A 57201-nucleotide genomic window follows, 5' to 3' on the forward strand; every position below is an offset into this window, starting at 1 on the left:
AGGTGACCGTGGGGAACTCCTCGTCGCCGTCGAGGAAGAACTTCATCTCGCCCTCGCCCCACCAATAGCGCTCCAGGGCGCACAGGGCCATGTAGGTGCCGACGTAGTAGCCCTTGCCGCGCACGCCGTCGAGCACGGTGTAGTCGACGCCCCTGCGGGTGCTGCGCTCGCGGTTAAAGCGGGCGTGGAAGTACATGGCGTCGTCCGGCACGTCGGTGAGCGCGTAGTTGAACGTGTAGAAGATGTACTTAATGAACCCGGGGTGCTCGCTCGTAAGCGTGACCTTGGCGTGCTTCCTGAAGGGCATCTCGAAGTAGCAGTTCATGCCGCCCGTCGGGTTCACGCAGATGGGCATCGAGTTGACGATGGCGCGCTCACCGAAGCCGTTGCAGAAGAAGTCGCCGACAGGGCACTCGACCGAGGGGGTCTCCTCGTCGTCCCAGTAGAAGCGCAGCACGAGGTCACGCATGACGAAGCTGCCAGCGGCGGTCTTGTCGGGGACGGTCATCCAGATGTGGCGGATGATGCCGGGGCCCTCGATGTCCGCGAGCGTGATGGTCTCGCCGGACTCAAGGGGCACGCAGCACGAGCCCTTGCGGCCGACGCCGAGGTGGCTGGCCGACATGGCGGCGCGGCCCTTCTCGCCCGTGATGTTCTCGGGGGTGATGGCGCGGCTTTCCTCACCGCCGTGCATCCACACGTCCTTAAGGAACTCTCTCATCGTCGACCTCCTCTATTCGTCGTCGTCGCACTCGGCGGAACTGGCACCGTTCACGTAGATGATCTGCTGGCGCGCCTCGTTGACGAGGGCGTCGAAGTCGAGTTTCTCGTCGGGGCGCGCGAGCGCGACCGTCATGGCGAGCGGGAGGTTGACACCCGCGATCACGTGGATCCGGTCGGAGGCGAAGCGGGAAAAGCGCTGGTTCACGCTGCCGCCGTACGCGTCGGTGAGGACGACGACCTCGTCAGTGCCCGAAAGAGCCGCCTCGACCGCCGCGTCGAGCCCCTCGCCGTTGTCGTTCACGTAGGCGCACACGGCGTTGACGGCGTCGCCCTTACCCGTAAGGAACTCGAGGGTGTCCTTGAAGCCCTGGGCGAGAAGGGAATGGCTCGCCACAACTATCTTTCTCATTGATTCACCAATCTCTTGGGTCGAAGCTAGGCGAGGATGCCGGCGGCGGAGGCGACCATCGCGAGGACGATCACCACGAGGATGAGGGCCGTCATGCTCGCGTTCTTCTTGGTAAGAAGGTAATACGCGCTTCCCGTGATGGCGGCGGGGATCATGGCAGGCAGGATCTTGTCGAGCAGCGGCTGAATCTCCATCGCGACGTCGCCGAAGCTGAAGCTAATCGGGCAGGTGACGCCGATGACCGAGGCGATGAGGCAGCCGACCACGGTGAGGCCGAGCACGGAGGCGGCGGCAGTGAGGTTGGGAAGCTTCTCGCTGAAGTCGGTGACGAGCTTCACGCCCTGCTTGTAGCCGAACTCGAGGGCGTGCATGCGGACCCAGAAGATGGCCAGGATGAGCGCGAACCAGATGCCGGCTCCCACGGGGTTGCCCTCGATGGCCATGTAGGCGGCGATGGAGCCCATGATGGTCGGGATCATGGTCATGAGCAGGGAGTCGCCGACGCCGGCGAGCGGTCCCATGGTGCCGATCTTCAGGTCTTGGACGGCGTCCGCCGCCGCTAGGCCGTCGCGCTCCTCCATGGCCACGCAGGCGCCAAGGATGATGGCGGCGAGCCAAGGCTGGGTGTTGTAGTAGCGGAAGTGGTTGTTGAGCGCTTGCTTATAGTCCTCGTCGTTCGTGTAGATCTTCCTCAGGACCGGCGAGAGGGCGTAGGCGACTGAGGCGCCCTGCTGGGTCTGGTAGTTGAAGGTGCACACGCTCATGAGCCAGCGCCAGTTCGCGTTGCGCAGGTCCTTCTTGGTGACCTTGTAGCCGGAGGGCTTGCCCTCGGCGACGGCGGTGATGTTCTCGTTTTCCATGGTTACTCATCCTCTCCGATGAAGGCGTCTGCGGAAGCGTGGGCGGCGAGCTCGGTGTCCCTCTCGGCACGCTGGTAGAACGCAATCGCGAGGGCAACGCCGACGATGGCGGCGCCGATGATGGGCACGTTCAGGAAGGCCGAGAGGAAGAAGCCGGCGAGCAGGTACTGGAAGTACTTGGCGGTTGGCATGTAGCGGAGCAGCATGGCGATACCGACGGCCGGGAGCATCTTGCCGGCGAGGGTAAGGCCGGAGAGGAACCACTGGGGCATGACCTCGAGGAGCCAGTTGACGGCGGGCTGGCCGAGCGTCACGGAGACAAAGACGGGCAGGGCGGCGCACAGGCCGAAGAGCGCGGGGCAGACCCACAGGATGGCGTTCATCTGATTGAACTTACCCTCGTTGCAGAACTTCTGGGACTTCTCGACGACAAAGCCGTTGAGGATCTTGGCGACGACGTCGAGCTGGATGCCGAGCATGCCGACCGGCAGGCCGATGGCGAGGCCCGTGTCGGAGCCCAGGGTCACGCCGTAGGCGGTGGCGATGATGGCCATCGTGCCGTAGTCGGGAATGGAGGAGCCGCCGAAGCCCGCGACGCCGAGCTGCATGAGCTGAATGGTGCCGCCGATGACAAGGCCGGTCTTCCAGTCGCCCATGACGACTCCGGTGATGAGGCCCCAGAAAACGGCGTAATTGACGAAGATCATCGGGATGCCGTAGTAGTCCACGTGCTTGATGAAGGCCAGCAGGGTCAAAAGGACGACCTGCAGGATAGTGAAGTTGACCATATTTCCCCCTTAGATGAGGTCTGCGACGGAGACGGGCTTGTCGGCGGGCACGAACTGGGCCGTCACCTTGACGTCACGGGCGATGAGCGCCTTGTAGCTCTGGACGTTCTCGGCGGAGGCGTAGGCGCGCTGGGTGAGCTGGATGCCGTCCTCCTTGACGAGCGAGCCGCCGACGACCAGCGACGGGAGCTCGACGCCCGACTCGACCAGGCGAAGCATCGTCTCGGGCTCCTTGGCGATGACGAAGACCTTCTCGCGGTCGTACTTGCCCGCGGCGAAGTTCTTGAGCGCGGTCTGCTCGGAGATGATCGAAACGGCCATGCCCGCGGGGCGCGCCATCCTCATGGTGGACTTCAGGACCTCGTCGCCGGCGACCTTGTCGTCGATGACCATGACTCGGGTCGCGCCCGACACCGGGGCCCACTGCGTCACGATGATGCCGTGAAGCAGGCGATTGTCGATTCGTGCCATAACAACACTCATGTTTGCTCCTATCAAATGAAGTTTTGCGTTCGGTACTGCCTCGGCGCTATCCGGATTCGCGCCGGGCAAGGGGTTATCGGATTATTGAGGACGCGCGGTCAGCTTGCGGCGGCGCGGGGAAGGTCACTCGTCGAGCAGGAGGTCCGAGGAGCCGAGGCGCTCTTCTCGCGCCGGGGCGGCGCTCACGCTTATGTAGTCGAAGACATATGCGATCTCGCTTACGGGAACCTCTACGCGATAGCGCGTCGAGATGCTCGAGAAGCTCTGCCTGAAGGACTCGATGAAATCGGCGCGTTCCTCCTCGAAGCGGTCCTGGCCAACGTAGGTCTCAATGGGGTTTCTGGTAACAAGGCGCTCGACGAGACAGCAGAGGTGAACGTAGAGCCCAATGATGGCGTTGCTGCCGATCTTCTCGCCTGTCCTGCGCTGAAGCTCGTGCACGGCGCTCTCGATCTCATGGAATAGCCGCTCCGGGTCGAGGATGGTGATGGAGCGGATGACGTTCTGCAGCGTCATGTTCGAGAGCAGCTTCTCGTGGAAAGAAGAGAGCTCGGAAGCGTCAAGCCACCTGCCGAACACGGCATCAACCTTAGAGGCGGACGCCGTCGACATGATGTCCTCGAGGGCGACGAAGGGGACGGAGGCGACCCCGGGGTCTCCCGTGCCGATGACGGCGCAGACGCGGTGCTCGGAGAAAACGGCGTCGTTCGACCCGTTCGCGACGAGCTGCTTGAAGGGCCTCGTGAGCAGGCGCGCGCCTATGGTGCGCGAGAGGCTCTGCGAGACGAGCTGGCGTATCCTCTCCGCGGCGTCGACCCCGGACTCGGAGCAGAAGACGATGGCGTCCTCACGGTTGATGCGCTCGATCACCTTGCAGTGCGTCACGCACGCCGCGGTCGCATCGCCAAGAACCTCGGCGATGGACTTGCCGCCGAGCAGCCCGACCCCGATCTCGAGCGCAAGACCGGTAGAGACGTTGTTCACCACGCCGATAGTGGAGTCGGTAACGTTCTCGAGGGCCTTATAGGCCTCCTCCAAGGAGCCCATGTCGACGAGGAACACGACCCCGGTGCAGTAGGAATGGCGGTCGACGAGGCGCTGGAGCGGACCGACGATGTCCTTCAGCTGCTGGTCGTAGGGCATGTCGACAGCCTCGTACACATGCATGCCGAGCATACGGTTCGCCGCGTCGGCGATGCTCGTCGCCGTTGAGTAGCCGTGGGACAAGATGACGCAGAGCGTCCGAAGGGCCTTCGCATCGCGAGACTCCGATGCGACGCACAGCGTCAGAAGCGTCTTCGTGAAGTGATCGAGCGAGATTCCCAGCGCCCCTTCCACGTCTGCGGCGACCTGATCGGAGACACTCGAGGCAAACGGCAATTCGGAGGTCACGGCACCGAGGAGATGGGAGATTTGCTCCGCACAGGCAGACTTTCGCTTAGCCAGGCCGATACCCGGCCACAACTGCAGGCAAATCTCCTGGGCCAGTAGAAAAGCGACCTTCCTCGAAAGCTCGATGCCATAAGAAGAGCCTGCGTCGGCAAGGACCGCGCCCACGACGCGCTCGAAGGCGCGCGACCTCGAGGAGGCGACGCCGTGGTCGAAGATCAAGTGATCCTCAACGCCGCGCACAGCGGAGACAGCTTGCGAGACAAGCTCGGAGACAGAGAGCTCCCCGGCGCAGAATCGCTCATCGAGGGAGCACAGGGCATCGAGCGCCTGCTCGACCGGCCCTGTGCTCTCGGCGGCATCCAGAGACGCGTCGATCAGAACGCCATCGTCGGGCTGTTGATCGATCTGCGCGGAGGAGAGGAGCCCGCTGGGAAGAAGATACGGGCGAACGACGACGTAGTCGCCCTCGCGATTGAGGAACGCTTTGGCGCAGCAGTTCGTCACGCAGGCGCGCAAGCCGGCGATGTTATCGGAAAAGTCCGCGTTCACGAGGCAACGGTATGCGCCGCGGCTGATCTTCACATCAGAACCGATTCGGCACCCCTCGCTGCGCAGGAAGCTCAAGATGAGATCCTCGCGCTCCTCGGGGGTCCGCTCCTTGAGTGAGGGGACGCGGGCACAGATGGGCATTTTGCTGTAGGCCGAGGAAACCTTCAGGTCATCGGCGGAAAGCGTCGTCGAAAGAACGAGGCGAGCGCGCGGCGCATCCTGGGAGGCATCGAGCCCGAGGGCCGTCGCAAGGCAGTGCTCCATCGCAGAGGGAGAGAGTGCCTCGATGCCGTTGACAAAGACCACACCCCCGCGCGCTTTCGCGATCGACTCGTCAAGAAGCCCGTTGAACGAGGCGGCGTCCGGGACCCCGGCGCAGTCGATGCGCACATAGGAGGAGTCGCGGGACAGCAAGCCCTGGTTCTTGCCGTACTCGTACACAAGGCGAGAAAGGAAAGACTTACCGACACCCACGCCGCCGCTCAAGAGGATGGGCAGGCCAAACGGAGGGTACTGAACCGCAGCCTTGCACTGCTCGACAACGGAGCTGAGGCTCATGTCGAAGCCCACGGCACGCGCGAAGTCGCGGTGATCGGCGATTCCCGTCGCCTGGATGAGGTCGGCGAGCGAGGCATACTCGCTTGCAGAGAGCTTTACCTGAAAACGCTTCTGGAACGCGCGGCGATGAAAATAACGGACAGGCCTGCCCGCCACCTTAACCACAAGACCGGCGCGAACAAGGTCGTTGAGGTACTGGCTCGCCAGGCTCCTGGAGATGATGAGCGTCTCGGCGATGTCGGAGGTGGACAGACGGGCAAGGTCGTCGAGCGAGACGGCAGAGGTGAGAGCCTCGAGATGCTCGAGAATCCTGTCCCTCATGTCGACGGGTTTCTTTGCCAAGCTGTCCTGTGTGGTCTTGTCCATGACTTCTTACCTCCTCGTACAAGGAGTATAAGGGGAGAACAGAGAACGGAAGGGGGCGCGTGGGGGAATCAACAGCTCCGAGGAAAAGTCCACCACTTGAGGGGCAGAAAACAACGGCCATTGAACATTCAGGGCCGACGCTCAACACTTCGGCTCGACACTTCACTTTGGAAAGGGCCCCGGCGCGCCGGGGTCCCAACATAAAGAAGGGCCCCGGCGCGCAGGGCCTAAAGCTTAACCATGCGCGCGGCGATGCGGGCGCAGTCGCAGGCGGCCTTCTTCTCGAAGGTGTTGTAGTCGACGACCCGGCCCTCGGCGCAGGGCTTGTCGCTGATGGCGCGCACGACGACGAGGGGCACGCCGTTGAGATAGGCGGCCTGCGCGATGGTGCAGCCCTCCATCTCGCAGCACAGATCGCCGAAGGTCGCGAGGATTCGCTCCTTCTGTTCCGCGGGCGAGACGAACTGGTCGCCGGAGACGACGCGGCCCTTGAGGACCTTAATGTCGGGGGCGACGGCGGCCGCGGCGGCGCACGCCGCCAGCAAGGGCCGGAACGGATCGCGCAAGATCAAGGCGTCGCCCGGGAGGTCGGGCGTCACCGTCAGCCGGCGCCGCGTCTGCCGCATCATGAGGGAGAACGGCCTGGCCGGCGCATACGGCAGGAAGAGGTTCAAGGTGCACCCCGGGGCGGTCAACGAGGCCGACGTGTCGAACGTCGTCGCGCGCGGCTTCGGCGGCAGGGCGCCGTGCACCCATATATGCAGCGACTTGGCCTGCGTGCGCGTCGGGGCGTCGTGGAACTACGTCTGCCTGCTCGTCGACCTCTGCAACGGGGAAATCGTCGGCCACTCCGAAGGACCGAGGAGGGACGCGCGAGCTCCGAGCCAAGCTCTTGGATTACGTGCACTGGTACAACAACTTCAGGATCCACTCGACGCTGGGCTACATGTCGCCGGTCGAGTTCAGGGAGGCGGGGCCGTCCCTCCCGGAATCGTCCAAATAAGTGTTGCCAATCCATAGCCAATCCAGCCATCATCTCCGCGAAGGCGGACGTCAGGAAAAGCTCGGCTTGAGCTCGGTCGGACGCGGTCTGTGGGGCATCATTCAGGCTCAGGGGGTCTCCTTGTCTTCTTCGGTCGCAACCTGAATGATAGGGACGGCCCCTTCTCTCTTTCCCCTTCGTTTTCGACGCGTCACCCTCTCGGCGGGCTTAAGGCCCGCGCTCGCGGGTGCAGGGGCTACGCCCAAACCCCAAAAACGTAACGCCGTGCTCGAAGCGTTTCCGGACGTCAGCGTAATCTCAAATCCCGTTCGTCAACTCATGGGCAAGCCACCTGAGACTACTCATTTCTCCTACTGGCAATGAAGACCTGCGACCTGCAGTTTTGCAAACTGCTTGAAAGCCACCTGCATTGATTCACTTCCTATTGCAGCTGGCGGCTTGCACGCGAAAAGGCATTTAAGTTTCAAAACGGGCGTTTTCGGCGCTATCGAGCCTCCAAAGGCATCCCGCCGCGCCCTTTGGGACAAAAACAAAAACTCAAAGCCCTGAGTTCGAAAATAGTTTTTGGAGTTGTCCCGACTTTTGTCCCCGAAGCCGACGAAACGCGACAGGGTGTCACCTGGCGGCACTCGATTCGAGACGGCACCGAGAACTGGATGCAACCGGAATGACGGGACGGCAGAACCGAAGCCATCGAGTGGGGATAGAAAAAGGCCCGGGTGCCGTGGCATCCGGGCCTTTGCTAGCAACTTAACTGTTGCAGGCAGCTTAGAACTTGTGGCCGCACTTCTTGCAGACGCGCAGCTTGTTCTTGCCGTCCTTCTCGTGACCGACGCGGGTAACCTTACCGCACTCGGGGCAAACGAGATTGACGTTGGAGGCGTCGATAGGAGCCTCCTGCGAAACGATGCCGCCCTGCTGGTTGGCAGCGTTGGGCTTGACGGCCTTCTTGACGACCGAAACGCCCTCGACAACGACCTTGTTCTCGGCGGGGAGAGCACGCAGGATAACGCCCTGCTTGCCGCGATCCTTACCAGAGAGAACCTGGACCTTATCGCCCTTCTTGATATACATATATCTCCCCTAACTACAGGGTCTCGGGAGCGAGCGAGACGATCTTCATGTACTTCTTGTCACGAAGCTCGCGAGCGACGGGCCCGAAGATACGGGTGCCGACGGGCGAACCATCGTTGTTGATGACAACGCAGGCGTTCTCATCAAAGCGAATGTAGGAGCCATCCTTGCGGCGGATCTCCTTAACGGTGCGAACGACGACGCAACGGACAACGTCCTTCTTCTTGACGTTGGCGCCAGGGGTAGCCTCCTGGACAGCACCGATGAACACATCGCCGATGCCTGCATAACGACGCTTGGAACCGCCAAGCACCTTGATGCAGCGAATCTTGCGAGCGCCGGAGTTGTCGGCGACGTTCAGCATGGTTTGCATCTGAATCATGGTAGATGTTCCTCCGAACTAAGAACCGAAGAGAGGTGCGCAGCCTTTATACGGCCCGTGGTATGCAAGCCAGGCATACGCACATCTTCGGAAACGTACAAGTCGTAAGAGCGACTGCTTATTTAGCGCGCTCGACGACCTCGATGAGGCGCCAACGCTTCATCTTGGACATAGGACGGGTCTCCATAACGCGGACGGTGTCGCCCACGCCAGCCGTGCACTCCTCATCGTGAGCGTGCAGCTTCTTGGAGCTGGTCATCATCTTGCCGTACTTGGGGTGACGCTTGCGCTCGGTGATGGTGACAACGATGGTCTTGGCACCGGAGACGGAGGTAACGACACCCGTACGGACCTTACGCGAGTTACGCGAATCAGTCATGTTCTCTCCTTAGGTCCTACTCGGCGACAGCGGACTTCTCCGCTGCGATCTCACGGGCGCGCTGCTCCGTGAGGACGCGAGCGATGTCCTTCTTCACGGTGTTGACGCGAGCGGTGTTGTCCAGCTGGCTGGTGGCCATCTGGAAACGAAGGTTAAAGAGCTCGGCGCGCATTTCCTTCAGCTTCTCAACGAGCTGAGCGTCCGAGAGCTCACGAATCTCTGCGGGCTTCATTAGTTCTCCTCCTTGGCGGCGGCGGCGTCCTCAGCAGCCCACTTGGCCTCGAGAGCGGCCTCCTCAGCCATCTCCTTCTCGATGCGCTGCTCAGCATTCTTGGCAGCAACAATCTTGGTCTTGATGGGGAGCTTGTGCTGCGCAAGACGCAGAGCCTCGCGAGCGACCTCCTCGGGAACACCCTTGACCTCGAACATGATGCGGCCGGGCTTGACGACGGCCACCCACTCCTCGGGGTTACCCTTACCAGAACCCATGCGAGTCTCGGCAGGCTTCTTGGTGATGGGCTTATCGGGGAAGATCGTGATGTAGACACGACCGCCACGCTTCATGTAGCGGGTCATGGCAATACGAGCGGCCTCGATCTGACGGTTGGTGATCCAATGGGCCTCGAGAGCCTGGATACCAAACTCGCCGAAATGCAGCTCGGTATTACCCTTGGCCTGGCCCTTCATGGAGCCACGCTGCACCTTGCGGTGAAGAATACGCTTAGGGGCAAGCACTACTGACCCCTCCTCTCGGAGTTACGACGACGAGGACGGGAAGAGCCCTCGAGTGCAGGGTTGGGAACAGGCTGGCCCGGGAGCTTCTCGCCCAGGTAGATCCAGACCTTCACGCCGCAAGCGCCCATGGTGGTGCTGGCGACAGCCGTGCCGTAGTCGATCTTGGCACGGAGGGTGTGCAGAGGCACGCGACCCTCGCGGTACCACTCACGACGGCCCATCTCGGCACCGCCGAGACGACCGGAGCACTGGATACGGATGCCCTTAGCGCCGGCCTTGCGGGCGGACTGGACAGCCTTGCGCATAGCGCGACGGAAGGCAACGCGGCCCTCGAGCTGCTCGGCGATAGACTGAGCAACGAGGTTGGCGTCGAGCTCGGGGCGCTTGATCTCGACAACGTCGACGGAGAGCTGGCCCTTGGAGACGCCAGCGACCTTCTCGAGCTCGGTGCGGAGGGTATCGATCTCAGCACCCTTCTTACCGATGACAACGCCGGGGCGAGCGGTGAGGATGATGACCTTCACCTTGTCGCCAGCGCGCTCGATCTCGACGCGGGAGACAGCTGCGCGGGAAAGACGCTTCTCGAGGTACTTGCGGATCTCGAGATCGTTACCGAGGGTCTTAGCGTAATCCTTCTCTGCGAACCAGCGGGAGCGCCAGTTCTCGGTGATGCCAAGACGGAAGCCGGTGGGGTAGACTTTCTGACCCATACAGCTTTACGCCTCCTTTCGAGGAGCAACGACGACGGTGATGTGGGAAGTACGCTTCAGAATGCGAGAAGCGGAACCCTTGGCGCGGGGACGGATGCGCTTAAGCGTCGGACCCTCGTCAACATAGGCAGCGGCGACAACCAGGTTGTCGGCACGCAGACCGTTGTTGTTCTCGGCGTTCGCAACGGCGGAACGGAGAACCTTCTCGACATCCACGGCGACGGCGCGGTCGCAGAAGTGGAGGATGTCGAAGGCCTGAGCGACAGGCTTGCGGCGGATCAGATCGACCACCAGGCGGGCCTTGCTGGGGGAAACACGCACGTACTTAGCGACGGCGCGAACCTCGGTGGCCTCAGTTTCAATAGACTTAGTTGCCATTTACGGTTAACCCCCTATTTGGCCTTGTGGCCACGGAACGTACGAGTCGGCGCGAACTCGCCGAGCTTGTGACCAACCATGGACTCGGTAACATACACGGGCACATGCTTGCGGCCGTCGTGGACGGCGATGGTGTGACCAACCATCTCGGGGAAGATGGTGGACGCGCGGGACCAGGTCTTCACGACGTCCTTCTTGCCAGCCTCGTTCATCGCGGTGATACGCGAGAGAAGGCGAGTCTCCACGAACGGGCCCTTTTTGAGACTTCTGCTCATAAGTGCTTTCTCCTAAAACTCGGTATCCGAAATTACTTCTTACGGCGACGAATGATGTGCTGGTTCGAGACCTTCTTCTTCTTGCGCGTACGAAGGCCCTTCGTCGGCTTACCCCAGGGGGTAACAGAGGGACGACCAGAGGTGTGGTTCTTGCCCTCGCCACCGCCGTGCGGGTGGTCGACAGGGTTCATGACGGTACCGCGGACGGTCGGGCGCACGTTCATGTGACGCTTACGGCCGGCCTTGCCGATGACGATGTTGGCGTGATCGGCGTTGCCGACCTCACCGACGGTGGCGCGGCAGGTAACGAGGATGCGGCGCATCTCGGAGGAAGGCATACGGACGATAGCGTACTTGCCCTCCTTACCCATCAGCTGGCAGGAGTTACCGGCGGAACGGGCGATAGCAGCGCCCTTGCCCGGCTGGAACTCGACGGCGTGGATGAGCGTACCGACGGGGATGTCGGCGAGGGGCAGAGCGTTGCCCGGCTTGATGTCGGCGTCAGAACCGGACATGATGGTCTGGCCGACCTCGAGGCCCTTGGGGGCTAGGATGTAGCGCTTCTCACCGTCAGCGTAGTGCAGCAGAGCGATGCGAGCGGAACGGTTCGGATCGTACTCGATCGTGGCAACCTTGGCGGGCACGCCGTCCTTGTTGCGCTTGAAGTCGATCACGCGGTAACGACGCTTCACGCCGCCGCCCTGGTGGCGGGTGGTGATGCGGCCGTTGTTGTTACGACCGGCCTTCTTGGGCAGGGGCTCGAGAAGAGACTTCTCGGGCTTGGTGCAGGTGATCTCGGAGAAATCGGAGATCGTCTGCCAACGCCTACCAGCGGAGGTCGGCTTAAGGTGCTTTACAGCCATTACAATCCCTTTCAATAGGAATCCGTTAGCCATCGCAGACAGGGATTCGAGGTTCTGCCTCGGGTGCGATGACACCGGACGTATACACGGTTCCGGGCGTGTCCATTTTATACGCCCGAAACCTTGAGCTCTCGCCTCCCCTATTTGGGAGGCATGAGCTCACTCAACAGCAGCGAGTCTTAGGCCTGGTTGCCAAAGACCTCGATGGTGTCGCCCTCGGCCAGCGTGACGATGGCCTTCTTCCAAGAACGGGTCTTGCCGGCGACATAGCGCACGCGCTTGGTCTTGGGCTTGACCGTCAGGGTGTTCACGCGAACGACCTTGACGCCGAAGATCTCCTCGACAGCGTCCTTGATCTGATACTTGTTAGCATCCTTGGCGACCTCGAACGTGTACTTGTTCAGCTCCATGCCGGAGAAGGAACGCTCGGACACGATCGGACGGATGATGATCTCGTGGGCGGTCATTTATGCAAGCACCTCCCCGAAGTGAGCGGCGATGTCGGCGGGCATCAGCACGGCATTGTTGTTGACGAGATCGTAGGTGTTGGCCTCGTCGGCAGTGATGATGAACGTCTTGGGAATGTTGCGGAACGACAGGTAGGCGTTGACGTCCTCATCGCGAACGATGATGGTCAGACGCTTGCCCTCAAGGCCGAGAGCCTTGAGCATGGCGACGGCAGCCTTGGTGGAAGGCTTCTCGAAGCCGTAGTCGTCGACGAGCACGAGCTCGCCATCGGCCAGCTTGGCGGACAGCGCGGAGCGCATAGCCAGCTTGACCTCCTTGTTGTTCATACGCTTAGCGTAGGAACGGGGCTTGGGGGCGAAGACAACGCCACCGTGACGCCACTGGGCAGCACGGATGGAACCCTGGCGGGCACGGCCGGTGCCCTTCTGACGCCAAGGCTTCTTGCCACCACCGGAAACCTCAGAGCGACCCTTAGCAGACTGGGTGCCCTGACGCCAAGAGGCCATCTGGCACTTGACGATGTGGTGCATAACGTGGATGTTCGGCTCGATGCCGTACACCTCAGCGGCGAGCTCGGCCTCGGCGACCTTCTTGCCCTCGCTGTTCTTTACTTCAAACTTTGCCATTTAAGTGTTCTCCTTGGTATGACGCTGGGCTAAATGGGCTGGGCCCTTAGGCCATACGGATGGCGACGAGACCATTCTTGGCACCCGGGACAGCGCCCTTGACCAAGATGAGGTTCTGCTCGGCATCGATGCGGACAACGGAAAGGTTCTTGACGGTAACGCGCTCGTTACCCATGTGACCGGCCATCTTGACGCCCTTGAGGACGCGCGCAGGATAGGCGCACTGACCGATAGAACCGGGGTGACGCTGGAAGTGAGAACCATGCGTCATAGGACCGCGGCGCTGACCCCAGCGCTTGATGCGACCCTGGAAGCCCTTACCCTTGGAGGTACCGATGACGTCGACCTTCTCGACATCAGCGAAATCAGCGACGGTGACGACCTCGCCGACCTTGTGCTCCTCGCCGTTCTCGACGCGGACCTCACGAAGGAAGCGGACAGGCTCGACGCCGGCCTTGGCGAAGTGACCAGCCATGGGCTTGTTCACGTTCTTGGCCTTGATGTCGCCGAAACCGATCTGGACGGCGTCATAGCCGTCGGTTGCCTGAGTTTTAACCTGCGAGACAGCGCAGGGGCCAGCCTGGATGACCGTGACGGGAACGACGTTGTCGTCCTCGTCCCAAACCTGGGTCATGCCAATCTTGCGGCCGAGAATCATGCTGATCAAGATATGATCCCAACTCTCGCGTGGTCTTGGGACAATGCGTACACCACCGAGCGTACGCCCCTAGAGGACCACTACTTACACGACGTGCTCCCCAGCCTTGTATTGCGTCCGGACTACCTGACAACCCTATTAAGCAGGCATTTTGTCCAGCCAGAATACTCCCCTGGTTACACACAGCTGTTTAGTATACACGGCTGCGGGCGTATCCATCGAGATTCATATTTCACTCACATTGTTTACGCAGGTAAAGTGCGTGGATGGCTCCCGAGCACGGCGGAGGGCCGGAGAAATATATTAAGGTCCCTGCTCTACAGTCCTGCGCAAGACGGAGAGCACATTAAGTGCTCTCCTTTGCGTGCGGAACTCGCGATGACCTTAATATATTTCTCCGGCCCTCCGCCGTGCTCGGGAGACGACACGTTGATGTCTGCTTAACTCTGCTCGCTCAGCTAATTACTTTGCTGGGGATCGATGATTTGTTGCAAGGTGAACTTTGATTGTGGCATGTCGCCCTCTTCTCCCGACTTTTCCTCTTCAAAATCGAAGATCATGATGGCGCAGTTGGGGAGTTTTGCTGGGAGTTCGAAGCCCTCTGGGGCTGCGGCCTTGATGAATTGGCGGCTTGCGCTGCCGTGGCTTACTGCTAGGAGGGTTTCGATGCTCTCGGCGCCCATGAGATTGGTAAGGGTGCCTACCATGCGCTCCTGCAGGGCATGGCTCCCTTCTCCGCCAAATGGGACCAAATCCTCGCCGGGGTCCCAGACGTCGGTGGGCAGGGCGTCGTGTGGGCCCTCTTCGAAGGTACCGTAGCTGCGCTCGATGATGCCTTCGCAGGGCTCGACTGCTGCGTCCGGGCCGAGGAGTTCGGTTGCGACGAGACTTGCCGTGTCCATGGCTCGGCCTAAGGGCGATGAGACCACTTTGTCGGGGACGACGTCGTGGCCCTTGAGCCATGCGGCGGCCATCCCCGCTTGTTTGCGGCCCAGGTCGGTCAACGGTGAATCACAGCGGCCCTGGACCAGCTTTTTAACGTTGAATTCTGTCTGGCCGTGGCGGAGTAGATATAGACGCTTCATGCTCTCCCCTTCTGTATAACTTGCTTTACCGGCGCAGCCCTACTCGTGGGTATGGTCTACGTAGTCTTCGTCGATCGTGATCTTGGCAATCGACTTGGGATATTCGGATTCGACACGTTTCGCCAACGCGCGCTTTAGATCCTCGGCGCTCATCGCCAAATCCGAGGGACGTACGCAGTCAAAGATCACGTTGGTATGCGTGGGACCCGGAACACAGCGCAGGTCGTGGATCGAGAGGCGGCTATCGATCTCTTGAGCCATAGCGTTGATGCGCAGACGCATGCTAGCCACTTTGGGGTCGTCGGTCACGATGGGATCGTAGTGGAGCGTAACGATCATGCCGTCTTCATCCCTAAACGACTGCTCGATGTTGTCGAGTATGTCGTGGCTTTCCAGCGGGCTGGTCTCGGCTGCCATCTCGGCGTGGGCGCTCGCAAACTTCCTGCCCGGACCGTAATCGTGCACCATCAGGTCGTGGACGCCCAAAACGCCAGGATAGCTCATGATCTTGTCTCGGATATGCTTGACCAGTTTGGGGTCGGGCGCCTGGCCCAAAAGCGGGCTCACCGTATCCTGGATAAGTTCAAAACCGCTCCAGCCAATATAGGCGCCAACGGCAAGGCCGACCCATGCGTCAAGATTGATGTGCGTCACCTGCGAAACAATTGCACACGCCAACACGGCGCCCGTGGCTAGGACATCGTTCTTGGAATCCTGCGCGGTCGCATGCAGCGTCTCGGACTCAATACGGTCACCGAGCTTTTGGTTGAGGGCCGCCATCCACAGCTTGACGACCATCGAAAGCGCAAGGACTGCCACCAGAGCAAGTGAGAGCTCGACAGGTTCGGGGTGGATGACGCGCTCAACCGAGGACTTCACCAGCTCAACACCAATCAGCAGCACGAGTGCTGCCACGACCAGACCCGAGAGATACTCGTAGCGGCCATGGCCGTAAGGATGCTCGGGGTCTGCCGGCTTGCCCGCCAGCTTAAAGCCAAGCACGCTCACGATGTTCGAACTGGCGTCGGACAGGTTGTTCATGGCATCCGCCACGATCGAAACCGATCCCGACAGCACACCGATTGCGCCCTTCGCAGCGCAAAGTGCCACATTGGCAAGAATGCACACCATGCCCGTCAACGTGCCCACACGTGCACGGTCGCCCTGCGCTCGTTTAACAATCCACTCGACCATCTCTACCTGCCCCCAACAGCTTTACTCATACACCGTTTGTCGAATAGCTCAGTAGTGTAGACCCTTTACCCCATCGATACAAAAAAGGCCGCAACCCAAAGGGCTGCGGCCTTAGCAATCGCGCTATCAAGCAAAAAGCTTAGAGCTTGATGTCGATGTCGACGCCAGCGGGGAGGTCGAGACGCATGAGCGAATCAACGGTGCCCGAGGTGGGGTCGAGGATGTCGATGAGACGCTTGTGGGTGCGCATCTCGAACTGCTCACGGGAGTCCTTGTTCACGTGCGGCGAGCGGATAACCGTGTACAGGTTGCGCTCGGTGGGCAGGGGGACAGGACCGGAAACGCGAGCGCCGGTCTTCTGAGCGGTCTCGACGATGAGCTTCGCGGACTGATCGACGACCTCGTGATCATAGCCCTTGAGGCGAATGCGGATCTTCTGGGTAGCCAACTTAAACCTCCAAAGAGTGCGAGAGATGTTCTCGCGGATTACGTAACAGGGAGCTCGAACTTAGGCGTTCTTGCTCATGACCTCGTCCACGATGGACTTGGGCGCGGGCTCATAAGAGTCGAACTGCATCGTGTAGGATGCACGGCCCTGGGTCTGGGAGCGAAGGTCGGTAGCGTAACCGAACATCTCGCCCAGCGGCACCTTGGCACGGATGAGCTTGCTGTTCCTGCGATCCTCCATGCCCTCGATCTTGCCGCGGCGACCGGAGAGGTTGCCCATGACGTCGCCCATGTACTGCTCGGGGGTCTCGACCTCGACAGCCATGATCGGCTCGAGCAGCTGCGGATCGGACTTCTTGAGGGCGTCCTTGATAGCCATGGAACCGGCGATCTTGAAGGCGGCCTCGGAGGAGTCGACCTCGTGGTAAGAACCGTCGAACAGGGTGACCTTAACGTCGAGGACCGGGAAGCCGGCGATAACACCGGTGTTCAGGGCCTCCTGGATGCCCTTGTCGATAGACGGGATGTACTCCTTGGGCACGACGCCGCCGACGATAGCGTTGACGAACTCGTAGCCAAAGCCCTCCTCCATCTTCTCGAGCTTGATGACGGCGTGGCCGTACTGACCGCGACCACCGGACTGACGGACGAACTTGCCCTCAGCCTTCTCGACGTCGTGACCAGCGGTCTCACGATAGGCAACCTGGGGCTTACCGACGTTAGCGTCAACCTTGAACTCGCGGAGCAGACGGTCGACGATGATCTCGAGGTGCAGCTCGCCCATGCCGGCGATGATGGTCTGGCCGGTCTCGTGGTTGGTGGACACCGTGAAGGTCGGGTCCTCCTCGGCAAGCTTGGTCAGAGCCAGGGACATCTTGTCCTGCTCGGCCTTGGTCTTGGGCTCAATAGCAACGTCGATAACGGGCTTAGCGAACTCGATCTTCTCGAGGACGATCTCCTTGCCCTCGGCGCACAGGGTGTCACCGGTGGTGGAGTTCTTGAAGCCGACGCAAGCGACGATGTCGCCGGCGGCAGCGTCGTCACGGTCGATACGCTCGGCGGCGTTCATCTCGAGGATGCGGCCGAGGCGCTCGCGCTGACCGTTGGAAGCGTTGACAACGTAGGAGCCGGACTCGGCACGACCGGAGTAAACGCGGACGTAAGTAAGCTTACCGACGAACGGGTCGGTCATGATCTTGAAGACCAGGCCGGAGAAGGGCTCATCGAAGTCAGGATGACGCTCGATCTCCTCGCCGGTGTCCGGATCGGTACCGGTGACGGCCTTGACGTCGAGCGGGCTGGGCAGGTAGTCGACAACAGCGTCGAGCAGCTCCTGAACGCCCTTGTTCTTGTAGGCGGAACCCACGAAGACGAGGTTGAGCTCGTTGGCCAGAACGCCCTTGCGCAGAGCGGCCTTGAGCTCCTCGACGGTGAAGTCCTCCTCCATGAGGATCTTCTCCATGAGCTCGTCATCAAAGCTGGCAGCGGCGTCGAGGAGCTCCTCGCGCTTGGTGGCAACGATGTCAGCGAACTCAGCCGGGATCTCGTCCATCGGCTCGGGGTAGGTCATGCCCTTCTCGTCGGCCTTAAAGTCCCAAGCGGTCATGGTGACGAGGTCGATGACGCCCCAGAAGTTGTCCTCGGCGCCCATCGGGACCTGAGCGGCCACGGCGTTAGCGTCGAGACGATCCTTCATGGTCTCGATAGCGTTGAAGAAGTCAGCGCCCACGCGGTCATACTTGTTGATGAAGGCGATGCGGGGGACGTTGAAGGTAGAAGCCTGACGCCAAACGGTCTCAGACTGGGGCTGAACGCCGGCAACGGCGTCGAAGACGGCGACAGCGCCATCGAGGACGCGCAGGCAGCGCTCGACCTCGGCGGTGAAGTCAACGTGGCCCGGGGTGTCGATGATCTGGATGCGGTAGTCCTTACCGTCCTTGTTCCAGAAGCACGTAGTAGCAGCGGAGGTAATGGTTACGCCGCGCTCCTGCTCCTGAACCATCCAGTCCATGGTGGCAGCGCCCTCATGAACCTCACCGATCTTGTGGGTCTTACCGGTGTAGTAAAGAATACGCTCGGTCGTGGTGGTCTTACCGGCATCGATGTGGGCCATGATGCCGATGTTACGGGTATCGGAAAGCTTGTACTTAGGCTTAGCCATGTTAGTTCCTTACCTTAACTTACCAACGATAGTGAGAGAACGCGCGGTTGGCCTCGGCCATCTTGAAGACGTCCTCACGCTTCTTGACGGAAGCGCCCAGGCCGTTGGAAGCGTCGAGGATCTCATTGGCGAGACGCTCGGCCATGGTCTTCTCCTTGCGAGCGCGGGAGAAGTTGACGATCCAGCGGATACCCAGAGCGGTGGAACGACGGGAGTTGACCTCCATCGGGACCTGATAGGTAGCGCCACCGACACGCTTGGGCTTAACCTCGAGCGTGGGCTTGACGTTGTCCATAGCCTTCTTGAAGGTAGCGAGAGCGTCGCCACCCTCGGACTTCTCGGCAACGATCTCGAAAGCGGTGTAAACGATGCGCTCAGCGGTGGCCTTCTTGCCGTCAAGAAGGACCTTGTTGATGAGCTGAGTCACCAGGCGGTTGTTGTAAACGGCGTCAGGCTGAACCTCACGACGATTAGCTGCTGCACGACGCGGCATGTGAAATCTCCTTAAGTGTCTACCGTGCGGCGCTTAGGCGGCACACGGCGAAAGTATCAAAACGTTATCTGGCTTATTTAGCCTTGGGGCGCTTAGCACCGTACTTGGAACGGGCCTGCATACGGTTCTGGACCGGAGCAGCGTCGTAGGCGCCACGGATGACGTGATAACGGACACCAGGGAGGTCACGGACACGACCGCCGCGGACGAGCACGATGGAGTGCTCCTGCAGGTTGTGGCCCTCACCCGGGATGTAAGCAGTAACTTCGATGCCGTTGACAAGGCGAACACGGGCAACCTTACGAAGAGCCGAGTTCGGCTTCTTGGGGCTCGTGGTGAAGACGCGGGTGCACACGCCGCGCTTCTGGGAGTTGTGCTGCAGAGCAGCGTTCTTGGACTTCTTGGGCACGGAACGACGGCCCTGGCGAACCAGCTGGTTAATAGTAGGCAAAGCGTACTCCTTCTCGAATGATTCCAGCTTTCTGTAAAGTGCAACGGCTTGAATCGAGGGGTCAGCATCCCCCTACGAAACACGCAGTTCGATAGGATACGTGGCGTTAGCTGAGCCGTCAACAGACCACGCCGCCGGGCGTATCCCAAAATTGGCACATTTCCGCAAAGCCTACACAAAAGGAATCCCCTCCTGTGCGCGATGGCGGATTCCCGGTCCGGGCGGCGCGGGGTTAAGTTTGCTGCTCTACAGTCCTGGCTCGCACGGAGAGCACATTAAGTGCTCTCCGGCTCGTGCGGAACTCGCGACAAACTTAACCCCGCGCCGCCCGGACCGGGAATCCGACGCACTCGTCGGGGCAACGTTACCTGCCAAAAAGGGACAGGTTTGTTTTGGTCGGTTTTATCTGCGGAAACGTCGCGCTCCAGCGGTGATCCGCCCTCATCTGTCATAGGGAAATCGGCGGCGCTTTCGGAAGTATGCGGCAAATTCTGGACCTGCCGAGCACGCCGGGGTTTTGCGATAATAAACCCGCAGGTAGAGCGCTTGAGCATATGCGGTGTGGTCGACCCATCGAGATTTTGCCGCATACTTCCGAAATTGAGGCGAATATCGCTCAAAATAACCGTCCATATAACGCAAAATAGGCCGCTTCCCCTCTTGGGAAGCGGCCTCAAGCCTTACGAATAGACGATGGTAAAGGGTAATTCTGTTTCGGTCTCTCCTGTTGATGTGTATCTCGTGCCCTCGAGGGTTACCGAGACCACTTGATCGACATTGATCAGCTTTGTCGGAACCGAGATGTTCTCCCCGCTATTGCGCGTCAGCGAAAAATAAGAATTGTACGCGCCTGCAGCATCGTCTTCGATAATCTGCTCCGATCCATCCTTGTAGGTAACGGTCAACTTTTTCGTGACTGCGTCAATGCCCAGATCGTCGATGTGCGTCTGGATGGAAAACGGGCTAATCTCGAGAGGCGAGTCGTCGGAGTGGAGCTCCTTTGTATCGACGTACGCTCCGACGCTAAACTCGGGGGTCGATGCCTCAACATGCTTCGCATCCTCGCCTTCGCCCTCGGTCCAGCAGATATTCCAGGTAACCGCATGTCCCAAATCTCGCTCGCGATCCCACGAGGCAAAGTACATCGTGCCATTAATGACCGTGTCGCTTGATGTGTCCTTATCAATTGTGCAGCGTGTGTCAGCCCATTTTTCGCCGAAGTTCATGCTGGGCGTGCCGATGCCTTGTTCTTCTTCACCATAGAGAACAAGTTCGCCAGTCTCTGCTGCCGGCTTGTAGTAGTTAACACCATTTGGATTGGACAACGTAAACGTCACGGCACCGCAACCGTTTTTATCGATAGCCATCTCATGAATGTCGAGCGTATAGCCGTTGCCCTCGACGGACAGATTGACCTTCTGGACTGCACCCTCCAGGCTTTGGGGCGCGATACCATCACCAAACTCTCTGGTGTAGGTATATTTAGTCCCCGACGAGCCACCTTGAGTCCAGGTAATGGACTCTCCGTTGCCATGGTTTCCCCAGGCAGAGGCAAAATAACTGGAATTGACGACGGCGTAGGCGACCCCTCCAGTCGCCAACACCCCGGCAAGGCATCCGATCACAGCAACATACAGAGGCTTCGCGTGACCCTTTCGACGAAGTGGCTCACCCGCAGCGGCATTAAGGACACGATCGGCAAGATCGCTATCGGCTTGGACGGACTCGAAGGCCTGTTTGATTTGGTTGGATTTCACGATCGCCCTCCTCTAGGATGAACTTGAGCTTCGATCTACCGCGGGCTAAACGCGTTCGAACGGTCGCAGCCGGCACATGCAACAACTCGGCAATCTCTGAAGTTGAGAAGCCCAGATAGTAATAGAGCACGATGGGGACACGGAATCGCTCCGGAAGCCGCATGACGTCCGACAGGACGGCCTTGGTCTCATCCTGCGTCGTCGAGAGCGAATCGGTCAGATTTTCGATATCCTCCACGCGCCTCCACGGCTTTCGAAAGAGAGATTTGCATTCATTGATCGTGACCCGGATAAGCCACCGACGAAGATGCTCCCAGCTTTCAAATTGCGCATCGCCTTTGAGCAACTTAAGAAAGACGTCTTGAGCAACATCGTCGGCGTCAGCGCGATCGCGCAGATACGTCAAAGCGATCCGGAACACGACATCCCGGTGGTCTTCGACCGCCTGTCTAAAAGCTTGTTCTTCCATAATCACCTCCCGGTGACATTGATGGTTCTTGATGAGGCCCTCACCATAGATACGCTTTGACCAAACGGAATGTTTCAAATTCAAGCAGGAAAAACCTACCAAAAATAAATCCGTCCCTTTTTGGTAAGGAATCAACGGAACGCAACAGGTTGAGCATACGCAAGCGAGCGGCCCCCAGAGCGTACAAGGTGGCATGAAAAAGGCAGGGCATTGACCTTTTGGTCATGCCCTGCCTTTTGAATGACAGATTGTAGCTCTGGGGGCCGCGCAGCGACGGAGATTGCCGCCGTTCGTTAGAACGGCGGAACTAATTATTCCTCGTCGTTGTCCTTGGCCTCTTCGGCATCGTCGGTGTCCACGAGCTGGTTGAGCAGCTCGTCGAGGGAAGCCATGTCCTCGTTGATGGCACCGTTGGCAGGAGCCTTCTTGTCGTCGATCGGGGCGCCCAGGAGCTCCTCGTCGGCGTCGGCGTGATGCGTCGGCGTGGCGGAGGTGCCCAGCAGGATGTCGTCCGGACCGTCGGGGCTAAAGACCATCTGCAGCAGCTGCGAGAGGTCTTCCTCGTCGGCAACGTCGTCGTTGTTCTCGAGGATGTAGAGCAGGTCGTGGGCCTCCAGGCCGTCACGGAGCTCCTCGATCGCCTTGGCACCGATGCCATCGATGCGCAGCAGATCCTCCTCGGACTTGCCGACCAGGTCGCCGACCGTCTCGATGCCGACCTCACTGAACTTGTTGGTCCAGCGCTGCGACACGCCCAGGTCGTCGAACAGGTACAGGCGAGCCTTCTCGGCGGAGATGGTGTGGCCGTTGCGGGTGAACGAACCGTCAGCACCACCGAACTCGTCGTAGCCGGCCCAGTCGAGCTGCTGCGGGAGCTGCTCGTCCAGGTCCTTGAGCTCCACAGGAGCCCACTCGGGCAGCGACTTGGCGTTGGGCGAAGCCGGACCGTCGATGTCGACATAGCCGTCGGCCGTGCGATACGTCAGCTTGGCGTTGGCGTACGGCTTGAGGCCGGTACCAGCCGGGATCTTCTTACCGACGATGACGTTGGACTTAAGGTCGAGCAGATGGTCGACCTTGCCCTCGATGGCAGCCTCGGTAAGGACGCCGGCGGTGCGGATGAACGAAGCGCTCGACAGCCAGGAGTCGATGTTGGACGCGACCTTGAGCGTACCCAGGATGACGGGCTCGGCCACAGGAGCCTGACCGCCCAGACGGGCAACGCGCTCGACCTCGTCGGCGAACTCGTAGCGGTCGACGTACTGACCAAGCAGGTACTTGGAGTCACCGGGGTTGGTGATCTGAACGCGACGCAGCATCTGACGTGCGAGCACCTCGATGTGCTTGTCGTTCAGGTCGACGCCCTGGCTGGTGTAGACGTCCTTGACGCTCTCGACGAAGGTGTGCATCGTCGACTCGATGTCGGTCAGCTTGCGCAGGTTGCGGAAGTTGACGAAGCCCTTGGTGATCTGGTCGCCGGCGCGAACCTCGCAGCCGTCCTCGATCTCGGGCATGAAGCGCACCGAAGCGGGGACGCGACGCTCGTCGAGGACACGGGTGTGATCCTCGGAGTCGGTGAGCGTCAGCACGTACTCGGACTTCTCGGGCTTAATCGAGAGGTGACCGGAGTACGGAGCCAGCTCGGCCTCGCGGCCCAGGATCTTCTCGTTGACGTTGCCGACGATATCGAACATACGGCTGACCGTAGGCAGACCCTGCGTAATATCGTCGACGCCAGCGACGCCGCCGGAGTGAATGGTACGCATCGTAAGCTGCGTACCGGGCTCGCCGATGGACTGGGCGGCAATAATGCCGACCGCGGTACCGATGGCGACCGGACGACGGGTGGAAAGATCCCAGCCGTAGCACTTCTGGCACACGCCGTACTTGGAGCGGCAGGTGAGCAGCGCGCGGAGCTTGACCTTCTTGAGGCCCGCATCGACCATCTTCTGGATGTCGGCGACCTTCTCGATGTAGCCGTCCTGCTCAAAGAGCACGGTGCCATCGGGAGCCACGACGTCCTCAATGAAGCAACGGCCGACGAGGTCGGTGTTGAGGTCGGTGGTGCCGGGGATGATGAGGTTGTAGGTGACGCCCTCGTGCGTACCGCAGTCCTCCTCGCGGACGATGACGTCCTGGGCCACGTCGACCAGACGACGGGTCAGGTAACCAGAGTCCGAGGTGTGGGATGCGGTATCGACCAGGCCCTTACGGGCGCCGTAGGTCGAAATGAAGTACTCGAGCGGCAGCAGGCCCTCGCGGAAGTTCGCCTTAATGGGAAGGTCGATCGTCTCGCCGGACATGTCTGCCATCAGGCCACGCATGCCGCCGAGCTGACGCAGCTGGGTCTTAGAACCACGGGCGCCGGAGTCGGCCATCATGTAGAGCGGGTTCTCCTCGTCGAACAAGTCGAGCATGAGCGCTGCGACCTTATCGGTACAAGCGGTCCACTCGTTAACGACTTCGATGTGGCGCTCCGTCTCGTTGATGAAGCCCTCCTCGAAGTACTCGTTGATCTGGTCGACGTTGGCCTGGGCGCGATCGAGCAGCTCCTGCTTCTCGGCAGGGATGAGAGCGTCCCACACCGAGATGGTGAGGCCGGCGCGGGTAGCGTAGTGGAAGCCGGAGTACTTGATGGCGTCGAGGATCGGGCCGACCTTGGCCTCGGGATAGCGATCGCAGCAGTCCGCAACCAGCTTGGCCACGTCGCCCTTGACCATCTTGTAGTTCATGAACTCGTAGTCTTCGGGCAGGCACTGGCGGTTGAAGATGATGCGGCCGATAGAGGTCTCGAAGCGCGCGGTCTTGTTGCCGGTGACGTCGTAGTCGACAAACTCGTTCTTGCCGTTCTTGACGCGGAAGATACGGGTGCCGTCCTCGTTGATAACATTGGCGTCGGCAGCGGACACGCGGACCTGAATCTTGGCCTGCATGTCGACCTCGGAGCGGCAGTCATAGGCGTGCAGCGCATCGTCGAAGCTGGCGAACACGTGGTTCTCGCCCGGCAGACCCTCGCGGACCTGGGTCAGGTAGTACACACCAATGATCATGTCCTGCGAGGGGATGTTGACCGGCTTGCCGGATGCCGGCGAGCGCAGGTTGTTCGCAGAGAGCATAAGCACGCGAGCCTCGGCCTGAGCCTGGCTGGACAGCGGCACGTGGACAGACATCTGGTCGCCGTCGAAGTCGGCGTTGAAGGGCGAGCAGACCAGCGGGTGCAGGTGGATAGCCTTGCCCTCGACCAGAACCGGCTCAAAGGCCTGGATGGACAGACGGTGCAGGGTCGGTGCACGGTTGAGCAGCACGACGCGGCCGTCGATGACCTCTTCGAGGATGTCCCACACAAAGGTGGCACCACGGTCGATAGCGCGCTTGGCGCCCTTGATGTTCTCGACCTTGCCGAGCTCGACCAGGCGCTTCATGACGAAGGGCTTGAAGAGCTCCAGCGCCATGGTCTTGGGCAGACCGCACTGGTGCAGCAGCAGCTTGGGGTCGGTAACGATAACCGAACGGCCGGAGTAGTCGACACGCTTACCCAGCAGGTTCTGACGGAAACGACCCTGCTTGCCCTTGAGGGCCTCGGCGAGCGACTTGAGCGGGCGACCGCCACGGCCAGAGACCGGGCGACCACGACGGCCGTTGTCGAACAGGGCGTCCACGGACTCCTGGAGCATGCGCTTCTCGTTGTTCACGATGATCGCAGGGGCGTCCAGGTCGAGCAGGCGCTTGAGTCGGTTGTTACGGTTGATCACGCGACGATACAGATCGTTGAGGTCGGACGCAGCGAAGCGGCCGCCGTCGAGCTGGACCATCGGGCGCAGATCGGGCGGAATGACCGGGATGACGTCCAGGATCATGTTCGCGGGGCTGTTGCCACCCTTCAGGAAGGCGTCAACGACCTCGAGGCGCTTAACGGCCTTCTCGCGCTTCTGCTTCTGGGAGTCCTCGTCGGCGATGATGGCCTTGAGCTTCTCGGCCTCGGAGGGGAGGTCGATGGCAGCGAGCAGGTCGCGGACGGCCTCGGCACCCATGCCACCCTTGAAGTACATGGAGTAGTAACGGGTCATCTCACGGAACAGCGGCTCATCGGAGATGAGGTCGCGCTCGGTGAGCTTCATGAAGGCGTTGAAGGCGTCCGTGCGGAGCTGCTTCTCGTCCTTGCACTCTTCCTCGATGTCGACGATGCCGGAGGCGATCTCCTCGGGGGTCAGCGGCTCCTCGTCGGAGAACTCGTCAAAGTTCTCGGGGTCGCCCTGCTCCTTGAGGGACTCGATCTGGCGGGCGCACTCGGCATCGATCTCTTCCAGATCGGCGGCGAGCTCCTCGCGCAGGTCGTCGGCGTCGGCCTCGCGGGCCTCATAGTCAACCTCGGTGATGATGTAGCTGGCGAAGTACAGAACCTTCTCGAGGTCCTTGGACTTGATGTCGAGCATACGGCTCATCGGGAAGCTCGTGGGGCTCTTGAAGTACCAGATGTGGGACACGGGAGCGGCGAGCTCGATGTGACCCATGCGGTCGCGACGCACCTTGGCCGAGGTGACCTCGACACCGCAGCGCTCGCAGACGATGCCCTTAAAGCGGATGCCCTTGTACTTGCCGCAGGAGCACTCCCAGTCCTTGGCGGGACCGAAGATCTTCTCGCAGAACAGGCCGTCCTTCTCGGGCTTGAGGGTACGGTAATTGATGGTCTCCGGCTTCTTGACCTCGCCGTGCGACCAGGAACGGATCTGGTCGGCGGAGGCAAGGGAGATCTTTACCGAGTCAAAATCAGTAGCTTCGAAATCTGCCACAGTCAACTACTCCTTATCAGTGGTCGTGGCGGCGACAGCCTCGGGCGCCTCGGCGGTCTCGGCATTCTCGGCCTCGACGTCGGCGTCAACGCCGGCGAGCGCAGCCAGGTCGTCGAGAGCGGAGGTCTCCTCGGCGGTCACAGGGGCGGAGGCGTCCTCGTCGGCATCGTGCATGGGCTCGATGTCCAGTGCGAGGGAGCGGATCTCCTTGACGAGAACCTTGAAGGACTCGGGGATACCCGGGACAGGAACGTTCTCGCCCTTGACGATGGACTCGTAGGTCTTGACGCGGCCCACGGTATCGTCGGACTTGACGGTCAGGATCTCCTGCAGGACGTTGGAAGCACCGTATGCGTACAGTGCCCAAACTTCCATCTCGCCGAAGCGCTGGCCGCCGAACTGGGCCTTGCCGCCCAGAGGCTGCTGGGTAACCAGGCTGTAAGGGCCGGTCGAACGGGCGTGGATCTTGTCGTCGACCATGTGGCCGAGCTTGAGGATGTAGGACGTACCCACGGTAATGGGCTCGCGGAACTCCTCGCCGGTGCGGCCGTCGAACAGACGGGTCTTGCCGCGCTCGTCAAGCTGGGTGACGAACTCGGGGCGCATGTGATCGCCAAAGGCAGCGGTGGCCTTGTTGAGCATGTTCTTGTTGGCGCGACGGATGACCTCGGCGATCTCGTCCTCCTTGGCGCCGTCGAAGACGGGCGTCGCGGTGAAGAACGGACCGGGGACGTACTTGTCGGAGTCGGCCTGCTCGGTATCCCAACCGCAGGCAGCAGCCCAGCCAAGGTGGCACTCGAGCAGCTGGCCGACGTTCATACGCGAAGGAACGCCCAGCGGGTTGAGGATAACGTCGATCGGGGTACCGTCAGCCATGTAGGGCATGTCCTCGACCGGCAGAACGTTACAAATAACACCCTTGTTGCCGTGGCGGCCGGCGATCTTATCGCCCTGCTGGATCTTACGACGCTGGGCGACGTAGACGCGCACCTGCTCGTTGACGCCGGGGGCCAGGTCGTCGCCGTTCTCGCGGCTAAAGCGGACGACGTCGATGACGCGGCCGTAAGCGCCGTGAGGCATCTTAAGGGAAGTGTCGCGAACGTCGTGAGCCTTGGCACCGAAGATGGCGCGCAGCAGGCGCTCCTCGGCGGTCAGAGCGCTCTCGCCCTTAGGCGTGACCTTGCCGACCAGGATGTCGCCAGGGCCGACCTCGGCGCCGATGCGGATGATGCCATCCTCGTCGAGGTTGGCAAGCATGTCCTCGGAGAGGTTCGGGATCTCGCGGGTGATCTCCTCGGGGCCGAGCTTGGTGTCGCGGGCGTCGATCTCGTGACGGGTGATGTTGATGGTCGTCAGCAGGTCCTCGGCCACCAGGCGCTCGGACACGACGATACCGTCCTCGTAGTTAAAGCCTTCCCACGGCATGTAGGCCACGGTGAGGTTCTGGCCCAGTGCGAGCTCGCCGTGATCGGTCGAAGGACCGTCGGCCAGGGGCTCGCCCTGCTCAACGGTGTCACCGACGCGCACGAGCGGACGGTGGTTGATGCAGGTGGACTGGTTGGAGCGCTGGTACTTGGCCAGGTGATACTCGTCCATGCCGCCGGCATGCTTGACGATGATCTTGGCAGCGTCGGCAAAGATAACCTCGCCGGCGTTCTTGGCCAGGGTGACCTCGCCGGAGTCCAGAGCGGCGCGGCGCTCCATGCCGGTACCGACATAGGGAGCGGCGGGGTGAACCAGCGGCACGGCCTGGCGCTGCATGTTAGCGCCCATGAGCGTACGCTTGGCGTCGTCGTGCTCAAGGAACGGAATCAGCGTGGCTGCGACGGAGAGCATCTGACGCGGCGAGACGTCCATGTAGTCGACGTCCTCGACCGGCACGTCGGCGGGAGCGCCGAAGGAGCCGTCGAAGTCGCGGGTACGGGCGATCACGGTGTGCGGGCGGACAAGCTTGCCCTCGGCATCGGTCGTGATGAACTCGTTGGTCTTGGGATCGAGCGGCGTGTTGGCCGGCGCGATGACGTGCTTCTCTTCCTCGTCAGCGGTCATCCAGTCGATCTGGTCGGTGGCAACGCCGTTCTCGACGCGACGGAACGGGGCCTCGATGAAGCCGTACTCGTTGACGCGGGCGTAGAGGGCGAGCGAGCCGATCAGGCCGATGTTGGGGCCTTCGGGGGTCTCGATCGGGCACATGCGGCTGTAGTGCGAATTGTGAACGTCGCGGACGGCCGTCGGCACGTTGGTGCGGCGGCTGGAGCCGGACTTGTGGCCGGCAAGACCACCAGGGCCGAGTGCGGACAGACGGCGCTTGTGGGTCAGACCGGTCAGGGGGTTCGCCTGGTCCATGAACTGCGAGAGCTGCGAGGAACCGAAGAACTCCTTGATGGAGGCCACGATCGGGCGGATGTTGATGAGCGACTGCGGGGTGATCTCGTCGATGTCCTGGGAGCTCATGCGCTCACGGACGACGCGCTCCATACGGCTCATGCCGATACGGAACTGGTTGGCGACGAGCTCGCCGACGGTACGGATGCGGCGGTTGCCAAAGTGGTCGATGTCGTCGACCTTGAAGCCCTGCTCGCCGGCAGCGAGGGACAGCAGGTAGCGCAGCGTCGCGACGATATCCTCGTCGGTGAGCACCGTGACCTCTTCCTCGGTGGTGAGGTTGAGCTTCTTGTTGACCTTGTAACGACCGACGCGGGCCAGGTCGTAGCGCTGCGGGTTGAAGAGCAGGCCCTCGAGCAGGCTGCGGGAAGCATCCACGGTGGGAGGCTCGCCCGGGCGCAGGCGACGGTAGATCTCGATAAGAGCATCCTCGCGGGTAAGGGCGGTGTCGCGCTCCAGGGTACGCTTGATCACATCGGAGTTGCCGAGCAGCTCGATGATGTCGTCGTTGGTGACGGCGATGCCAAGGGCGCGCAGGAACATCGTGGCGCTCTGCTTGCGCTTACGGTCGATGGAGACCATGAGCTGGTCGCGCTTGTCGACCTCAAACTCAAGCCAGGCACCGCGGGACGGGATGATCTGGGCCTTGTAGATCTGCTTGCCCGAATCCATCTCGGAGCTGTAGTACACGCCCGGGGAGCGGACGAGCTGCGAGACGACGATACGCTCGGTACCGTTGATGATGAAGGTGCCCTGATCAGTCATCATGGGGAAGTCGCCCATGAAGACGAGCTGCTCCTTGATCTCGCCGGTCTCCTTGTTGGTGAGACGGACGTCGGTCAGAAGCGGAGCCTGATAGGTCATATCCTTCTCGCGGCACTCCTCGACGGTGTGCGCGGGGTCGCCGAACTGATGCTCGCCGAAGGTAACCTCGAGAACATGGTTCTGGCTCTGGATGGGGCTGGATTCCTTGAACGCCTCACGAAGGCCCTCGTCCTTAAAACGCTCAAAGGATTCCCTTTGAACAGAGATAAGGTTGGGGAGCTCCATGGCCTCCGGGATTTTCCCGAAGCTGACGCGCTTGCGCTCAGTGGCAGTGTATGCGTAGGTCACCAGGTTTTTCCTCCTTCACGGAAATGCTCGGTGGGTTGGCGAGGCATAGCTTCGCCAGTTATCGCAACCTAATAGTTTATCAGGTACCGACCGTTGGGCAAGAAAAGCCTTGACGCGATTGAGTTTTTGGAGTAGCAAAGTTTTTCGACAGAAAATGTGCAGGTAAATAGGTATGTATCGAACACCTGTTCATATATTTTCTGTGAACGAGACTGCAGGTGCGGGTCACCGAACGGCGGAATGGCGGCGAGGGTTGATCAGGCGGAAGCTGCGTCCCGTTTTGAGGCCCCAAACTGGGACGCAGTTTCCGATTGAGCCCTGTTTGGGAAACCGCATCCCGTTCTGAGCCGATATTCTGGATCGTAGTTTCCGCTAGTGGCCTCAGCCGGAAAGCACATCCCAGAATTCGACCAAATTGTGGGTCGCGCTTTCCGGGGCTAAGCTGCAGCTCGCATAAAAAACGGGTGCAGACCGAAGTCCGCACCCGTAAATGTCGATGCCCGAAGGCTTACTTGCGCATCAAGCCGCCGCGCTCGTCGATGGCATCCCAGAAGGCGTCTGCGAAGCGAGGATCGCTTGCGGCCATGAGGGCGTTGGTGGCCATCCAACCAGACGGGGTGCCGGTGTCGTAGCCCGAGAGCGGGTCGATGACGACAGCGTACATGGCCTCACGATCAAGCGAACGTGCCATGGCGTCGGTCAACTGGATCTCGCCGCCCTTACCGGCCTGCTGATCGGCCAGCAGGTCCATGACCAGCGGGGACAGGAGGTAGCGGCCGACGATGTACAGGTTGGACGGAGCCGCCTCGGGAGCAGGCTTCTCGACCAGACCGCCGATGCGCCAGACAGCGCCCGGCTCGGCATCGGCAACGCCCTCGGCGCCCTCGAGCGAACCGACGCGCTCGCCGGCGATAACGCCATAGCGGCTGACTTCCTCGGGCGAGCAAGCAGCGACGGCGATAACCGAAGCGCCACCGTGCTCCTTGGAAACGGCGAGCATCTTGTCGCAGATGTCGCGGTTAGGTACAACGTAGTCGCCCAGAAGAACCAGGAAGTTCTCCCCTGCCACGGCGTCGGCAGCAGAGCGGATAGCATGGCCGAGGCCCTTGGGCTCGTACTGATAACGGAAGTCAACCGGCATACCGCCAGCATGGGCGACGGCATCGGCATAGGCATTCTTGCCGCGCTCGCGCAGCAGGTTCTCGAGCGAGCGATCGGGCTGGAAGTAGCTCAGCAGCTCGGGCTTACCGGGAGAGGTAACGATGATGGCGTCGTCGACCTCCTCGGGGTCGAGTGCCTCCTCGACGACATACTGAATGACCGGCTTGTCGAGCACCGGCAACATCTCTTTGGGCGTGCACTTAGTGCCAGGCAGAAAACGCGTGCCAAGACCGGCGGCGGGGATGATTGCCTTCATGTTATTCAAGGATCCTTTCGCAGGCGCAGAATGCGCCCTATGCGTGCGGCACGGCGGCCGCAGACCAAATTGCGATACCGAAGTATCTTATCGCCGAAGATATACGTCGCCGTAAGGCAAACGCAATTCTTCAGCAGGTCAACGCAAATTATTGCTCGAATGGTGCAATTTTACGCCCCAGCGGTAACGAGATTGGCACGGCGAAGACAGCGGTGTTCTGCGTGCCGAGCAATGGGAATGAGGGGCCAAAACAAAAAAGACGGGGCTCGCATAGCGAGTCCCGTCTGCAAAGAAATCTGGCGAGAGAGCCTGATTACTTGAGGGTGACAGCAGCGCCAGCAGCCTCGAGCTTCTCCTTGGCAGCCTCGGCGTCCTCCTTCTTGGCACCCTCGAGAACAGCCTTGGGAGCGCCCTCGACGACCTCCTTGGCCTCCTTCAGGCCAAGGTTGGTGAGCTCACGGACGGCCTTGATGACCTGGATCTTGTTGTCGCCGAAGCCCTCGAGCACGACGTCAAACTCGGTCTTCTCCTCGGCCTCAGCAGCGCCAGCAGCAGGAGCGGCGACAACAGCGGCAGGAGCAGCGGCGGAAACGCCGAAGGTGTCCTCGATAGCCTTGACGAGCTCGGAAGCCTCGAGAAGGGTCATTTCCTTAAGAGCATCGATGATCTCATCGGTGGTAAGCTTAGCCATTTCTAAGTCCTTTCGGTTTCCGTGTCTGTGCACGGAGATCAGTTAAAACACGGCGCGAATGCGCCTGGGGTGCGGCGTTGCCGCCGCGGGTGAAAACAGCGACTAGGCTGCCTTCTGCTCGGAGACCTGCTGGATCGAACGAGCGAGACCAGAGGAAACGCCGTTGACGCAGACAGCGATGTCGCGAGCGAAACCGGAGATGAGACCGGCGATCTGGCCGAGAAGCTGATCCTTGGTGGGCAGCTCGGCGATAGCCTTAACATCATCAGCGGAAACGGCCTTGCCGTCGGAGATACCGCCCTTGATCTCAAGGACGCCCTTGGACTTAGCAGAGAAGTCCTTGAGGGCCTTAGCGGCCTCGACCGGCTCGGTCTCGTAGAACACATAAGCGACGGGGCCGGCGAGGATCTCGTCGAGCTCGGGCTGCTCCTGGTTCTTGAGAGCGATCTTGACCAGGTTGTTCTTGTAGACCTTCATCTCGGCGCCGCACTCGCGAAGCTGATGACGCAGCTCCTGAGCCTGCTTAACCGTCAGACCGTTGTAGTTGACGACGAACAGACCGGCGTTCTCGGCGATACGGGACTCGATCTCTGCAACCTTGTCGATTTTGTACTGCTGGGGCATGAATTACACCTCCTCGAATTCTTTCCGGGCACGGTCCGCCACAAGGACGTGACGGGGGCATGTCCAAAAAGAAAGCCCCCGCGCTGCATGAGCGACGGGGGCGAGAAGACATATCTACTCGACCACCTCGGCTGGCGGGATATCCCATTAAGCTCGCAGGCAAAGCCCGTTTGCGCCGGCTGTCTCTGGCAGCGGATTCGTGCGTGAACCGAAAGTATTATGGCGGGGACCCCGGCGTCGGTCAACGGGAAACCGGGCTGCACACAATTCCACCATCCGGCCGCGCCGCCGAAGGCCAGGCGCAAGGTTTTCGCTCGGTCAGGTCCTGGGCTCGCACGAAGAGCACATTAAGTGCTCTTCGGCTCGTGCGGAATCTACGAAAACCTTGCGCCTGGCCTTCGGCGGCGCGGCCTGCGGTGACTTTGGGGCAGCCCGGTTTTACGTTGGCTGACGCCCCCACTCATAAGCCTTAAGTCGGTGGGCTGATATGTTGCGTCCCTGATGGCTACAAGGTTGAAAGGAAGGTGGACAGGCGGCGGAGGCCTTCGTCCAGGTCTTTATCGGAAACGCAATAGCTGAGGCGGACGTGGCCTTCGGTGCCGAAGCAGTCGCCCGGGACTAGGGCTACGTTTGCCTCTTCGATGGCTTTGATGCAGAAGTCTTCGCTGGTTAGGCCGAACTTTTTGATGCTCGGGAAAGTGTAGAAGGCTCCTGCGGGCTCTACTACGTCGAGGCCCATGGCGTTTAAGGCTGCGAGTACGCGTTCGCGGCGGGCTCGGTAGACTTTGAGCATGGGGGTTGGGTCGACGGTCAGGGCTCGGGCTGCGGCGTCCATCTCGAAGGAGACGGCACTCGATACGAGGTATTGGTGAGCTTTGCCGATCTCGGCGATGACGGGGGCTGCAGCTGCGAGCCAGCCCAAGCGCCAACCGGTCATGGCCCAGGGCTTGGAGAAGCTCTCGATGACCATCGTCTGCTCGCGTAGCTCCGGGTGGCGTTGGGCAAAGCGCTCGTAGCCGTCCACATAGACGAGGCGGTTGTATACGTCGTCGCAGACCACGTAGATGCCCGCCTGCTCCGCTACGCGCGCCACGGCGTCGAGCGATGCCGCGTTGAGAATGCAACCCGTGGGATTGTTGGGCGTGCAGATGACGATGGCCTTGGTCGCCGGGGTCACACAGGCGCGAAGCGCTTCCTCGTCAATCTGAAATTGCGCAGGCTCCGTATCCAAAAAGACCGCTTTGGCGTGATTGGCCACGACAATGCTCTCGTACAGGCCAAAGGCCGGCGTGGGAATAATGACCTCGTCGCCGGGGTTGAGCATAGCCATGAATGTTGCCGACAGGGCCTCGGTCGCGCCGTCGGTCAGGATGACCTCGTCAGCAGAAAACGAAAGGCCCGCGTCCCCCATGTAGGCAGACAGCGCCTCACGCAGGACAGGGCGACCGTTGTTGGGCGGATAGTGCGTGTCACCGTGGTCCAGTGCGGCGGTTACCTCGGCGCTAATCGCGTCGGGCGTGGGAAAATCAGGCTCGCCGAGCGCAAGCGCGATGCATCCCGGATGCTGAGCGGCGAGCGCGTTGATTCGGCGGATGCCGGAGGGCTTGAGCGTGGCAAGCGAGGTGTTCATAGGCAGACGCATGGCGTTCCTTTCGTAAGGGTTGCACTAGGATAGCGCGGCGAGGCGCTGCCAGACGGTGTAACCTAAACGGAAACCAACCGGAAAGGAGGCGGCATGGAGACGACCGCGCGCGGCGATGTACCAAAAACACTGCATAGCATCGCGTTTGTCAGTATTCCCGAGAGCACCGATCTTGAGTTTTTGCTCTGGGACCTGCAGGATGCCATCGCGGCGTATGCCCGGCTTTCCGGTACTGTACTCCCCCGCTCAGTCGATTTGGAGGCAAATGACGCCGGCAGCGTTGCCGATGGCATCGTGCTGGCCATTGAAGATGTGGCTGACGATGAGACGTTGACAGCTATCGAGCAGGCGCTTGAGCGCTTTGGCGGTACGGGAACGCGCGTCTATGCCGCGATTCGAGCCGCACAAGAGGACACTGAGCAGGCGCGTGGGACCGCCGTTCGCCTGCACAAGGCATGTGAGCGCCATGACCAATTGTGGTGTGGCGGCGTTGCCATCTGCGCCGGCAGCGGCATCGCAGCGCTTCGCCACTCCCCGCGCATGGGCCTCTTGCGCCGACCGTTTTCCGAAGCCATGGACAAGCTCGTGGGTGCGGTGCGTATGGGTTGCTCGGTTGAGCATGCGCAGCGACTCGGCGGCGGCAGTGCCGAGGACATCGACACCAATGGCATGGTTTGCGCCGAGCCAGCCGTGCCCGCGCCGATCTGGCGAGGTGTTCTGAAACACCTCGGCGCCCGCACTCAATCAATAACCTAAATTAATAAGCTGCCCAGTCAACGGCTTCACTCCAACGCTCGACAAGCCGCTCCAAACGCCACGCCGCGTTGGCAGGACTCGTCGACGGCAGCACGATGGCAGGTAGCCCCGTCCGCTCTTGTAGATAGCGTTTGTAGAGCCGCCCGGCCGCGCCGCCGTTGCAGATAACAACCTCAATCGGCGTGACATCGGTAATGCGCTCGATATGTGCCGGCACAACGTTGCGAATGCTCGCGTCACTCGAGCCCTTAATGTCACAGCTCTCAATCACGTCCCACAGGGCCACACCGCCGTTGAGCAACATAGCCCGCTTGGCGGCAATCGAGGCGTCGAGCGTCGCAGGCTCGCCGCCCACCAGAGGGTCGCCCTCGTTGGGTGGCACGGGCACACCGAGGCACGCGGCCATCACACGCCAAAAGCGATTCTGAGGGTTGCCGTAATAAAAGGCATTGGCGCGCGAAAGCACCGAGGGAAACGACCCCAGCACCAAAACGCGCGAGTGCTGGTCGAACACGGGTTCAAACCCATGCTCAATATGTTGATAGCCCTCGTCGGACGCAGCCATGGCCTAGGCCCTCAACAGATAGCGTACCTCGTAGGGCGCAAGCTCAAGCGTGCCCGCAAGCTCAACCGCAGGTGCACCGTCGGTAAGCAGGTCGACAAAAGACCCATTGAGCTCGCCGGCGCCAAAGGCGTAAGGCTCGTCCACGGCATTCACCGCCACGAGTACCGTCGCGCCGTCGCAGGCGCGCTCGAACAGCAGCTGCTTGTTCTGGATCACCACGTTGCGATAGGCACCGTAGTTGAGAGCACGGGCCGCCGCGTCGTCGGCCGAGCGAAGGTGCGTGAGCTGCGTGACGAACGCCGTCAGCTCGTTGGGCGCAGGCTCATCGAGCGCAGGTCGCAGCGCCCAGTCACCATCGGGGCCGCCCTTTTCGCCGGCAATCCCCCACTCGCTGCCATAGTAGACGCATGGGATGCCCGGCATGCCAAAGAGCATGCCGTAGGCGGGGCGCAGGCAGGACTTGTCCGTCAGGATACTCGCCAGGCGCGGCACGTCATGGTTGTCGACAAACGACAGCAGATGCTTGCCGCGATAAATGCACCACGGGTCACCACCAAACTGGCGATGCAGCGAGTGGGCAATCTCGAACATGTTGACCGAGTTAAAGCTGGAGTACAGACCCTTGTAGCACTCATAGTTGGTGCAGGTGTCGAGCATCTCGTCGTTGACGATCTGGTTGTAGTCGCCGTGGAGCGTCTCGCCGATCAGCACAAAGTCGGGCTTGAGCTCACGGGTAAAGGAGTGTAGCCGGCGCATGAAGTCGCGATCGAGCATATAGGCGACGTCCAGGCGCAGGCCGTCAACGCCAAAGACTTCGGCCCAGCGGCGCACGGACTCAAGCAGGTAATCGACCACGGCGGGGTTTTGCAGGTTGAGCTTCACAAGCTCAAAATGGCCCTCCCAGCCCTCGTACCAAAAGCCGTCACCGTAGCACGAGTCGCCGTCAAAGCTGATGTGGAACCAATCCTTGTAGGGCGAGTCCCACTTGCGCTCCTGCACATCGCGGAAGGCCCAAAAGCCACGGCCCACATGGTTAAAGACCGCATCGAGCACCACGCGGATGCCGTGGGCGTGCAGCGTCTCGCATACGGCGGCAAAATCGGCATCCCCACCCAGGCGACGGTCGATATGGCGCAGGCTGCGTGTATCGTAGCCGTGGCTATCAGATTCGAGCGGCGGGTTGATGAGCACAGCGCCAACGCCGAGTTCCTGCAGGTAGTCGGCCCATTGGGCGATCTTCATGATGGGCGCATCGGGGTTGGGCGCGGCGTTGGCAGCCCGGGCGAGCTCATCCTCGGCAACGGGGGCGGCGTTTTCGCGCGGAGCTCCGCAAAAGCCCAGCGGATAGATCTGATAGAACGTCGTCTCGTATGCCCACATAGCAACCTCCCGGTAAGCTCAACACAACGACATCCATTGTATGCCCGGCTTGTATCCTCTTCCCCAAAATAAGTTGCGGTGGAATAGTTCCTGTTTGAGCCTTCAGAGGCCTTAAACAGGAACTATTCCACCGCAACTGATGAGGGAACATGATTAGGCAACGAGCTTGGCACGGCGTATGGCTGGGAATAGTACGGTGATGGCGAGGATGACGCCCACGACGGTAATCGCCCCGCCCGCGAAGCCAATCCAAGCGATACCGGGACCCGAAACCACGGCGCCACCGATTGCGGTGCCCGTGCCGATACCCAGATTGAACAGGCCCGAGAAGATCGACATGGCGACGGCCGACGAGTCTGCCGGCGTGTACTTGATGAGCTCGGCCTGAAACGCCACGTTAAAGGCCGTGGAGCAGCAGCCCCATAGCGCGCAAACAGCGAGAACGGCGACGAGCGACGGTGCAACCGGACCCATGAGCAGCAGAGCCACCGGCACGCCGGAGAGCGTGATAGCCAAGAACGGGAAGCGATGCCCATCGAACAGACGGCCGAACAGCCAGCTTCCGAGCAGACCAGAGCAGCCGAACGCCGTCAGCGTCATGGTAATAGCGCTTGCGTCGACGTGCGCGACCTGTGCCAGGAACGGCTCGATATAGCTGTAACCCGCATAATAGCCGGTCGCCATAAAGACCGTGACCGCATAAAGCGCGATGAGGAACGGGTTCTTGAGCAGCTCGGGCAGCTGTTTGAGCGTAAAGCGCTCGCCCACCGGCATGGCCGGGAACACCGCGGCCTGGTAGACGACCGCAATAGCTGAGAGGGCCCCGACCACGGCGAATGTCATGCGCCAGCCCACGGCCAGGCCAATGGCGCGACCGAGGGGCAGACCAAAGATCTGCGCGATGGACGAGCCCGTGGCGATCATGCTGATGGCGAGCGCGCCGTGACGAGTGTCGACCAGGCGCGAGGCCATAATCGAGGCGACCGACCAGAACACGGCATGTGCGCAAGCGACCACCAGGCGCGCGCAGACCAAAATGGGATAGGTGGGCGCCACGGCGGACAGGAACTGCCCGAGAGAGAACACGGCAAGCACGCCGAGCAGCATACGCTTGAACTCAAAGCGCGAGGCGAACACCATAAGCGGCAACGACAGCAGCATGACGCCCCAGGCGTAGACCGAGATCATGATGCCGGCCTGGGCCTCGGTGAGCGAAAACGACGCGGCAATATCAGTCAGAAGGCCAATGGGCATGAACTCCGACGTGTTGAATACGAACGCGCAACAGGCGAGCCCGATAAGCGGGAGCCACTGCTTGAGTGAGATGCCATCTTGTCTTGCCTGAGTCATGTAGGAACCTCTCCGATTGTCCTGAGCGGTGGGCGATTATATAGCAACGGCCCCGCATCCGTCAGCAACAGATGCGGGGCCGCAATCAACTCAATACACAGGGGTTGCGCCGTCAATAAATAGCTAAGCCAACCCCAGCAATATGCCCGCCGAATGCACGACAAACGCCACGATCCAGGCGACCGTCACCTGAAACGCGAACACGGCAACGGCGTAGCGTCCGCCCAGCTCACTCTTGACGGCGCCGATTGCCGCTACGCAGGGCGGATACAGCAGCGTAAAGACCAGGAACACGTAAGCGGTAAACGGCGAAAACATGGTCGACAGTGCCGCGGGCGAGGTCGCGCCCAAAAGCACCGTGAGGGTCGAGATGACACTCTCCTTGGCGATAAGTCCGGTGACGAGCGCCGTGGATGCTCGCCAATCGCCAAAGCCGAGCGGCGCCAGCAGCGGAGCGATGATGCTACCCAGACCGGCAAGCAGACTCTGCGACTGATCGGCGACCACATTAAAGCGGATGTCGAACGTCTGCAGGAACCAGATGACCACCGTAGCGGCAAAGATAATGGTAAAGGCCTTGGTAATAAAGTCCTTGGCCTTATCCCATGCCAGCATCACCGTCGTCTTGACGCTCGGCAGACGGTAATTGGGAAGCTCCATGATAAACGGCACCGGGTCGCCCTTAAATGCCGTGCGGTTGAGTACCAAAGCCGCGATGCAACCGACCGCAATGCCAATCAGATAGAGCGAGACCATGGCGGGAACCGTCGCCTGTGGGAAAAACGCCCCGCACAGCAGACCGTAGACCGGCAACTTGGCCGAGCAGCTCATGAACGGCGTGAGCATGACCGTCATCTTGCGGTCGTGCTCGGATGGGAGCGTACGGGTCGACATGATAGCCGGCACGGTGCAGCCAAAACCGACGAGCATGGGGACGAAGCTGCGGCCCGAAAGGCCAAAGCGACGCAGTACCTTATCCATGACAAAGGCCACGCGCGCCATGTAGCCCGAGTCTTCCAGAATGGAGAGGAACAAAAAGAGCACGACGATAATCGGCAGGAAGGTCAGCACACTGCCCACGCCCGTAAGCACGCCGTCGACAGCCAGCGAGCGCACCACGTCGTTGGTACCGAACGCCTTGAGACCCGCATCGGCCGAGGCGATGATGGCAGCGATGCCGTCCTCCATGAGTCCCTGCAACGCCGCGCCGATCACGCCAAACGTCAGCCAAAAGACGAGGCCCATGATCACCAGAAACGCCGGAATGGCTGTGTAGCGACCCGTCAGGATGCGGTCGATCTTGACGGAGCGCACGTGCTCGCGGCTCTCGTGCGGCTTGACGACGCAACGCCCGCACACGTCGCCGATAAAGCTAAAGCGCATATCGGCCAGCGCGGACAGGCGGTCGGTGCCGGCCTCGCCCTCCATCTGGGTAATGATGTGCTCGATGGCGTCGAGTTCGTTACGGTCCAGATGAAGCGCCTTTGTCACCAGCTCGTCGCCCTCAACCAGCTTGGTTGCCGCAAAACGCACCGGAATATGCGCCGTCGCGGCATGGTCCTCGATAAGGTTGGCGATGCCGTGGATGCAGCGATGCAGCGCGCCGCCGTCCGGGCCATCGGGCGCGCAGAAGTCCAGGCGACCGGGACGCTCGCGGAACCGCGCCACGTGCAGAGCGTGTTCCACCAGCTCACCGATGCCCTCGTTGCGGGCGGCGCTAATGGGGACAACAGGCACGCCCAACAGGCTCTCGAGCAGGTTGACGTCCACGGCGCCGCCGTTGGCCGTCACCTCGTCCATCATGTTGAGCGCAATGACCATGGGGCGATCGAGCTCCATAAGCTGCAGCGTCAGGTACAGATTGCGCTCGATGTTGGTGGCGTCGATGATGTCGATGATGGCGTCGGGATGCTCATCCAGGATAAACTGGCGACTCACGATCTCCTCGCCCGTGTACGGCGACAGGGAGTAAATGCCGGGCAGGTCGGTAACGCTTGCCTCGGGGTGGTTGCGGATGGTGCCATCCTTGCGGTCGACCGTCACGCCGGGAAAGTTACCGACGTGTTGGTTGGAGCCCGTCAGCTGGTTGAACAGCGTGGTCTTACCGCAGTTTTGGTTGCCGGCGAGGGCAAAATGCAGCGGCGAGCCCTCGGGCACGGCCGTCTTTGCCGCGCGGGGCGAATACGTCCCCTCGCCAAGTGCCGGGTGCTCCGTCGTGCCGATTGCGGCGTTAGTGCGCGGACCCGTGTCTGTGTCGTGAACACCCACGAGCTCGATGCGAGCAGCATCGTCCTTGCGCAGCGTCAACTCGTAGCCACGCAGACGGATCTCGAGCGGGTCGCCCATGGGAGCGTGCTTCATCATGGTGACTTCGGTGCCCGGCGTTAGGCCCATGTCCAAAATATGCTGTCGGAGCGCCTGATCGTCGGATGTCACCGATGCGACAACGGCGTCCTTTCCAATCTCGAGTGTATCGAGCTTCACGCGCTCATCCTTTCGTTAGACGCGGTTAACCGTTTACCGGGGCTAACCAACTCGTAACGACAAATGATAGCGCTCTGAACTATTTTATAAAGTCAAATACCGATGTTTACCTGCGCAAACTTTATGCGGTGCGCCCCGAAAACTCTTTGCGCATACCGCTCAGCGAGATCGAAATGGAACCCGACCGCGCGGTAGCAGTGAGTCGATCACCCTCAACCGACCCCGTGCATGTAAAGGACGCCTTGCCCATCAAGACGTGGGAGATAGTACCCGAGAGCTCAAAGAAATCGCCCTCGGCGCGGGCACTCGAGAGAGCGATATTGAGACCCCTGACGTTTAGTACTGCCCTGAGCGCGCCGTTCACCCCATGTGAAAACGTCACCTCGCCGCGCTTGCTCCCCACCGGCGTCTGGGCCAAAACCACATACGTACCCTCAAGCATGGCTCCTCCTCTAAGCAGACTTTTTGAAACGGGTAAGTAGTGTCTACTTTTACATATGGCGTTCCAGGAAGCGGAAGGCCAGGCGGATCCAGGGACGAACGGAAACCTGCTTGTCCTCGTTGTCGACCGCGGTATTGGCGTTGCCGAGCGAAAGGCCGTGGCCACCCTGGTCAAAGACGTGCATCTCGCATGCAACACCCTCCTCGGCCATGCGCTGCGCGAACGGGTAGACCTGCGCGACCGGCGCCGTCTTATCGTCCGAAACGCCCCACACAAAGGTCGGGGGCATCTGGCGTGAAACGTGCGTGGTAGGGCAAATGTCGGTCAGGTGCTCATCGGTCGCCTCGCCGCCCGTCACCATCGACAGGTAGTCGTTGAGCAAATCGCGCCCTGTCTTGCCACCCGTCTTGGGCACGCGCAGGTCGATGCGCGGGTCGCGCGTCTGCATATCGCGCACATAGGCAAGGTCGAGCAACGGATAGCCCAGCACCACGGCGTCGGGACGAATATCCTCCGGACGAGCCCCGGCAAGGCCCGCGAAGGGTCCGGTCTTCCACCGCGTCGCCAACGAGGCGCAGATCATGCCTCCCGCCGAGAAGCCCACGACGCACACGCGCTTGGGATCGACATGCCACTCGTCGGCGTTGACGCGCACGGTAGCGACCATCTTGGCGAGGTCTGCCTGCGGGTGCGGAAAGCTCACGTCGCCCGTGGCGCTCGTCACATAGTTGAGCACAAAGGCCTGGTAGCCGCGATCCAAAAACGCAAACGCCACCGGATCCTGCTCGTGCGGAGCGATATGCGTAAACCCGCCTCCGCCGCAGATGATCACCGCGGGGCGGCGGCCATTGGGCTTGTCGGGCAGCGGCTCGGCACCCAGATGCGTAAACGTCGCCGGATAATCCTCGGTCGGCTCCTCGCCCCACAGCGCATGGTTCTCAATAATCATAGGTGCTCCCTCCGTGCGATTCGTACGCACTCGTTTTTCGCACCTTAGCGTACCCCACTTGAGCCCACGGCGCAGAAACACCCCGCAATAAGTTGGCCTTCAACTGATATATCACAAAATCGCTGTTCAGAGGTATCGTTAAGCAGCGTAAAATAGGAGCGCTGACCGTGCTGGGAAACACGTACGAAACGTTTCCGGCAAACCACACGCGTGCAACATGCACGCCTGATACGTTGGAGGCATCTATGGGTCTGCTCGATTCGCTCAAGTCCACGTTCACTTCGTCGGGCGAGGCGTCCGTTCCGCCCGCAGCAAGCTTCGCCACCCGCGAAGGCGTCATCTACGCTCCCGTCAACGGCGTGCTCGTCAATCTGAGTGAGGTTCCCGACGAGACCATCGCCTCGGGCATGCTCGGCCAGGGCTACGGCATCGAGCCCATTACCGGCACCATTTACGCCCCCGCCAACGGCCGTATCGGCGCCACCACCGTAACCAACCACTCCATCGGCATGATCACCGAGGACGGCCTGCGCGTATTCATCCATGTTGGCCTGGGCACCGTGGAAATGAACGGCAAGGGTTTTGCCCGCTTTGTCGAGATGGGTGACACGGTCAAGGCCGGCCAGCCGCTCATCAGCTTCGACCGCGACGCTATCAAGGCCGCCGGTCACGAGGACATCGTGACCGTCATCGTCTCTGAGCTCGACCGTCTCAAGAGCATCGACCACGTCGGCGAGTCCGGAACGCTTATCGGCGGCAATCCGCTCGTCAAGCTTGGCGACCCGCTGCTGGTTGCCAAGACCAAGTAGCCAGGCCCCGCGCCACACAGCCAAAAGGCACCTCGTCAAGCGCCCGCGACCATTTGGCCGCGGGCGCTTTTCGTTTGAAAAACCATCCCGCCAATGCCTTATCTGTATAGCCCAAATGAGCCGAGCTGCTAGAATATCGAACTGTATGGATAACTATCATTCAACCGTTATGGGAGGATACGTGAACCGCACCAAAATCGCGCAGCTCTATGCCGATGCCGAGTCGCTCGGCGGCCAGACCGTCACCGTCGCCGGCTGGGTCAAGTCCATCCGCGACATGAAGAACTTTGGCTTTGTTACGCTCAACGACGGCAGCTGCTTCCGCGACCTGCAGGTCGTCATGAACCGCGAGGCACTCGACAACTACGACGAGATCGCCCATCAAAACGTCTCGGCCGCACTCATTTGCACCGGCACCGTCAAGCTGACCCCCGATGCGCCCCAGCCTTTCGAGCTTTCTGCCACCTCCATTGAGGTCGAGGGCGTCAGCGCCCCGGATTACCCGCTGCAGAAGAAGCGCGCAACCGTCGAGTTCCTGCGCACCCAACAGCACCTGCGCCCGCGCACCAACCTGTTCCGCGCCGTGTTCCGCATCCGTTCTGTCGCGGCTGCCGCCATCCACCGCTTCTTCCAGGAGCAGGGCTTTGTCTACGTCAACACCCCTATCATCACCACGAGTGATTGCGAGGGCGCCGGCGAGATGTTCCGCGTGACCACGCTCGACCCCAAAAATCCGCCCCTCACCGAATCCGGCGAGGTTGACTGGAGCCAGGACTTCTTTGGAAAGCACGCGAGCCTTACCGTATCCGGCCAGCTCAACGCCGAGAACTTCGCCATGGCCTTTGGCGACGTGTACACCTTTGGCCCCACCTTCCGCGCCGAAAACTCCAACACCACGCGCCACGCCGCCGAGTTTTGGATGATCGAGCCCGAGATGGCCTTTGCCGATCTGAACGACTACATGGACAACGCCGAGGCCATGCTCAAGTACGTCCTTAAGGACGTCATGGCAACCTGCCCCGACGAGCTCAATATGCTCAACAAGTTTGTGGACAAGGGTCTGCTCGAGCGCCTGGACCACGTGGCAAACTCCGACTTTGCCCGCGTCACCTATACCGAGGCCGTCGAAATCCTGGAGCAGGCCGTCGCCGCCGGTCACAAGTTTGACTATCCCGTGAGCTGGGGCATCGACCTGCAGACCGAGCACGAGCGCTTCCTGACCGAGGAGCACTTTAAGCGACCGACTTTTGTGACCGACTACCCGGCCGAGATCAAGGCGTTCTACATGCGCATGAACGAGGACGGCAAGACCGTCGCCGCCGCCGACTGTCTGGTGCCGGGCATCGGCGAGATTATCGGCGGCTCCCAGCGCGAGGAGCGCCTGGATCTGCTCGAGGCCCGCATCAAGGACCTAGGCATGAATCCCGAGCAGTACAAGTACTACCTTGACCTGCGCCGCTACGGTTCCTGCAAGCACGCCGGCTACGGTCTGGGCTTCGAGCGCTTGGTCATGTATCTGACCGGTGTGGGCAACATCCGCGACGTCCTGCCGCACCCGCGCACCGTGGGCAACGCCGACTTCTAATCGCCACAGCGCCACCAAACGCGTTCCAGCGCATCACGCCAGCGCCTCTCGGCAAGCCGAGGGGCGCTTTTTTCAACAGCATCCGTCAAGCTTTTGGCAAGTTTTTGGTCAGTTGGGCAGGGCTGTTGAAAACTCGACCCGCCGCTTGCCGACGGCTACCGACCGCCCAGGGCGTCCTGCACCCCTGGGAAAGCCCCGCGTCCTAGGCTCCATACCGTCGCCACCCAAAACGGAAAGGACGTGGGCGCCATGACCGAAACCGCTGTTGAAACTTACGAGACCACGACGAGGGGCGCCGCCTCGATGGCAGCCTATCGCGCCGTTCGTATCTTGCAACTATTAAGCGAAAACACCGGCGAGGACAAGGCCATGCTTTCCGATGAGTTGATCCGGCGCCTCGCCCATCCCGACGACCCCGCCCGCATGCCCATCTCGGCGGCGCGGCGCAGCATCTACACCGCCATCTCCGCACTTCGCCATGCCGGATACGAAATTGAGTACAAGCGCGGCGTGGGTTATCGGCTCTTGACCCGTCCGCTCACCGACGAAGAGATCATCCGGCTCCACGGCATGGTCATGCGCAACCGCTCTACACCCATCGCCATTCGAAAAAGCATGGCGCAGCACCTGGTTGCCATGGCGAGTGCCGACGTTCGCGGCTACCTCGATGCGCCCGAGCCTGCTCCAAGCGCAGACGGCAAATCCACCAAGGCCACACGCACGCCCGTCAAGCGCATCGATGCCTGCGAGCTCATCGAGCAGGCCATCGACCACGGAACCACGGTGAGTTTTGATATTTCGAGTGTCACGGCACGCGGAGAGGTCGAAGTGGCACGGATGACACTCCGGCCCTTTGCCATCAAGCAACGAGACGGCATCTCGTATTTGCTGGGAACGGTCTATGACGCGCGAGGCGCCGATGACACGTTGCGTACCGTAGAGATCGGCCGCATGAGAAACGTCACCACACGTCTCCTCGACGGCAAGAAGCTCTTCGCCGCCCTGGACGAGGACGACGCCTCCTCCGCCGCATAAGACCCTCCGCCGCCCATTCGACTACCCGTACCGCCCATCCGATTCTGTATTAAAAAACCCGCCAGGCTGTTGTAAAAATGGACATCAGCGCTACTATAGTCCCACTTGCACTTTGTCCCAGTGCAGTGTTTCCAGCCATTTTTATACTGGGGGTAATGATATGAAGGACATCACCATCAGCCGCAGGAGCCTTCTGGTCTCCGCCGGCCTGCTCGCGCTCGCCCCGCTCGCCGGATGCGGCGGCAACTCTGGTTCCGGCTCTGCTGCCGCCGGTTCCGACTACACCATCGGCGTTCTGCAGCTCACCGAGCACTCCGCACTCGATGCCGCCAACGACGGCTTTGTCAAGGCCATCAAGGAGAGCGGCCTTAAGGTCAAGATCGACCAGAAGAACGCCCAGAACGACCAGTCCACGTGTAAGTCCATTGCCGACAAGTTTGTGGGCGACAACGTCAGCCTGATTTATGCCATCGCCACGCCCGCCGCGCAGGCTGCCGCCGGCGCCACGGCCGATATCCCCATCGTGGGCTGTGCCATCACCGACTACGCCGCCTCCGGCCTGGTCCAGGACAACGACAAGCCCGGGACCAACGTCACGGGCGCTTCCGACCTCACCCCGGTCGCCGAGCAACTCGAGATGATGCAGAAGGTCCTGCCCGACGTTAAAAAGGTCGGCCTGCTCTACTGCACCGCCGAGTCCAACTCCGACGTCCAGATCAAGGCTGCCAAGAAGGAGCTCGACAAGCTGGGCCTGGAGTACACCGATTACACCGTCTCGAGCTCCAATGAAATCCAGTCCGTCGTCGAGTCCTCCGTGGGCAAGGTCGACGCGCTCTACTCCCCCACTGACAACACCATCGCCGCGGGCGCTTCGCAGGTCGGTCAGATCTGCAAGGAGAACAAGCTTCCCTTCGTGACCGGCGAGGAGGGTATGTGCATGGCCGGCGGCCTGTTCACCCTCTCTATCAACTATGAGGACCTGGGCTACGCCGCGGGCGAGATGGCCGTTAAGATCCTGAAGGGCGAGGCCAAGCCCGAGGATATGCCGATCAAGCACCTCTCGAGCAAGGACCTGGTCGTCGTCAAGAACGACGAGATGGCCGAGGCTCTGGGTATCGACCTTTCCGCTCTGGACGAATAACGCGTCTAGGGCCCGCACGCGCGCCACGGCTGCGTTATTCAATATCTGAGTCATTGGGGCGAACGCTAAAGGCCGGCGTTCGCCCTGCTTGTTTCAGGTAAAACAAAACGTCTGTCCGCCGCTCTTTTATGCATTGGTACCGCTATTATGGAAAATCACGTGTCCACCCTATCCTAGGAGGTATGAAGCATGCTCATTGCATTGCAGGGCGCCGTTTCGCAGGGCGTCCTCTGGGGCATTATGGTGCTTGGCGTGTTTATCACGTTCCGCCTGCTCGACATCCCCGATATGACCTGCGACGGCAGCTTTGCCCTCGGCGGCTGTGTCTGCGCCGTGCTCATCGTCAACAATAACGTCGACCCCTTGCTCGCCGTGCTGGCCGGCATGTGCGCCGGCGCCATCGCGGGCGCCGTCACGGGCATCTTGACCACCGTCTTTGAGATTCCCGCAATCCTCGCCGGAATCCTTACGCAGATCAGTCTGTGGTCCATCAACCTGCGCATCATGGGCAAGTCCAACACGCCCATCCTTGCCAAGGGCACTATCTTCTCATCCGTCAGCAACATGACGGGCCTGCCGCAGTCCACTGTTGCCATTATCCTAGGCATTGTGCTGGCCGTGGCCATCGTCGCCATCCTGTACTGGTTCTTTGGCACCGAGATCGGCTCGGCGCTGCGTGCCACCGGCAACAACGAGTACATGATCCGCGCCCTGGGCGTTAACACCAACACCACCAAAATGATCGCCCTCGTGCTCTCCAACGCCCTCATTGGCCTTTCGGGTGCGCTCATCTGCCAGAGCCAGAAGTATGCCGACATTGGCATGGGCACCGGCGCCATCGTTATCGGTCTTGCCGCCATCGTCATCGGCGAGGTGCTCGGTCGCCTGCTGCCCGGCGGCCTCACGCAGTTTAGCGTCCGTCTTGCCTCCGCCGTCTTTGGCTCCGTGGTGTACTTCCTTATCCGCGCCATCGTGCTGCAGCTGGGCATGGACGCCAACGACATGAAGCTGCTCTCCGCCGTGATCGTCGCCGTGGCCCTGTGCGTGCCCGTGGTTTGGGAGCGCTATAAGCTCCGCAGCTCCTACACGAAGGGAGATGAGGCAGATGCTTAAGCTCTCGCACGTCAAGAAGACCTTTAACAAGGGCACCGTCACCGAGAAGCGCGCGCTCACCGGCGTCGACCTCACCCTCAACGATGGCGACTTTGTAACCGTGATTGGCGGCAACGGCGCCGGCAAGTCCACGCTGCTCAATATGATCGCCGGCGTGTATCCGCTTGATTCGGGTGTTATTGAGCTCGACGGCACCGACATCTCGCGTCTGAGCGAGTCGCAGCGCGCCAAGTACCTGGGCCGTGTGTTCCAGGACCCCATGCGCGGCACCGCAGCCGACATGCAAATTGCCGAAAACCTGGCCCTCGCCAAGCGCCGCGGCCAGCGTCGCGGTCTTTCGTGGGGCGTCACCAAGGCCGAGAAGGACGAGTACGTTGAGCTGCTCAAGCGCCTGGACCTCGGTCTGGACACGCGCCTCAACGCCAAGGTCGGCCTGCTCTCGGGCGGCCAGCGCCAGGCACTCACCCTGCTGATGGCCACGCTCACCAAGCCGCGCCTGCTGCTGCTCGACGAGCACACGGCGGCCCTCGACCCCAAGACGGCCTCTAAGGTGCTCAACCTGACCGAGGAGATTGTCGACGAAAACCGCCTGACCACGCTCATGGTCACGCACAACATGAACGACGCCATCCGTCTGGGTAACCGTCTGATCATGATGCACGAGGGCCACGTGATCTACGACGTGGCGGGCGACGAGAAAAAGTCGCTCACCGTGGCCGACCTGCTGCAGAAGTTTGAGGAGGTCTCGGGCGGCGAGCTCGCCAACGACCGCATGCTGCTGAGCTAAACCTACCAAAAAGGGACAGGTTTATTTTGGCAGGTTTTATCTGCGCAAACGTCAAAACCGCCGCAAAGGGACAGACGCCCTTGCGGCGGTTTTCGCATATTATGTCGATAATCCGATATTCAACCAGACTTTCTGGCTAAGGACTAAGGAAACTGCCATGAAAAGACTCCCCCGCCTTGCGTTAGCCGCCGCGTTGTTTGCCGGCTCGCTCGCAGGCATCCCAAGCCTCGCTTTCGCGGGGAACCTGCCCGCCGCTATTGACGGCTCCGTGGCCGTCATGCACACCAACGATATCCACGGCAGCTACAAGTACAGCTACAACGCAAGCAAGGGCACCGGCACTGTGGGCTTTGACGGACTGGCGGTTCTCTATAGCGCCCAAAGCAGCGCCCCCGATCTTTTGCTCGATGCGGGCGATACCTTCCACGGGCAGTCCTTTGCCACCATGAGCGAGGGCAAGAGCATCGCCGAGCTCATGGACACCTTCTATGCAGACGGCTACGACGCGACCACGCCGGGCAACCACGACTGGAGCTACGGCGCGGACAAGCTCCGCACCATGACCGGCTACAGCCCCACCGGCACGCCCTTCGCCATGCTCTGCGCGAACGCGAAGTCTACGAGCGGCGTATGGAGCTCGAGTATCACCAAGACGCTCGATCGCACCTGGGAGGATAGCGAAGATCACTCCACATTCGACTACAAAATCAAGGTCGGCGTCGTGGGTGCCATGGATGAGTCGCTGGAATCCTCGCTGCGCGCGGACCTGGTCGCGGGTACGTCGTTCTCGAGTGCCGCGAACGCCATCAATGCCGAGGCCAAGCGACTGCGCGAGACAGAGGGCTGCAACGTTGTCGTCTGTATCGCGCACACGCTCAACGCCAAGACCTTTGCTGCAAAGCTCGTTGGGGTCGATGCCCTAATCGCGGGCCACGAGCACATCAACTTAGACGAAAACGTGACGGGGGCTGACGGCAAGTCGGTCCGCGTCGTCGAAGCGGGCAGCGCCTTTGCCGAGGTGGGGCTGCTTTCCATTCCGTACAAGTACGACACGAATGGCACCGAGACGACCGACGATGACACGGTCACGGTCCCTGCAGACGGCAGTGACGAGAAGCTCTACACCGCCAAGAACGTCAACGACCTTTTGGCAGACCCCGACAAGGGCTCCGACTACCAAAGCCGCCTTGAAGCCGTCCGCAACAAGATCAAGCCGCTCGACGAGGCCTTTGAAAACGAATCGAACAAGGTGCTCGGCACATCCACCACCAACTATTTCTACGGCGAGGACGCCGCAGGCACGCATGGTTGGGAAATGGTGCGCACCACCGATTTCCGCCCCAGCAAGGAGGGCGACACCACCAAGGCCCAGACCATCGGCCATGTGATCTGCGGCTCCTATCTTGACCTGACGGGCGCAGACCTCGCTATCGAAAACGCGGGTGGCATCCGCGGCGGCATCGCTGCAGGCGCTGTGACCGCAGGCAACGTCATCGCTATCTCGCCCTACGGCAACACCGTGGAGACCTGGACCATGACCGGTGCGGACTTCCTCGCAGCGCTCGAGCACTCGCTGCAGATCAGCGACGAGTGCAATCACAGTTATGAGCTTCAGCAAGCCTACGTGGCAGCCGGCCATACCGAGCAGGAAGCGCAAGACAAGTACAAGTGGCGCGATGACTCTGGCAGCGTTCTCTCCTTTGGCGGCATCAACGTGACGATTGATTGGACGCAGCCCGAAGGCAAGCGCATTGTGAGTGCCACACTCGCCAAGGACGGCAGCACGCTCGATCCCACCAAGACCTATACCGTCGCCACCAACAACTACATCATTACCAACACGACCGACTTCCCCACCTTCGCACACGCCACCAAGCGCACCGAGTGGGGCACGTGTGAGGCGGCGCTGAGGGCGCTGATTGGGCAAAACGGCTGGGAGAGCAAGATAGCCGGACTCGCCGGCACCATCAGCTTCGGCTCCGCAGCCGTGGACCCCACGCCCACACCGGCCCCGACACCTAAGCCCTCGCCTAAGACGGACACGACGACCACGAAGGTCATCACCAAGAAGACGACCGGCAAGCTCGCCGCAACGGGAGACCGCACGCTGGCAGTAGTTGGCACGTGCCTTATCGGCGGCATCATCGTCATCATTCTCGGCATTATCTGGAAGCGTCGACGCTAAGCTACACCGCCGGGCCTTGCAGCCCCGCCGCATAAACCTTATATCGAGCACAGAAGCCCGTCCGAATTTGATCGGACGGGCTTCTTGGTGGGTATCATGGTTGGATGATCATGAGGAGGTTTCCCTACATGGAATTGTTTGAGCCAATTCTTCATTTCTTTGCACAACGATGGGTCCACAACATCATCTGGGCCGGTATCTTGGCCATCGGCACCGCCGTTGCCGCCAAAATCGCGTCCAAGACCCTGCACCACCTGCTTAACCGCGATGATAACCCGCTCCCAGCATCGAGCATCTTCATCAACATCACACGCGCCGTCATCTGGATGATCGGCGGCAGCTTTATCCTCGACAACTGTTTTGGCATTAATGCAAACGCCCTCGTCGCCGCTCTTGGCGTCGGCGGCATCGCCATCTCGCTCGGCTTTCAGGACACGCTGTCGAACCTTATCGGCGGTATGCAGGTGACCTTCATGGGCATCATCAAGCCCGGCGACAATATCGAGGTCGGCGGCGTGTCGGGCGTGGTCCAAGACATCACCTGGCGCCACACGACCATCGAGGATGCCTGCGGGCAGACCATCATTGTGCCCAACTCCAACATCTCCAAGAACACGCTCGTGCATCTGATGCCCTTTGGGCGCGTGGCCGTGCCCGTTGCCGTAAAGGACACGTCTAAGTGGGCCTCGCTGGACGCGCTGGCAGATGAGCTTACCGACGCCACCAAGGCCGCGGTGCTTCCCATCTCTGGCTTTGACAAGGAGCCGTACGTGCTCTTTAGCGAGATCGGCGACTTTGGCGTCAAGGGCAAAATCATCTTTATCGTCAGCGACGATAGCACCACCTTCACGGCAACCGACGCCTGCATTCGTGCCATCGCCCCCATCATCGCCTAAACTACCACAAAGGGGACAGGCACCTTTGTGGTAGTTTCGCATCGTGGTACCATGGTTCATATCGTTGTTTAAACGACTAAGGGAGTAGACACCATGGAAGAGGCCTATCGTCAAGCACGCAAGCGCGGCGAACAGGGGCGCCGTCGCGCCATCAGCCAAAGCGAGCACCCGTACCTTACGGACCTCGACAGCTTGGTTGCCCAGCTCCCCTTAGGTCTACGAGAGAGCGTCGGCCTGCGGGATATTCCGCTCGAAATGGTCGTCGGCACGGTTACCAAGGGCCGTCAGTCTGCCTTTTCGTGCAACTTTATGCCCCTGTTGCCATTTAGCACCGAGTTCGCCCGCAAGTGGTCCAACCTCTACGACATCCAGGTGACCGAGGGCTATCGCGACCCCATCATCGTCACCGAGTTCATGCATCGGTTCTACGTCCAAGAGGGCAACAAGCGCGTCAGCGTCCTCAAATTCCTGGACGCCCCGACGGTTTCGGCCAAGGTCACCCGCCTCTACCCCGGAAAATGGGATTCCGTCGAAAGCCGCCTCTATGGCGAGTTCTGCGCGTTTTGGCGCGTCTGCCCCCTATACGAGATCGAGTTCTCGCGTGAGGGAAGCTACGAAACGCTCGCCAAGATGCTCGGTCAGAACCTTATCGAAAAATGGCCGCAGAAAAAGGTCGACTACCTGCGCCACACCTTCCTGCTCTTTAAGCGTGCCTACCTTCGCGCAGGCGGCGATCACCTGGACATTACGACCGCCGACGCCATGCTCGTCTACCTCAACGTGTACAACCAGGACCGCCTGCTGGATACGCCGACGGATATCGTCGTAAACCGCCTGTGCAAGATCTGGCGCGAGCTGGTCATTGCCGGCAAAAGTGATGAGGAGAAGGTCGATCTTGTCGAGGCACCGAGTGTCGATGAGGAAGAGGCGCCCGCCAAGTCCACCTCCGGCGTGCTCAACTTCTTTATGGGCAAGACCGTCTACTCGGCGGCCAGCCCCCTGCGCATCGCCTTTATCCATGAGTTCCCCTGTGCGACGTCGAGCTGGGACAGCCTGCACGACCAAGGGCGTCAGTATCTCGATGAGCATTTTGGCGGTATCGTGCGCACCGAGGCGTTCGAGGACTGTCACAATCCGGACGTGTTCTACGCCGCCGTGGAAACGGCTGTCAAACATGGAGCTAACGTCATCTTCTCGACCTCGCACCGCCTGATGGAATACGCGCTCAGAGCTGCCGTTGAGTATCCACAGGTGCGGTTCCTTAACTGCTCTATCGGCCTTCCCCACCAAAGCGTCCGTTCGTACTTTGGCAAGATGTACGAGGCCAAGTTCCTCCTGGGCGCCCTTGCCGCCAGTATGGCGGACAACCACCGTATCGGCTACCACGCGTCGGTCTTCGCCTCGGGCGCGCTTAGCGAGATCAACGCCTTTGCGATTGGCGCCTCGCTGCTCGACCCCCGCGCGCAAATTATCCTGACCTGGGGCGATGTGCCCGCCGGAGGCCTTGCCGAGGCCATGTGCCGCGAAGGCGTGAGCGTCATGACCGGCGCTGATATGTCAAAGTCGCTCGTAGACCCTACGGCCTACGGACTCCACCGCCTGGTCGATGGCAAGGTCGTCGGCATCGCCATGCCGGTCTGGAACTGGGGCCGATACTACGAGCTTATCGTGCGAAGCCTGCTGCATGGCACCTGGGATGAGACCAGTGACGACAGCCAGGTTCGCGCCGTCAACTACTGGTATGGCATGAGCTCAGGCGTCATCGACATTCGCTACGCTCCGGGCCTGCCCTATCAGACGCGCAAACTGGTGCAGCTGCTCCGCAATGGCATCGTCGAGGGCTCCATCAATCCATTTGGCGGCGAGCTTCATAGCCAAGACGGCGTGGTGCAGATCGAGGGCTTTCCCCCACTGCCGAGCGCGCAGATTGTCGAGATGAATTGGCTGGCGGACAACGTGGTAGGCACCATTCCGCAGCTCGACGATGAGCCGGGAGTTACCGCCCTATGAAGATCCTTGCCATAGCAGATACCGAAGAACGATGCCTTTGGGAGTGCTTTCGCAAGGAGCGCTTTGAGGGTGTCGACCTGATTCTGTCTGCCGGCGATCTGGACCCGGACTATCTTGAGTTTTTGGTCACCGTCATCAACAAACCGCTCATCTACGTGCGCGGCAATCACGATGACCGCTACGCACGTCATGCACCGGGCGGATGTATCTGCGTGGAAGACAGCGTGTACACGTACCGAGGGATTCGCATTGCGGGCCTTGGCGGCTCCATGCGCTACCGAGATGGTGCCAACATGTACACAGAGCGCGAGATGGCCAAACGCATGCGCAAGCTCTCCCGCAAGGTGAGGATGGTCGGCGGCTGCGACATCCTACTGACCCATGCGCCCGCAGTCGGCATGGGCGATCTTGATGATCTGCCGCATCGAGGATTCGAGTGCTTCAACACGGCGCTCGAATCTTGGAATCCCGACTATATGGTGCACGGGCACGTACACCAAAGCTATGGCCCTAACTTTCAGCGCGAGCGCCAGCACTCATGCGGGACGACCATCATCAACGCCTGCGGCTATACGCAGTTTGAGCTGAACGAAGCACGCTACCCCATCCGCGGATGGCAGGCAGCCTGGCTCAACTCGCAAACCATGCGCCGCGAGCTCAAGCGCCACGAGGCCATCGAGTCCTCGACCGCCAGAACCCCCTGGTAACCACCACAAAGGGGACACTGTCCCCTTTGTGGTGCTTTTGACGCGATAGCAAGAAACCCGGTCCTGCACGAGGCAGAACCGGGTTTCTTTAGCAATGCTTACTTTGCTCAGGCAGTAACTGTTAGTTACTCAGCCAGGAAGTCACGCTGGACAGCGGGATCGACCTTGACGCCAGGGCCCATGGTGGAAGACACGGAGATGGACTTGACGTACTTACCCTTAGCAGAAGAGGGCTTGACGCGCAAGATCTCGGTGTACAGGGCAGCGTAGTTCTCGACGAGCTGCTGCTCAGAGAAGGACTTCTTGCCCAGGGGCACGTGGCAGATGCCGTAACGGTCGGCGCGATACTCAACACGGCCGGCCTTGAGCTCGGAGACCATCTTGGCGACGTCCATGGTCACGGTGCCGAGCTTGGGGTTCGGCATGAGGCCACGGGGACCAAGGATCTTACCGATGCGGCCAACCTTGGCCATCATGTTCGGCGTAGCGATAGCGGCGTCGAAGTTGATCTCGCCCTTCTGGATCTGGGCGACGAGCTCGTCGGAACCGATGATGTCGGCGCCGGCAGCCTCGGCCTCGCGGGCCTTCTCGCCCTCGGCGAAGACGGCAACACGAACGGTCTTGCCGGTGCCGTGGGGCAGGGAGATGGAACCACGAATGTTCTGGTCAGCCTTACGAGTATCGATGCCCAGACGGAAGTGGGCCTCGACGGTCTCGTCGAACTTGGCGGTGTCGAGCTCCTTGATGAGCTTGGCAGCCTGAAGGGGGGTGTAGAGCGTGGCGCGGTCGATCTTCTCGGCAGCGGCGTTATAGCTCTTACCATGCTTAGCCATGTGCATTACCTCCTGTGGTTAAACGGGCGTGAGCCCTCCCACATCGTATCGTGTGCCCTATTGCACACATTTAACGGGCGCCCCGGTCGGAGCACCCGTCATTACCTAAAGAAATCGCTACTCAGCGATGGTGACGCCCATGGAACGGGCGGTACCGGCGATGATCTTCTTGGCGGCGTCAATGTCGTTGGCATTGAGGTCCGGCATCTTGATCTCGGCGATCTTGGTGAGCTGCTCCTGGGAGAGCTGACCAACCTTGTCGGCCTGGGGCTTAGCGGAACCAGACTTGAGGTTCAGCTCCTTCTTGATGAGGTGAGCCGCCGGCGGGGTCTTGGTGATGAAGGAGAAGGACTTGTCCTCGTAGACAGAGATCTCAACGGGGATGATGTCGCCCTTCTTGTCCTGCGTCTCGGCGTTAAAGGCCTGGCAGAACTGCATGATATTCACGCCAGCAGCGCCCAGGGCGGGGCCGACGGGAGGAGCGGGGTTAGCTGCACCAGCAGGAATCTGGAGCTTAATGACGTTGGCAACCTTCTTCTCAGCCATGGTCATTCCTTTCGAATCACGAGTGTGAAGTACTTGCTATATCGTAAGCACGCACGTGTTAGAAGCACTCCTGAGATGAGCAGTCACAGAAGCAGCACGCTCGCGCGAACGGACGAAAACTTAAGCGATGACAGCGACCTGGTTAAAGTCGAGCTCGACCGGCGTCTCGCGGCCAAAGATCATCAGCGTGACCTTGAGCTTGCCAGCCTCGGTGTTAACCTCGGAGACCTTGCCATCAAAGTCGGTAAGCGGGCCATCGGTGACGCGGACGGACGTGCCGACCTGAATATCAACCGAGGTGCGCTTGGGCGAATCGCCCTTACCGGGACGACGAGTCATCTTGTTGTACTCGTCACGGGAAAGCGGAGCGGGCTTGCCGTTGCCGCCTAGGAAACCGGTGACGCCGGGCGTGTTGCGAACACACGTCCAAGCATCGTCATCCATCTCCATGCGGACCAGGACATAACCCGGGAAGATCTTGGAATCCTTGGTCTCGCGCTTGCCACCCTCTTTGATCTCGGTGACGCGCTCCATAGGAATCTCGATATCAAAGATACGGTCCTGCATGCCCATGGTCTCGATGCGATGCTCGAGATCGGACTTAACGCGGTTCTCGTATCCAGAGTAAGTGTGAACGACGTACCAACGCTTAGACATGGTTTAGCCCCTCAATCCAGAGAACAGAGCAAGAGCCTCGCCAAAGCCAGCATCGAGCAGAGCGATGACGACGCCGACGACAATCAGAGAAGCGCAAACGACGACCGAGTAGTTCACGAGCTCCTTCTTATCGGGCCACGTGACACGCTTCATCTCGGACTTCACCGAAGCGAAATACTTCTTGGTGCGGGCGAAGAAACCAGGCTTCTCGTTCTTCTTAGACTTCGCAGCCTTCTCGCTCTTCTTGGCAACGGCCTTCTTGGCCTCAACCTTGGAGTTGGCGGCAGCGCTGTTGGCAGGTGCCGGCTGCTGAGCCTTCTTCTTGTTCTTCTTGTTGGCCATTTGGGTTACCTCCGCGCAATGCGCTTATACATGAGTAAACCGTAAGCCCCCAAGTGGGAGCTTACGGAATAATGACTGGCACGCCAGGAAGGACTCGAACCCTCAACACTCGGTTTTGGAGACCGATGCTCTACCAATTGAACTACTGGCGTATGTGACTAGAGACTAGCGAGTCTCTTTGTGCAGCGTGTGGTGACGGCACCAGGGGCAATACTTCTTAATCTCCATACG

Annotated in this window: 55 protein-coding genes, 1 tRNA gene and 2 pseudogenes (2 of these 58 running past the window's edge); 13 read left to right on the forward strand and 45 right to left on the reverse strand. The window is 60.8% G+C overall.

The features are described 5' to 3' along the window. From AAAV21_RS04225 to AAAV21_RS04255, 7 genes are all read right to left on the reverse strand, one after another. Window positions 1-721, reverse strand: partial view of a glycoside hydrolase family 172 protein gene (locus tag AAAV21_RS04225; RefSeq protein ID WP_172676343.1) — the 5' portion only. 404 nt of this gene lie to the left of the window's left edge; 721 of the gene's 1125 nt are visible here — the first part of the coding sequence; its start codon is at window positions 719-721; the stop codon falls past the left edge of the window. Between the two features lie 12 nt (window positions 722-733). Beyond that, a complete protein-coding gene (locus AAAV21_RS04230) occupies window positions 734-1132 on the reverse strand; it encodes a PTS fructose transporter subunit IIA (protein WP_089572475.1) in 399 nt (132 codons plus the stop codon). A 26-nt stretch (window positions 1133-1158) separates the two neighbouring features. Further along, window positions 1159-1992 (reverse strand): PTS system mannose/fructose/sorbose family transporter subunit IID, encoded by an 834-nt coding sequence (locus AAAV21_RS04235; RefSeq protein ID WP_089572476.1) that lies wholly within the window; start codon window positions 1990-1992, stop codon window positions 1159-1161. Between the two features lie 2 nt (window positions 1993-1994). Next, the gene (locus AAAV21_RS04240; protein WP_089572477.1) at window positions 1995-2780 is read right to left on the reverse strand and encodes a PTS sugar transporter subunit IIC; all 786 of its coding nucleotides are present in this window, start codon (window positions 2778-2780) and stop codon (window positions 1995-1997) included. 9 nt (window positions 2781-2789) lie between these two features. Continuing rightward, window positions 2790-3263, reverse strand: a complete 474-nt coding sequence (locus AAAV21_RS04245; RefSeq protein WP_349107701.1) for a PTS sugar transporter subunit IIB — start codon at window positions 3261-3263, stop codon at window positions 2790-2792. Between the two features lie 123 nt (window positions 3264-3386). Continuing rightward, entirely contained in the window at window positions 3387-6128 is a 2742-nt protein-coding gene (locus AAAV21_RS04250; RefSeq protein WP_349107702.1) for a PRD domain-containing protein, read from the reverse strand. A 227-nt stretch (window positions 6129-6355) separates the two neighbouring features. Beyond that, window positions 6356-6673 (reverse strand): 5'-methylthioadenosine/S-adenosylhomocysteine nucleosidase, encoded by a 318-nt coding sequence (locus AAAV21_RS04255; RefSeq protein ID WP_229026325.1) that lies wholly within the window; start codon window positions 6671-6673, stop codon window positions 6356-6358. On the opposite strand from AAAV21_RS04255, the pseudogene AAAV21_RS04260 reads away from it, so the two are divergent. Together AAAV21_RS04260 and AAAV21_RS04265 are read left to right on the forward strand one after the other, a co-directional pair. Next, a pseudogene (locus AAAV21_RS04260) lies at window positions 6630-6737 on the forward strand (hypothetical protein); the annotation flags it as partial. The gene AAAV21_RS04255 and the pseudogene AAAV21_RS04260 sit on opposite strands and share 44 nt — an antisense overlap. Window positions 6738-7029: 292 nt before the next feature. Beyond that, window positions 7030-7131: an IS3 family transposase gene (locus AAAV21_RS04265; RefSeq protein WP_231501554.1), complete on the forward strand. Its 102-nt coding sequence runs from the start codon at window positions 7030-7032 to the stop codon at window positions 7129-7131. A gap of 768 nt (window positions 7132-7899) precedes the next feature. On the opposite strand, the gene rplX is transcribed toward AAAV21_RS04265, so the two are convergent. From rplX to AAAV21_RS04395, 26 genes and pseudogenes are all read right to left on the reverse strand, one after another. Next, window positions 7900-8205, reverse strand: a complete 306-nt coding sequence (rplX, locus tag AAAV21_RS04270) for a 50S ribosomal protein L24 (protein ID WP_099432059.1) — start codon at window positions 8203-8205, stop codon at window positions 7900-7902. A 13-nt stretch (window positions 8206-8218) separates the two neighbouring features. Next, the gene (gene rplN, locus AAAV21_RS04275) at window positions 8219-8587 is read right to left on the reverse strand and encodes a 50S ribosomal protein L14 (protein ID WP_006235041.1); all 369 of its coding nucleotides are present in this window, start codon (window positions 8585-8587) and stop codon (window positions 8219-8221) included. Window positions 8588-8705: 118 nt separating this feature from the next. Then, window positions 8706-8966, reverse strand: coding sequence for a 30S ribosomal protein S17 (rpsQ, locus tag AAAV21_RS04280; protein WP_006235040.1), 261 nt, complete (start codon window positions 8964-8966; stop codon window positions 8706-8708). 16 nt (window positions 8967-8982) lie between these two features. Next, a complete protein-coding gene (gene rpmC / locus AAAV21_RS04285) occupies window positions 8983-9198 on the reverse strand; it encodes a 50S ribosomal protein L29 (RefSeq protein WP_006235039.1) in 216 nt (71 codons plus the stop codon). A 107-nt stretch (window positions 9199-9305) separates the two neighbouring features. Further along, window positions 9306-9701: pseudogene (gene rplP, locus AAAV21_RS04290) on the reverse strand (50S ribosomal protein L16); the annotation flags it as partial. Next, on the reverse strand, window positions 9701-10411 hold the full coding sequence (gene rpsC, locus AAAV21_RS04295) for a 30S ribosomal protein S3 (RefSeq protein ID WP_006235037.1): 711 nt from the start codon (window positions 10409-10411) through the stop codon (window positions 9701-9703). The gene rpsC and the pseudogene rplP, both read right to left, overlap by 1 nt. Before the next feature lie 6 nt (window positions 10412-10417). Next, window positions 10418-10789 (reverse strand): 50S ribosomal protein L22, encoded by a 372-nt coding sequence (rplV, locus tag AAAV21_RS04300; protein ID WP_006235036.1) that lies wholly within the window; start codon window positions 10787-10789, stop codon window positions 10418-10420. 14 nt (window positions 10790-10803) lie between these two features. Next, on the reverse strand, window positions 10804-11064 hold the full coding sequence (gene rpsS, locus AAAV21_RS04305; protein WP_006235035.1) for a 30S ribosomal protein S19: 261 nt from the start codon (window positions 11062-11064) through the stop codon (window positions 10804-10806). 32 nt (window positions 11065-11096) lie between these two features. After that, window positions 11097-11927, reverse strand: a complete 831-nt coding sequence (gene rplB, locus AAAV21_RS04310; protein WP_055250219.1) for a 50S ribosomal protein L2 — start codon at window positions 11925-11927, stop codon at window positions 11097-11099. A gap of 179 nt (window positions 11928-12106) precedes the next feature. Then, window positions 12107-12394: a 50S ribosomal protein L23 gene (rplW, locus tag AAAV21_RS04315; protein ID WP_022094197.1), complete on the reverse strand. Its 288-nt coding sequence runs from the start codon at window positions 12392-12394 to the stop codon at window positions 12107-12109. Next, window positions 12395-13021: a 50S ribosomal protein L4 gene (rplD, locus tag AAAV21_RS04320; protein ID WP_006235032.1), complete on the reverse strand. Its 627-nt coding sequence runs from the start codon at window positions 13019-13021 to the stop codon at window positions 12395-12397. Between the two features lie 46 nt (window positions 13022-13067). Then, the gene (gene rplC, locus AAAV21_RS04325) at window positions 13068-13688 is read right to left on the reverse strand and encodes a 50S ribosomal protein L3 (protein WP_035137484.1); all 621 of its coding nucleotides are present in this window, start codon (window positions 13686-13688) and stop codon (window positions 13068-13070) included. 449 nt (window positions 13689-14137) lie between these two features. Further along, window positions 14138-14764 (reverse strand): histidine phosphatase family protein, encoded by a 627-nt coding sequence (locus AAAV21_RS04330; RefSeq protein ID WP_349107705.1) that lies wholly within the window; start codon window positions 14762-14764, stop codon window positions 14138-14140. A gap of 39 nt (window positions 14765-14803) precedes the next feature. Further along, window positions 14804-15958, reverse strand: a complete 1155-nt coding sequence (locus AAAV21_RS04335; protein WP_349107706.1) for a cation diffusion facilitator family transporter — start codon at window positions 15956-15958, stop codon at window positions 14804-14806. A gap of 139 nt (window positions 15959-16097) precedes the next feature. Next, window positions 16098-16406 (reverse strand): 30S ribosomal protein S10, encoded by a 309-nt coding sequence (gene rpsJ, locus AAAV21_RS04340; RefSeq protein ID WP_022094184.1) that lies wholly within the window; start codon window positions 16404-16406, stop codon window positions 16098-16100. Window positions 16407-16466: 60 nt separating this feature from the next. Beyond that, window positions 16467-18566: an elongation factor G gene (fusA, locus tag AAAV21_RS04345; RefSeq protein WP_349107709.1), complete on the reverse strand. Its 2100-nt coding sequence runs from the start codon at window positions 18564-18566 to the stop codon at window positions 16467-16469. 19 nt (window positions 18567-18585) lie between these two features. Then, entirely contained in the window at window positions 18586-19059 is a 474-nt protein-coding gene (gene rpsG / locus AAAV21_RS04350) for a 30S ribosomal protein S7 (protein ID WP_006235013.1), read from the reverse strand. A gap of 73 nt (window positions 19060-19132) precedes the next feature. After that, the gene (gene rpsL, locus AAAV21_RS04355; protein WP_006235012.1) at window positions 19133-19510 is read right to left on the reverse strand and encodes a 30S ribosomal protein S12; all 378 of its coding nucleotides are present in this window, start codon (window positions 19508-19510) and stop codon (window positions 19133-19135) included. 680 nt (window positions 19511-20190) lie between these two features. Further along, window positions 20191-21267, reverse strand: a complete 1077-nt coding sequence (locus AAAV21_RS04360; RefSeq protein ID WP_349107711.1) for a DUF4179 domain-containing protein — start codon at window positions 21265-21267, stop codon at window positions 20191-20193. Further along, entirely contained in the window at window positions 21218-21736 is a 519-nt protein-coding gene (locus AAAV21_RS04365) for an RNA polymerase sigma factor (protein WP_349107713.1), read from the reverse strand. Before AAAV21_RS04365 ends, AAAV21_RS04360 begins: the two co-directional genes overlap by 50 nt. Window positions 21737-22047: 311 nt before the next feature. After that, complete coding sequence (locus AAAV21_RS04370) at window positions 22048-26526, reverse strand: DNA-directed RNA polymerase subunit beta' (protein WP_349107715.1); 4479 nt, start codon at window positions 26524-26526, stop codon at window positions 22048-22050. A 6-nt stretch (window positions 26527-26532) separates the two neighbouring features. Further along, on the reverse strand, window positions 26533-30024 hold the full coding sequence (locus tag AAAV21_RS04375) for a DNA-directed RNA polymerase subunit beta (protein ID WP_349107717.1): 3492 nt from the start codon (window positions 30022-30024) through the stop codon (window positions 26533-26535). 508 nt (window positions 30025-30532) lie between these two features. Then, window positions 30533-31441 (reverse strand): UTP--glucose-1-phosphate uridylyltransferase, encoded by a 909-nt coding sequence (locus AAAV21_RS04380; protein ID WP_349107718.1) that lies wholly within the window; start codon window positions 31439-31441, stop codon window positions 30533-30535. Window positions 31442-31754: 313 nt separating this feature from the next. Beyond that, window positions 31755-32132: a 50S ribosomal protein L7/L12 gene (rplL, locus tag AAAV21_RS04385; protein ID WP_006235005.1), complete on the reverse strand. Its 378-nt coding sequence runs from the start codon at window positions 32130-32132 to the stop codon at window positions 31755-31757. 102 nt (window positions 32133-32234) lie between these two features. Beyond that, entirely contained in the window at window positions 32235-32756 is a 522-nt protein-coding gene (rplJ, locus tag AAAV21_RS04390; RefSeq protein ID WP_089572500.1) for a 50S ribosomal protein L10, read from the reverse strand. 505 nt (window positions 32757-33261) lie between these two features. Further along, window positions 33262-34398 carry an aminotransferase class I/II-fold pyridoxal phosphate-dependent enzyme gene (locus AAAV21_RS04395; protein ID WP_349107721.1) on the reverse strand — a complete coding sequence of 379 codons (1137 nt, stop codon included), beginning with the start codon at window positions 34396-34398 and terminating at the stop codon, window positions 33262-33264. 93 nt (window positions 34399-34491) lie between these two features. Between AAAV21_RS04395 and AAAV21_RS04400 the strand changes: the two genes are divergently transcribed. After that, entirely contained in the window at window positions 34492-35154 is a 663-nt protein-coding gene (locus tag AAAV21_RS04400) for a hypothetical protein (RefSeq protein ID WP_349107722.1), read from the forward strand. A gap of 1 nt (window position 35155) precedes the next feature. Here the strand turns inward: AAAV21_RS04400 and AAAV21_RS04405 are convergent, their stop codons facing one another. The 6 genes from AAAV21_RS04405 to AAAV21_RS04430 form a co-directional block, all read right to left on the reverse strand. Beyond that, window positions 35156-35719, reverse strand: coding sequence for a uracil-DNA glycosylase family protein (locus tag AAAV21_RS04405; RefSeq protein ID WP_349107724.1), 564 nt, complete (start codon window positions 35717-35719; stop codon window positions 35156-35158). Window positions 35720-35722: 3 nt separating this feature from the next. Continuing rightward, complete coding sequence (locus AAAV21_RS04410; RefSeq protein WP_349107727.1) at window positions 35723-37099, reverse strand: alpha-amylase family glycosyl hydrolase; 1377 nt, start codon at window positions 37097-37099, stop codon at window positions 35723-35725. 153 nt (window positions 37100-37252) lie between these two features. Continuing rightward, window positions 37253-38449 carry an MFS transporter gene (locus AAAV21_RS04415; RefSeq protein WP_349107729.1) on the reverse strand — a complete coding sequence of 399 codons (1197 nt, stop codon included), beginning with the start codon at window positions 38447-38449 and terminating at the stop codon, window positions 37253-37255. A gap of 123 nt (window positions 38450-38572) precedes the next feature. Next, entirely contained in the window at window positions 38573-40933 is a 2361-nt protein-coding gene (gene feoB, locus AAAV21_RS04420; protein WP_349107731.1) for a ferrous iron transport protein B, read from the reverse strand. A gap of 121 nt (window positions 40934-41054) precedes the next feature. Next, window positions 41055-41375, reverse strand: a complete 321-nt coding sequence (locus tag AAAV21_RS04425; RefSeq protein WP_349107733.1) for a hypothetical protein — start codon at window positions 41373-41375, stop codon at window positions 41055-41057. A 49-nt stretch (window positions 41376-41424) separates the two neighbouring features. Further along, window positions 41425-42324, reverse strand: coding sequence for an alpha/beta hydrolase (locus AAAV21_RS04430; RefSeq protein ID WP_349107735.1), 900 nt, complete (start codon window positions 42322-42324; stop codon window positions 41425-41427). 245 nt (window positions 42325-42569) lie between these two features. Between AAAV21_RS04430 and AAAV21_RS04435 the strand changes: the two genes are divergently transcribed. From AAAV21_RS04435 to AAAV21_RS04480, 10 genes are all read left to right on the forward strand, one after another. Beyond that, window positions 42570-43133 carry a PTS glucose transporter subunit IIA gene (locus AAAV21_RS04435; protein ID WP_343007392.1) on the forward strand — a complete coding sequence of 188 codons (564 nt, stop codon included), beginning with the start codon at window positions 42570-42572 and terminating at the stop codon, window positions 43131-43133. Window positions 43134-43314: 181 nt separating this feature from the next. Beyond that, complete coding sequence (gene asnS / locus AAAV21_RS04440; RefSeq protein ID WP_089572552.1) at window positions 43315-44718, forward strand: asparagine--tRNA ligase; 1404 nt, start codon at window positions 43315-43317, stop codon at window positions 44716-44718. A 249-nt stretch (window positions 44719-44967) separates the two neighbouring features. Beyond that, entirely contained in the window at window positions 44968-45753 is a 786-nt protein-coding gene (locus tag AAAV21_RS04445) for a hypothetical protein (protein ID WP_195644183.1), read from the forward strand. Window positions 45754-45913: 160 nt separating this feature from the next. Then, window positions 45914-46894, forward strand: a complete 981-nt coding sequence (locus tag AAAV21_RS04450) for an ABC transporter substrate-binding protein (protein ID WP_349107739.1) — start codon at window positions 45914-45916, stop codon at window positions 46892-46894. Between the two features lie 189 nt (window positions 46895-47083). Further along, on the forward strand, window positions 47084-48007 hold the full coding sequence (locus tag AAAV21_RS04455; RefSeq protein ID WP_099432089.1) for an ABC transporter permease: 924 nt from the start codon (window positions 47084-47086) through the stop codon (window positions 48005-48007). Beyond that, window positions 48000-48794 carry an ABC transporter ATP-binding protein gene (locus AAAV21_RS04460; RefSeq protein WP_089572513.1) on the forward strand — a complete coding sequence of 265 codons (795 nt, stop codon included), beginning with the start codon at window positions 48000-48002 and terminating at the stop codon, window positions 48792-48794. Before AAAV21_RS04455 ends, AAAV21_RS04460 begins: the two co-directional genes overlap by 8 nt. Before the next feature lie 157 nt (window positions 48795-48951). Then, complete coding sequence (locus AAAV21_RS04465; protein WP_349107741.1) at window positions 48952-50979, forward strand: 5'-nucleotidase C-terminal domain-containing protein; 2028 nt, start codon at window positions 48952-48954, stop codon at window positions 50977-50979. Between the two features lie 128 nt (window positions 50980-51107). Further along, window positions 51108-51875, forward strand: a complete 768-nt coding sequence (locus tag AAAV21_RS04470; protein ID WP_349107744.1) for a mechanosensitive ion channel domain-containing protein — start codon at window positions 51108-51110, stop codon at window positions 51873-51875. A 93-nt stretch (window positions 51876-51968) separates the two neighbouring features. Next, a complete protein-coding gene (locus AAAV21_RS04475; protein WP_349107746.1) occupies window positions 51969-53885 on the forward strand; it encodes a BMP family ABC transporter substrate-binding protein in 1917 nt (638 codons plus the stop codon). Next, window positions 53882-54592, forward strand: a complete 711-nt coding sequence (locus tag AAAV21_RS04480) for a metallophosphoesterase family protein (protein WP_349107749.1) — start codon at window positions 53882-53884, stop codon at window positions 54590-54592. Before AAAV21_RS04475 ends, AAAV21_RS04480 begins: the two co-directional genes overlap by 4 nt. Window positions 54593-54717: 125 nt before the next feature. On the opposite strand, the gene rplA is transcribed toward AAAV21_RS04480, so the two are convergent. From rplA to rpmG, 6 genes are all read right to left on the reverse strand, one after another. Then, window positions 54718-55425 carry a 50S ribosomal protein L1 gene (gene rplA, locus AAAV21_RS04485; protein ID WP_022093892.1) on the reverse strand — a complete coding sequence of 236 codons (708 nt, stop codon included), beginning with the start codon at window positions 55423-55425 and terminating at the stop codon, window positions 54718-54720. Window positions 55426-55542: 117 nt separating this feature from the next. Next, a complete protein-coding gene (gene rplK / locus AAAV21_RS04490) occupies window positions 55543-55971 on the reverse strand; it encodes a 50S ribosomal protein L11 (RefSeq protein ID WP_022093893.1) in 429 nt (142 codons plus the stop codon). Window positions 55972-56091: 120 nt separating this feature from the next. Continuing rightward, window positions 56092-56628, reverse strand: a complete 537-nt coding sequence (nusG, locus tag AAAV21_RS04495; RefSeq protein WP_006234984.1) for a transcription termination/antitermination protein NusG — start codon at window positions 56626-56628, stop codon at window positions 56092-56094. A 3-nt stretch (window positions 56629-56631) separates the two neighbouring features. Beyond that, window positions 56632-56970, reverse strand: coding sequence for a preprotein translocase subunit SecE (secE, locus tag AAAV21_RS04500; RefSeq protein ID WP_117769328.1), 339 nt, complete (start codon window positions 56968-56970; stop codon window positions 56632-56634). 76 nt (window positions 56971-57046) lie between these two features. Further along, window positions 57047-57122: transfer RNA gene (locus tag AAAV21_RS04505), tRNA-Trp, on the reverse strand. A gap of 13 nt (window positions 57123-57135) precedes the next feature. Beyond that, on the reverse strand, window positions 57136-57201 hold the 3' portion of the coding sequence (rpmG, locus tag AAAV21_RS04510) for a 50S ribosomal protein L33 (protein ID WP_022093895.1). It continues 84 nt past the right edge of the window; only the last 66 of its 150 coding nucleotides appear in the window; its start codon lies beyond the right edge, outside the window — the gene reads right to left on this strand; it ends in the stop codon at window positions 57136-57138.

The sequence above is a fragment of the Collinsella sp. CLA-AA-H302 genome, assembly GCF_040093305.1.
In the GTDB taxonomy this organism is placed as follows: Bacteria; Actinomycetota; Coriobacteriia; order Coriobacteriales; family Coriobacteriaceae; genus Collinsella.

Bases quoted from the DNA above. Each gene is read 5' to 3' on its own strand.
- AAAV21_RS04230 (WP_089572475.1), bottom strand. From the start codon at position 1,132: ATGAGAAAGATAGTTGTGGCGAGCCATTCCCTTCTCGCCCAGGGCTTC.
- AAAV21_RS04235 (WP_089572476.1), bottom strand. From the start codon at position 1,992: ATGGAAAACGAGAACATCACCGCCGTCGCCGAGGGCAAGCCCTCCGGC.
- AAAV21_RS04240 (WP_089572477.1), bottom strand. From the start codon at position 2,780: ATGGTCAACTTCACTATCCTGCAGGTCGTCCTTTTGACCCTGCTGGCC.
- AAAV21_RS04245 (WP_349107701.1), bottom strand. From the start codon at position 3,263: ATGAGTGTTGTTATGGCACGAATCGACAATCGCCTGCTTCACGGCATC.
- AAAV21_RS04250 (WP_349107702.1), bottom strand. From the start codon at position 6,128: ATGGACAAGACCACACAGGACAGCTTGGCAAAGAAACCCGTCGACATG.
- rplX (WP_099432059.1), bottom strand. From the start codon at position 8,205: ATGTATATCAAGAAGGGCGATAAGGTCCAGGTTCTCTCTGGTAAGGAT.
- rplN (WP_006235041.1), bottom strand. From the start codon at position 8,587: ATGATTCAGATGCAAACCATGCTGAACGTCGCCGACAACTCCGGCGCT.
- rpsQ (WP_006235040.1), bottom strand. From the start codon at position 8,966: ATGACTGATTCGCGTAACTCGCGTAAGGTCCGTACGGGTGTCGTTACC.
- rpmC (WP_006235039.1), bottom strand. From the start codon at position 9,198: ATGAAGCCCGCAGAGATTCGTGAGCTCTCGGACGCTCAGCTCGTTGAG.
- rpsC (WP_006235037.1), bottom strand. From the start codon at position 10,411: ATGGGTCAGAAAGTCTACCCCACCGGCTTCCGTCTTGGCATCACCGAG.
- rplV (WP_006235036.1), bottom strand. From the start codon at position 10,789: ATGGCAACTAAGTCTATTGAAACTGAGGCCACCGAGGTTCGCGCCGTC.
- rpsS (WP_006235035.1), bottom strand. From the start codon at position 11,064: ATGAGCAGAAGTCTCAAAAAGGGCCCGTTCGTGGAGACTCGCCTTCTC.
- rplB (WP_055250219.1), bottom strand. From the start codon at position 11,927: ATGGCTGTAAAGCACCTTAAGCCGACCTCCGCTGGTAGGCGTTGGCAG.
- rplW (WP_022094197.1), bottom strand. From the start codon at position 12,394: ATGACCGCCCACGAGATCATCATCCGTCCGATCGTGTCCGAGCGTTCC.
- rplD (WP_006235032.1), bottom strand. From the start codon at position 13,021: ATGGCAAAGTTTGAAGTAAAGAACAGCGAGGGCAAGAAGGTCGCCGAG.
- AAAV21_RS04330 (WP_349107705.1), bottom strand. From the start codon at position 14,764: ATGAAGCGTCTATATCTACTCCGCCACGGCCAGACAGAATTCAACGTT.
- AAAV21_RS04335 (WP_349107706.1), bottom strand. From the start codon at position 15,958: ATGGTCGAGTGGATTGTTAAACGAGCGCAGGGCGACCGTGCACGTGTG.
- fusA (WP_349107709.1), bottom strand. From the start codon at position 18,566: ATGGCTAAGCCTAAGTACAAGCTTTCCGATACCCGTAACATCGGCATC.
- rpsG (WP_006235013.1), bottom strand. From the start codon at position 19,059: ATGCCGCGTCGTGCAGCAGCTAATCGTCGTGAGGTTCAGCCTGACGCC.
- AAAV21_RS04365 (WP_349107713.1), bottom strand. From the start codon at position 21,736: ATGGAAGAACAAGCTTTTAGACAGGCGGTCGAAGACCACCGGGATGTC.
- AAAV21_RS04380 (WP_349107718.1), bottom strand. From the start codon at position 31,441: ATGAAGGCAATCATCCCCGCCGCCGGTCTTGGCACGCGTTTTCTGCCT.
- rplL (WP_006235005.1), bottom strand. From the start codon at position 32,132: ATGGCTAAGCTTACCACCGATGAGATCATCGATGCTCTTAAGGAAATG.
- rplJ (WP_089572500.1), bottom strand. From the start codon at position 32,756: ATGCCCCAGCAGTACAAAATCGACAAGGTTGCAGAGATCGAGTCCCGT.
- AAAV21_RS04395 (WP_349107721.1), bottom strand. From the start codon at position 34,398: ATGCGTCTGCCTATGAACACCTCGCTTGCCACGCTCAAGCCCTCCGGC.
- AAAV21_RS04400 (WP_349107722.1), top strand. From the start codon at position 34,492: ATGGAGACGACCGCGCGCGGCGATGTACCAAAAACACTGCATAGCATC.
- AAAV21_RS04405 (WP_349107724.1), bottom strand. From the start codon at position 35,719: ATGGCTGCGTCCGACGAGGGCTATCAACATATTGAGCATGGGTTTGAA.
- AAAV21_RS04410 (WP_349107727.1), bottom strand. From the start codon at position 37,099: ATGTGGGCATACGAGACGACGTTCTATCAGATCTATCCGCTGGGCTTT.
- AAAV21_RS04415 (WP_349107729.1), bottom strand. From the start codon at position 38,449: ATGACTCAGGCAAGACAAGATGGCATCTCACTCAAGCAGTGGCTCCCG.
- AAAV21_RS04425 (WP_349107733.1), bottom strand. From the start codon at position 41,375: ATGCTTGAGGGTACGTATGTGGTTTTGGCCCAGACGCCGGTGGGGAGC.
- AAAV21_RS04430 (WP_349107735.1), bottom strand. From the start codon at position 42,324: ATGATTATTGAGAACCATGCGCTGTGGGGCGAGGAGCCGACCGAGGAT.
- AAAV21_RS04435 (WP_343007392.1), top strand. From the start codon at position 42,570: ATGGGTCTGCTCGATTCGCTCAAGTCCACGTTCACTTCGTCGGGCGAG.
- AAAV21_RS04445 (WP_195644183.1), top strand. From the start codon at position 44,968: ATGACCGAAACCGCTGTTGAAACTTACGAGACCACGACGAGGGGCGCC.
- AAAV21_RS04450 (WP_349107739.1), top strand. From the start codon at position 45,914: ATGAAGGACATCACCATCAGCCGCAGGAGCCTTCTGGTCTCCGCCGGC.
- AAAV21_RS04455 (WP_099432089.1), top strand. From the start codon at position 47,084: ATGCTCATTGCATTGCAGGGCGCCGTTTCGCAGGGCGTCCTCTGGGGC.
- AAAV21_RS04460 (WP_089572513.1), top strand. From the start codon at position 48,000: ATGCTTAAGCTCTCGCACGTCAAGAAGACCTTTAACAAGGGCACCGTC.
- AAAV21_RS04465 (WP_349107741.1), top strand. From the start codon at position 48,952: ATGAAAAGACTCCCCCGCCTTGCGTTAGCCGCCGCGTTGTTTGCCGGC.
- AAAV21_RS04470 (WP_349107744.1), top strand. From the start codon at position 51,108: ATGGAATTGTTTGAGCCAATTCTTCATTTCTTTGCACAACGATGGGTC.
- AAAV21_RS04475 (WP_349107746.1), top strand. From the start codon at position 51,969: ATGGAAGAGGCCTATCGTCAAGCACGCAAGCGCGGCGAACAGGGGCGC.
- AAAV21_RS04480 (WP_349107749.1), top strand. From the start codon at position 53,882: ATGAAGATCCTTGCCATAGCAGATACCGAAGAACGATGCCTTTGGGAG.
- rplA (WP_022093892.1), bottom strand. From the start codon at position 55,425: ATGGCTAAGCATGGTAAGAGCTATAACGCCGCTGCCGAGAAGATCGAC.
- rplK (WP_022093893.1), bottom strand. From the start codon at position 55,971: ATGGCTGAGAAGAAGGTTGCCAACGTCATTAAGCTCCAGATTCCTGCT.
- nusG (WP_006234984.1), bottom strand. From the start codon at position 56,628: ATGTCTAAGCGTTGGTACGTCGTTCACACTTACTCTGGATACGAGAAC.
- secE (WP_117769328.1), bottom strand. From the start codon at position 56,970: ATGGCCAACAAGAAGAACAAGAAGAAGGCTCAGCAGCCGGCACCTGCC.